Raw genomic sequence first — 57671 nt, 5'->3', positions numbered from 1 at the left:
GGTCGAACTTGAATAAGGGGGAGGTAAACCTAAGCTGCGATTTCTTCCGCTTGCTTCATGTGAGAAGACACATTCAAGCTAAGCAAGCGACACGCGTTGATTTCACCCATGCCTTCGATGGAATCGAGCTGGGTCATCAAAATGGAGGAAATATGTGCTTCGTTGGCCTTTTGACGTAAGCATTCCACTAACTGCGGCGCGAGATCGACGTGGCTTTCTGCTGCTTTGAAATACAAAGGTTCAACACCGCGTAGAATGGTCATTTGTGCAAGTAAAGCTGGGTTGTCGCTCAGAGCCCAAATCTTAGTTTTACTTTGGCAGCGAGACATCAACAGGGGTGTTTCACCATGTTGGGTTAAAATCGCAACGCCAAGGTCTTGATGAACGCGAGAAGCCGAAATCATTGATGAAAGCGCGAAACTTTTGCCTGGGTTAGAACATAAGTGTTGCAGAGTATCCCAGCAGTCATGGTTACATTCCAGCTCGTGCTCTGCACCTTGTGCGATGCGAACCATGGCTTCGACCGCTTCGATTGGGTATTTGCCCGCCGCCGATTCTGCCGACAGCATCACGGCGTCTGTTCCGTCGATAATCGCGTTTGCCACGTCTAACACTTCAGCGCGAGTTGGGAGAGGATTCTCGGTCATCGATTCCAACATTTGGGTCGCGGTAATGACTGGCTTACCCCAATGTTTAGAACGATTGATCAATGATTTTTGCACCATTGGCAGTCGTGCGTCGCCAATCTCTACGCCTAAATCGCCGCGAGCAACCATAATGATGTCTGATGCTTTAATGACATCATCCATCGCTTCTTTGGTTTCAACCACTTCTGCGCGTTCTACCTTCGCGACAATCTTGGCGTGACAACCTGCTTTTTGCGCCAAGCTGCGAGCGTATTCGATATCTTGTGCATTGCGCGGGAAAGAAATGGCAAGGAAGTCGGCTCGAAGTTTAGCTGCGGTGTCGATGTCTTGAATGTCTTTCGCGGTAAGAGCCGGAGCGGAAAGACCGCCACCTAACAAGTTAATGCCTTTACGGTTAGACAATTTACCGCTGTTCAATACTGTGGTTTTAATCCACTGCTCGTCACGGTGTACTTGGCTTACTTTTAGCTGAATGCGGCCATCATCTAGCAACAAAATATCGCCTTCGTTCACGTCTTGAATCAGCTCTGGGTAATCAAGCCCAACCATTTCTTGGGTTCCAGATTGTGCGTCAAGTGTGCCGCTCAGCGTGAATACGTCGCCTTGATTGAGTAGAACTGCGCCATTTTCGAAGCAAGAAATACGAATCTTAGGGCCTTGTAAATCGACTAACACACCAACATAAGTGTCGAGTTCGGCCGCAATTTCACGAACTAAATTCGCGCGGGCAATGTGTTCTTGCGCCGTTCCGTGAGAAAAATTGAGTCTGACTACGTTCGCGCCTGCTCGAATCAATTTAGTTAGTGTTTCGCGGCTTTCACTTGCTGGGCCTAACGTAGCCACAATTTTGGTTTTACACATTTGTCACCTCAATCGACACTTAAAAAGGAAAATAGAAATAGGGGGGATTTTCTATCAATCTCGTAAGCACTCTTTGCAAAAGAACTTAAGACATTGGGGGAAGTAAGCGGGAGTTGCCTCCCGCTTTAGTCAGGATTAGTGACTAGGGCGAGCTTCTAGCTCTTTTTCTTCAACTGGGTCGATATCAACCACTTTCTTCGCATTCCAAACTGTTAGAGCAAGAAGTAGAGAAATCACACCAGCAGCCAGCCAGAAATATTGCGCTTGAGAGAAGTCGTATTTAGTTACGCCATCAACCTCTGTGATTTTGATTAGAGAAGCTGACGCTAACTCTTGACCAGAAGCAGCGATGTAAGAGAACAGACCGATGAAGCCTTTCACTGCGCCAACTGCGTTCTTAGGCATCAAGTCACAAGCAGTTAGACCTGCAAGGAACACAACCAGACCACCGATAGCGAAACCGATCATACCTAGTGCTACTGCGTCAACGATGCGGTTATCTGGGCCGAAGAACATCAAGCACATACCACCGATGTTCGCCAATCCGTAAAGTAAAGTCGGAATATGGCGGTTGGAGTTAAACACCTTGTCAGAGATGATGCCTGATAGGATTGCACCTGCTAGACCCGCGATAGGGTATGTAGACATTGCGAAGCCAGCGTCAATCAGTGAGTAACCTTTTGCTTCTTGTAGGTAAAGCACTGCCCAAGAAGACATCGCGTAGCGAGAGATGTACATCGCTGCACACGCTGCTGCAATTAGCCAAACGGTTGGTTGCTTCAGGATGAACATTTGAGCACGACGAGTTGCTTGCGGATCGTTCTTTTTCTTGATCTCAGGTTCTTCGTCGAATGCTGTTGCTGAATCTGGCAAACCGTAAGTTTGTGGACGGTCTTTTAGGATGAAGAACATGCAAATCGCTGCTGCAATCGCTGCAATACCCGCACCGATGAAACCTGCACGCCAACCGAAGTAGCTCACTAGAGACGCCGTTAGGATCCAAGTGATACCTTCACCGATGTTACGTGAGCCACCCCAGATAGAGTAACGGCTACCACGTTGTTTTGGTGAGAACCATTGGAACAGAGACACACAAGACGGTGCTGAACCAACAGATTGGAACCAACCGTTTAGACCCCAAAGCAGAACAAAGAAGAATGCCGTGGTGTTCAAACCCATGAATACTGCGGTGATACCAGACAGTAGTAGAGAGAACGACATAAATCGGCCAATGTTGGCATAGTCAGAAAGGAAGCCGTTCGAGAACTTACCAAAAGCGTAAGTGAAGAAGAAAGCTGAACCCATGATACCGAGTTCTTCGATGGTTACGATGCCTGCATCCAGCATTGGTTTTTTAACAACACCTAAACTCATACGAACTACGTAGAAGACGGCGTAACCGAAAACCAAGCCTAAAAATACATGCCATTGGTAGCGTTTGAAACGCGCTTGCATTTCCTCTTTCGAGCCATCTGAAAGAGGGAGGTCTGGGCGTGTTTTAAAGAAATTAAACATCTTGCACTCCAAGTTTTAATCACAAATGTTTTGTTGCAGGGCTATCTTGAAGTGACAGATTGCACAGTACAAAGGCATGAATTTGAGACAGAATTGACCCATATTGATATTTAGGTTGAGTCAAAAACGGGAATTTAGAACGTTAGGCTGACACTTGTTACTGATAGAATATGCTTAGTTCTGGTTGAAGTGCGTCAATAGTGACTCAAACATACTCTGTAAGATTTTTTGACAATCTTTCATAGATTTGAGTTACCGCACACTATTTAAGGTTTTTGGTTAATTTGATGGCTTATTTCAAGCAATTTGGGCGTCGTTTACTTCTTGGTGCGGCGCTTTATGCACCACTCACAATGGCAGCAGAAAAAGAGTTGGTGATACTCACGACCTTCTCTCAAGCACCAATCACTGCTTTGGTGGATGACTTTACGCAGCACTATCCTGATGCTGAAGTCCGAGTGGTTCACCGACGCACTCAATCAAGCCTGCAATTGCTCAGCAAAAGCTACATGAAGGATATCGACTTGGTGTTGAGCTCGTCACCGTTTCTGATGCAAGAGCTGTCTAATGAACATCGTTTGGCTGATATGTCGTCGCGTGTGCAAGTGCCGAAATGGTTGTCCCCTTATCTATTACCCAATAACGATCAAGTTGTAGCGTTTGGATACTCCGGCGCCGGGATTGTTTGGAACAAAGATTATTTGGCCGCGAACCATTTACCAGAACCGACGCGTTTTCAAGATCTGACCAACCCACTGTACTTTGGTCACGTCACCATGAGTACACCAAGCCGCTCCGGAACCACGCAATTGATGGTCGAGAGTGTGCTTAGTCAATATGGTTGGCAAGAGGGCTGGCGGATTTTACTCAATGTGGGTGCGAACCTCGCGACGATCTCTTCTCGCAGCTTTGGAGTGGCGGATTACATCGCCAAAGGTAAGTTTGGTATTGGACCAACGATCGACAGCTACGCACTGATTGCGCAACGCAAGTTCGACTACGTTGGCTTTGCTTATGACCAAGACTTTACGCTGATGCCTACCTATATTGCACAAATCAATCGGGGCAAGAGTGATAAGTTGGCAGAGTCCTTTATTGCTCATTTGCTTTCGAAAGAAGTACAAGAGCAGATGGAAAGCAGCACCTTCTCCAAAACAGCGCTTGACGATACGGCTCGATACGGTGGAGAAAATCCCGTTCTCGACCTAGAACAGGTAATGCCACGCGAAGCGTTAATCAACTTGATTTTTGATACCGCGATCACCAAGCGCTTACCGGAGCTTCAAGATGCTTGGCTCTCGCTCATTAAATTGAATCGACTTGCCGACGGAAAACCAGAGAAACAACGTTCGCTACAAGTTATTGAAAAACAACTGTTTGAATTGCCACTGAGCAAAGCGCAAGTAACCGAAATTGCGCAAAAGCTGTCGACCATGGATAAAGATTCCGAAGTTGGCATGACGCACTACCAAGCGTTATTGGCAGAGTTTTCCCATGAATTGGGGCGGGCGATGTCGGAAAAATTGGACAACGTAAATCAGCAATTGGCTCAATGGCGAGGGAAAGAGAAGTAGTGTTATACCCGAAATACAAAACCATTGGTGCCCGCCTAATTGCCGCTTTTGCTTGCAGCACGCTCTTGCTCACCGTGGTGTGTTTGGTCGCTTGGGCGACATGGAACAGCTTGGATAATCAGGTGCGCCTTTTGTTGGAAGATAGCGTGCCTAAATATAACGCCAGCTATTTTCTCGAAAGTAAAACCAGTGAAATTAACCGCCGCGTAGAAGCGCTGCAAGCGGTAGACAACAAAGTACAGCTGACTGAACAAGCCATGCAGGTCAACGAGCAATTGGCTTCGATCTCGACAGTTCTGAAAAGCAATAAGATGAGCTCGGAGTTTTATCAATTGCTCGAATCGGAAGCTGGCCTTGCCTCTCTACTGGAAAAGTACGTGGATATGATTTCAACTCGCATCGATCAAACTCGCCGCGTCGACCAACTGATGGAGCAGATTAACTGGCTTCACCAAGATATTCGCTCTGAGCTCAAACCGGTTCGACAAGAAGTGCATTGGCAGATTGAGCGGGTAAACGATTCGAAAGAAATTCAAAACTTGCTGGTGCAACTGAGTACTTTGCAACGGGTCATCGATATTGAATCAGCGGTGTACGACATGGCAATTGATGTTGCTGGCGCATCAATGCCTGAGCAGGTCGACAATGGGATGAAGGTGATTCACTTTCGCTTGATGGATCTGCAAGAAAGCAGCACAACCTTAATGAATCAGCCAACCTCAATCGCTTACAAACAGTTATTGCAAGAACTTGTGGTTGTGTTGAGTCCAGAAGGCGCGTTCGATAAACAATTGATGTCATTAGTGACGCTGAACGGCGATATTCAGAAAATACAAGAGCAAATCGCGCTCAGCATGGATGCAATTCATCAACAAATCGGTGAACTGGTTTCCACTGCGGACCAAACGTTCAAACAGGTGAAGAGTGAAACCGCCGAGCGTGTGTCTTATGGCAACCACGTTTTGATCGTCTGCTTTAGTTTGTCGATCATGACAAGCATGTTCTTGACGTATTACTTCATCAACCGCCGCATTGTGGCACGTTTGATAGGGTTAGGTGACAGTATTGATGCCATCATCAAAAACGACCTGAGCCATCCGGTTGTGGTAGACGGCAACGATGAGATCGGGCGCTTGAGTGAAAAGCTCATCGAGTATGGTGACAAGGTTCAGGAAATTCAGCGGACTAACGCCTTGAGCCTAATCAACAACACCACGGCGAGTTTGATTACCAGTGATCTCAATGGTGTTGTGGAATCAGCAAACTTAAGTGCGCGTAAATTATTGAAACTTGGTGAGGTTAACGAAAGTTATCCGATTTGGGAGTACTTCCCAGAGAGCTGTCGAGAACAACTGAAAAAGGTATTCAATGGTTCTCATTTGTGGATTGAACTTGGTAAAATTCATGTGACATTGTCACTTGGAGACGAGAAGCCAAAGTATGTGCGTTTCGATATTCGTCCTTTCGCTCATGGTGCTGAATACAAACTGATCATGACCATTACGGATGTCACTCATCAAGAAATGACTACGCGTACCTTGGAAAGTCGAGTGTTAGAAAAAACGCAAGATTTGCTGCTGAAAAACCAGCAGTTAGAAAACGAAATCGAAGAGCGTATTCGAACCGAAGACAATCTTAAAAAGACGCAAGATGAGTTGATTCAAGCTGCAAAAATGGCGGTTGTAGGGCAAACCATGACCAGTTTGGCGCATGAGCTTAATCAGCCATTAAATGCGATGTCGACGTATTTATACAGCGCGAGAATGTTCCTTGAACAGGAATCTCCAGAAAAGGTTGGTGAATCCATTACCCACATCGAAGGTTTGGCGACTCGGATGAGTAAGATCATCAACAGTTTGCGCCAGTTCGCTCGCAAGCCAGAAGGTGAAAGAGAAGTGAAGTCTGTAAGCGTTCATGAGGTGGCGGAGCAAGCATCCACCATTGTGAACACGCGCGCGAAACGTCAACAGATCACGATAGAAAATCTGTTACCCGATGATGTGAAAGTGCAAAGTGACATGCTGGCGCTGGAGCAGGTTTTCATTAACGTCTTAGTAAACAGTTGTGATGCGTTAATGGAGAGCGCAAGGGACGAGCAAAAAAGGATTCAAATTGAGCTAGTGGATCGTACCAGTCAAACCACAATGATTGCGATCAGTGATAACGGTATTGGCTTTGGTGAAGAGATCGTGCAACGAATTTTCCAGCCTTTTGTCTCGACAAAAGAGGTCGGTCTGGGGTTGGGAATGAACATTTGTAAGTCATTAATAGAAAAGCATCAAGGAAGTATCTACCTCGCTTCCTCATTAGAAAAAGGTGCGATGGTTGTGTTGGAGTTACCTAATGAGCAATAACCCATATTCAGTATTATTGGTCGATGATGATCAGGATGTTTTGGACTCTTATTCGTACTTGATGAACATATCATCAATCAAGTCAAAGGCCATTAACGACCCAACACAAGCACTGCAATACGTCTCTCCAGAGTGGGCGGGCGTTGTAATTCTCGATATGTACATGCCGCAAATGCATGGATTAGAACTGCTTCGGATGATCAAACACGTCGATGAGCGAATCCCTGTCATTGTGATCACTGGGCACGGCGATATTCCAATGGCGGTTGATGCAGTAAAGCAGGGCGCGTGTGAGTTTTTAGAAAAACCGATCAATCCTGCGGAGCTTTTAACACTAGTAAAACAGCAGCTTGAAACCCGAAGCTGCCAGGTGGAATTGCAGCTACAGGCGGAGAAATCTATTTCGCGCTCATTAATTGGTAAGTCTGCGCATATGGAGCAGATCCGCAAGCTTGTTGCCCAATACGCGTTACTGGACACGCACGTGGTGGTTTATGGTGAGTCGGGCACTGGGCGTCACAGCGTTGCGGGGCTAATTAAAGACATGATGTCTAAGAGTGAAGAAACGGAGTATGGTTCTTTTGTTCTCAGTGCAAGCACAGCAATGGATAGTATTGATGACGCCCTCGACAAACAGCAGTTGTGTATACTTGTGTTAGAGAACTTACCTGAACTGCCTGAAGAGGGGCAGCGGCATCTGGCTCAATTATTACTGGCGCGAGAACGTTGTGGCAAAAAGAATCTGCGTGTTGTAACGATTTTTGACTCAGAGCCGGAAGAGTACATCGCCAAAAATCAATTGCTGCCGGAGCTGTACTATCTGCTCAATCAAGGCGTGGTTCACGTACCGCCATTGCGTCAGCGCCCTGACGACATCGTGACGATATTTCATTACTTCTTAAAACTGAGTTGTAAGAAATTAGGCAAAACATTGCCAAATGTCGACTCTAGCTATCTTGCGCTACTGAGAGGATACCCGTGGCCGGGCAACATCCGTGAGCTAAGAAACATCGCTGAGTTATACGCAATCGGAATTGTTAAGTTAACGGGTAAAGAGCGCATCTACTCACAAAATGAGATTCAGCTTCCATTGGATGATTTGGTTGACGATTTTGAAAAGCAGCTCATAGAAGATGCGCTATTTTTGCACTCCGGGCGAATTACCGATGCGGCAAACCATCTGCAAATACCGCGTAAAAAGCTGTATTTGAGAATGAAAAAGCACGGAATTGAAAAAGGCAATTACAAGTCGCGATAACAAAAAGCGTTTGAGGTTTACATCAGTAGGCTTAAACGCTTTTTCATCATAATTCAGAGTGATGAGCAACAATCTAAGGCATAGAAAATTAATTGATCACTGTGAGATACGGATAACGAACAACGATGGCAACAACAGACATCACCATCAATGTTTGTGCGGAATAGTAGGTCACCATGACGACTTGTCGCGAAAATACGGATCGTCCCCCGAAGCGTTCAAAAGCTAAGACGGTACCAGAAACGATGAAGATAAAGCTTCCGAGCACTGCAAATGAGGACGATTGTGTTTTTCCACTCAAATAATACTCGATAGCAGCCCAACACATGGTCATCAATACCAATATGTAGCTGGCAACCGGGAGCTTTTCTTGACCAAGGTCCGGTCGAAACAACCAATAGAAACATACACCGAGTCCAAATAAAGCAATAGGGAGCCAAGGCGTAAAATGCCAAGCGGACATGATGGTAAAACCGTAGCTATAGGAAAGATGGGCAGAGCAGAAGAGCACTAATCCGGTAATAAACTTATCTCTAGGGAGCATTAATAGTAGTTCACCAAGCAACGAGAGCGATAAGCCAATCAAAATCCAATGCGTATATGGCATATGATAGGCAGGAGACTGGATTAAAATTCCTAACATACAGAGCACTGGTAATGGTTTGGATACGTAGAAAAGCCACTTAGGACCTTTACGGATACTGATGATATGTATGAATGCTAATACGACAACAACTAGCCACATAAAATGGATTCTCGAACAGACAAGCTAATGTAGTGGATAACTACAACAAATAAAAGGTCCATTAAATGAGTAAGTTAGACCTTTGAATTCAATTTTATTTTTGTTTGTGTAAAGCTGGACAGTTGTCTCTTTACTGACCTACACGATCAATGAGTTTGTAGGGATTAATGGTTATTTTGAGGAGTTCCCGAACTTGAACGTGATGAAGCTTACAAAATAGCATAAAAAAACGGTATTGTGACCGTTAAGTCACAATACCGTTAAACCCTAGAAAGGGCAGTGAACTGTTTTTGCTGTTAGGCAACAGCGAGTTCTAAAATTTCACGACTACGTTCAAGAGTAATCGCTTGGTTTTCACCGAGAACGGTCATTCCGTGTTTGTTGAGTTGTTCGATGATGGCATCGATCGCTTGTTCACGACTTTCACCATAGTTTTCTAGCTTAGTTGCGACATCAAGTTGATGATAAAACGCTTCGATCGCTTCGATGGTACGTTCAGCAAGATCGTCTCCAGCTTCAAGTCCAAATACGTTGCGACCCATTTGCTCTAGCTTAGGACGTTTAAATTGCATTTGGTTGCGAAGTAGCGATGGTTGGACGATTGCAAGAGAACGTGCATGATCGACGCCCCATAGAGCCGTTAATTCATGGCCGATCATATGTGTCGCCCAGTCTTGTGGAACGCCACTACCAATTAACCCGTTCAATGCTTGGTTAGCAGACCACATTAAGTTTGCGCGCCACATATCGTCGTCTCGCTCGGCAAACTGTTCTCCGAGTGTTTTTAAGGTTTTCAGCAGTGTTTCTGCATAGCCATCTTGAACCATTGCGCCGGTAGGAAGCGTCAAGTATTGCTCACATACGTGCACCCATGCGTCAACAATGCCGTTGATCAACTGGCGTTCTGGCAATGTTTTCATTACATCCGGGTCTAACACCGCAAATTTAGGCTGTACTGCTGGAGACATGAACGGAAGTTTGTCTTGAGTTTCTTTTTTAGTGATAACTGCGCCCATGTTTGACTCTGAGCCTGTTGCTGGCAGTGTCAAAATTGCAGCTAGAGGCGTCGCTTCAGTGACTTGGTGTTTACCAATCATGATATCCCAACCATCACCATCATACTTAGATGCTGCTGCTACGTATTTAGAGCCATCAATGACTGAACCACCACCTACAGCAAGAATAAAGTCAACACCATGTTCTTTTACCATTGCGACCGCTTTATCGAGCGTTTCTTTGGTTGGGTTGGGTTCAACACCAGAAAACTCTAGCCATTCATGTCCCTCTAGTGCTTCTGAGACTTGGTCGTACACGCCATTTTTTTTAATTGAGCCACCGCCGTATACCACTAAAACTTTTTGGTCGGATGGGATAGCTTCTTTGATTGCAGCGATTTGTTTTTGACCAAAGAAAATCTTGGTTGGGTTTACATAAGAAAAGTTCATTATTAGCCCTCTTGCTTCCAGTAAAGGAGATTGAATGCGTGCATATTAGTCCTGATTAACGTTCGTTAATAGGTCGATTTCTGCAAATAATCTGCCTATTTCTACAAAATTGATGCTCTTGAGCTAGAAAGTTAAAGTCGAGAGGAAGTATAGTGCACGAAATGATAATAGAGACCAAACTCGTTGGTCATTGATGGAGCGCTCGAATGCACACTCTCGCAGATATCATGCAGCAATATGTTGAAAAGCAGGGACTGCATGACTTAGAAGGTATGAAGAAAACCGCAATAGATGGCGTATGGTTTTATCGCAGTAGCAAAGGAAATCATCGCCAGCCGTTTGTCTATCAGTCTGGAATTATTGTTTTAGGGCAAGGACATAAGAACATTCATATCGGTGATACACCTGTCCAATATGGGCCCGATGATTACCTTGTCGTAGGAGTTCCCATGCCCCTGGAGTGCGAAGCGTTTGCGACAAACAATGAGCCTTTACTTGGCATCTCGATAGATATTTCGCCAACGCTTCTTCATAAGCTCGTTAAAAAACTTGAGGCTGAGAAATTCAGTAATAAGTGTCTGGACGCTACCCGTTGCGGCCTTAAATCGGTACGCATGAGCGAAGGTATGCTGGATGCATGCAAGCGACTAATGAGCGCGTTGTGTAATGAGCTAGATGTTGTCATGCTCGGTGATCTACTTCTTGAGGAAATTGTTTATCGCACTTTGGTAAGCAAAGAAGGGTATGTTTTATTTGACTTAGCACACCAAGAAGGCTCTTACGCTAGAGTGGCCAAAGCACTGAATCGTGTTCATCAAGCGTACCATGAACAGTTGAGCGTACAAACATTGGCAGAAGAAGCCAATATGAGTGTGTCTGCTTTCCATCAAGCTTTTCGCAATGTCACGCTTGAATCTCCGTTGCAATACATTAAGAAAGTTCGACTTAATAAAGCGCGCGAGTTGATCCAACTGGAGGGGAGACGAGTCAACGATGCCGCGAGACTGGTTGGGTACACAAGCCCATCACAGTTTAGTCGTGAGTACAAGCGCCATTTTAATGAAACGCCAAGGTCAACAAAGGCTTAGTGATCTTTATTTCAAAATAACGACTTTTTTTGCCTTTTTTATTAATTTGCGAGTGACATATTTATTTGATTTATAAAATTAGTTACTGGTGCCAAATAATAGGTACGTTGTTGCAAGCATTTAGTGGATTGTTGCGAGGCGGTGTGGAAAACTCGTAAATAGATAGTGTGAAATCACCAACTTGTACTTAAGTTATTTTACGTCGAAATAAAAGTATAAGTGCGCTTTGTTTAGCGCATTTAGTATTGTTTTAACAATAACTTAAGGAAGAGCGATTATGCACCTTAAAAACGGCAACGCAGTGAAAAGCGTGTTCACACTAAGCACTCTCACCGCTTCTTGTCTTATGGCCTTCAATAGCTACGCAGCGGTTGACTGTGCCCCTCTAGAAACTTGGCAATCATCAAAAGTTTATAACGGTGGTGACCAAGTTCAACATGAAGGTAATGCTTACAAAGCACGCTACTGGACGCAAAACAGTAACCCAGCGCAATCTGGTGAGTGGGGCGAGTGGGAAACACTTGGCGCATGTGATGGCACTGGACCGATTGATCCACCTCAGAATGAAGTTCCGACTGTTACTCTAACATCGCCTTCTGCGTCGGCTTCTGTGACTGCAGGGGATGTTGTTAACCTAGCTGCAGATGCAGCTGATACCGATGGTACTGTTAGCAAAGTAGAATTCTTTGTTGATGGCGTATTAGTTGGTCAGGCAACGTCTGCGCCTTATGCTGCGTCATGGACAGCGACTGAAGGCCAGCACGAATTCTCTACTAAGGCGTATGACGATACAGGTGCAGTAAGCACAGCAAGCGCTGTGACGTTAACTGTGGCACCAGCACAATCTGGTAACGAAGCGCCGACAGTGGATGTTGCACTTTCTGCGACTTCTATTGACTTGGGTGGCTCCGTCACACTGACTGCGAATGCCGCAGATGCGGATGGCACCGTTGCTAAAGTTGATTTCTATGTGGCGGGTGTCCTTGCTGGCACCGCAACAACTGCACCATACACGCTTGATGTAACGCCTTCACAAGCTGGTTCGCTAAGTGTTTATGCGAGAGCAACCGATGATGCCGGAGCAACTGCAGATTCTGCACTTGCGACGTTAACGGTAAACGGTGGTGCGGTGACATCTAACTGTCGCCCTGATGGCTTGTATCAAACAACGGGTGTAGACGTTCCTTACTGTTCTATTTATGACGAAGAAGGTCGCGAGAAAATGGGCGCCGATCACCCACGTCGTGTGATTGGTTACTTTACTAGTTGGCGCGCAGGTGAGGACCCTCAATCGACTTACCTTGTTAAAGATATTCCTTGGGAGCAACTTACTCACATTAACTACGCGTTTGTGAGCATTGGTTCTGATGGTAAAGTAAACGTTGGTGACGTTAATGACCCTAACAACCCTGCTACGGGTAAAACTTGGCCTGGCGTTGAGGTAGATCCTGCTCTTGGCTTTAAAGGTCACTTTGGTGCGCTAGCGACTTACAAGCAAAAACATGATGTTAAAACGCTAATCTCTATCGGTGGTTGGGCTGAAACGGGCGGTCACTTCGATACGAATGGCGATCGTGTGGCTGACGGTGGTTTCTACACCATGACTACGAATGCAGACGGTTCTATTAACCATGCTGGCATCGAGAAGTTCGCAACTTCAGCCGTTGAAATGATGCGTCAGTACAAGTTCGACGGTCTGGATATTGACTATGAATACCCAACATCAATGGCTGGTGCTGGTAACCCTTACGACAAAGACTTCATGGAACCACGTCGTCAGTATCTATGGGCGTCTTACCAAGAGCTGATGAAAGTATTGCGTGAGAAACTTGATGCGGCATCCGCGCAAGATGGCATTCATTATATGCTGACTATCGCAGCACCATCTTCAGGTTACCTACTGCGTGGTATGGAAACCTTCGATGTAACTAAGTACCTAGACTACGTAAACATCATGTCTTACGACTTGCATGGGGCTTGGAATGATCACGTTGGTCACAACGCAGCATTATTCGATACAGGTAAAGACTCGGAGCTAGCGCAGTGGAACGTATACGGCACTGCTGCATACGGTGGTATCGGTTACTTGAACACAGACTGGGCTTACCATTACTTCCGTGGTTCTATGCCTGCAGGTCGTATCAACATTGGTGTTCCTTACTACACCCGTGGTTGGCAAGGTGTTACTGGTGGTGAAAATGGCCTATGGGGCCGAGCAGCACTGCCGAACCAAGCTGAGTGTCAACCAGGTACCGGTGAAGGGGAGAAGAACAACTGTGGTCACGGCGCTATTGGTATCGACAACATGTGGCACGATACCGACCCTAAAGGCAACGAAATGGGCGCTGGTTCTAACCCAATGTGGCATGCGAAGAACCTAGAAAATGGTATTTGGGGCTCTTACGCAGCCGCGTACGGTCTTGATCCAGTTAACGATCCTTCGGATAAGTTTGTTGGTACATATACTCGTCATTACGATAGCGTTGCTGTAGCGCCTTGGTTGTGGAACGCAGAGAAGAGCGTGTTCCTATCTACGGAAGATAAAGCTTCTATCGAAGTGAAAGCTGATTACGTTATCGATAAAGAAATCGGCGGTATTATGTTCTGGGAACTGGCAGGTGACTACAACTGTTACGTACTGGATGCAAATGGTAATCGTACGGCAGTAGATGCAACTGAACAAGCTTGTGCAGCTGGTAATGGTGAGTACCACATGGGTAACACTATGACCAAAGCTATCTACGACAAGTTTAAGTCTGCAACACCTTACGGCAATAAAGTTGCGACGGGTCCAACACCAACAGAAGCGGTAGACATTACAGTCAGCGTTGGCGGCTTTAAGGTTGGCGACCAAAACTACCCAATTAATCCGAAGATCACGTTTACGAACAACACTGGTCAAGCGATCCCTGGTGGTACTGAATTCCAGTTTGATATCCCAGTATCAGCTCCTGATAACGCGAAAGATCAATCTGGTGGCGGTTTGAAAGTCATTGCTTCTGGACATACTCGAGCAAACAACATCGGTGGCTTAGATGGCGTAATGCACCGCGTATCGTTCTCTCTACCTGCTTGGAAAGATTTACCAGCGGGCGGTACTTACGAGCTTGATATGGTTTACTACCTACCAATCTCTGGTCCGGCTAACTACTCAGTGATTTCTGGTGGTAAAGAGTTTGCGTTCAAGTTTGAACAGCCAGAACTGCCAATTGGTGACCTAAATGCAGGCTCGGGTGATGGTGGTACTACTGAACCAGGTACGTGTGATACGACAGGTTTAGTGACATACCCAGCTCTACCACAAACGGATTGGGCTGGTAACCCAAGCCACGCTAACCAAGGCGATAAGATCATCCACAACGGTGTGGTTTACCAAGCGAACTGGTGGACAGCGGCTGAGCCGGGCACAGATGGTAGCTGGTCAACGGTATGTAACATCTAATCGTTTTTGATTAACTGTTATAGCCTAACGTTAATAGGCATTTAAACAAAAGCGCATGATGATGATCGTGCGCTTTTTTGTTGCGATGGTTTGTCGTTTAATCGAATTGATAACTTTCGGGTATGACGACAATACCTTTGTCTGAGATTTTAAATCGCTTCGCATCTTCTAGTTTGTTTATGCCAATTTGAGTATGTGGCGGAATACGAACATGTTTATCCACAATACAGTTGACCAACTGACTTCCTTCACCGACCTCTACGTCATCAAAAATGATGGAATCGACAACCGTTGCACTGTCTTGAATGCGTACGTTAGAGGAAATAATGGAATGCTGTACTGAGCCTCCAGAATTGATGACACCGGTAGCAATGATGGAGTTAATAAAAATACCTTCATTACCCGTGGCTGACGATACGGTACGAGCTGGTGGAAACTGCGGCTCGTAAGTACGAATCGCCCAATTGGATTGATATAGGTTCATTGGTGGTACTGGCTCTAGCAGATCCATATTCGCTTCATAAAAGGAATCAATGGTACCCACGTCGCGCCAGTAGCAATCCTTATCAACGCGCCCTTTACTGCCACAAAATTGATAAGCATAAACGGATTCCGTATCAATCAGCTTAGGTATAATGTCTTTTCCGAAGTCATGACTTGATGAATCGAGTTTTGAGTCGTCTTCGAGTGCTTCTTTTAAAACATCCATATCAAAGATATAGATCCCCATGGAAACGAGGCTTCTGGTTTTGCTTCCTGGAAGGGTAGGTGGGCATTCTGGTTTTTCTATAAATGAAGTAACTAGACCGTTTTCTGCGGTGCCCATTACGCCGAATGCTGAAGCATCCTCTACGGGAACATCCATACAGGCAACGGTGAGCTTAGCACCTTTCTCTTTATGCTCTTCAAGCATTGCGGCGTAGTCCATTCGATAGATATGATCGCCGGATAACACAACCACATACTTCGCGTCATTGCGCGATAGTAACCACATGTTGTGATAAATCGCATCAGCGGTTCCTTCATACCATGCACCACCTTTGCGCATTTGAGGTGGAACCGCAGTAATGTACTCGCCAAGCTCTGGATTGAATATCGACCAACCATCTCGCAAGTGTTTTTGAAGTGAATGAGATTTGTATTGGGTCAAAACAAGGATTTTACGTAAACCTGAGTGTAAACAGTTGGTTAGTGTGAAATCTATAATTCTATACTTTCCGCCAAAAGGTACTGCTGGCTTGGTTCTATCATCGGTGAGTGGGCTGAGTCTAGACCCCATCCCTCCTGCTAAAATTACGGCGAGTGCGTCTTCCATATTGTTCCCTTTCCCTTTTTTGCATGCATCAAAACGGTGCTAACCAGGAGGAAGTGGTGTACAGCGCAGAGGTTTTGAAAGTGCATGTGCTGATGTGTTTACTACTGCAAACTTTAGTACAAGATTCGAGCCATAGAATATCTCTTTAAAAATCAAAGGAGTTAAAAGTTCATCGCAAGGCAATTGCACCACATTGGTGAAGTGCTAAGTAGGCCGTGCATCAAATTGGCGCAAAATTATAGGGAAGGGGAGAAAATAAGTATGGATTTACAATGTAAAGTGACGATAAAACAGTAAGATAAAGATAATCAAGCACGCCTCTTCGTCTGTTCAAAGTGAGTGGATATAGAAGTAAACCACTCACTCTTTAAACGTGCTTCCTTTATAGTCAACTATACGTTGACGTTACACTAAGAGAGACCGACGATATTTCCTTCATCATCAAGGTCTAAATTCATAAATGCAGGTTTATCAGGCAAACCTGGCATCGTCATCACCGTGCCTGATAACGCATACACAAACCCAGCGCCAGCACACAGACGTAACTCGCGGATAGGGACGGTAAAACCTGTCGGCGCACCTTTGACAGCGGAATCTGTTGTTATCGATAGTGGAGTTTTCGCTATGCAAACCGCTAAGTTGTTAAAACCTAGATTTTCAAAATGGTTGAGCTGTTCAGTAGCAAGAGAACTCATTTCTATATTGGCGGCACCATAGCCAGCTTCACACACAGCCATAAGTTTTTCGTGTAACGATTGTTCTTTACTGTATAAAGGACGAAACTCTGTAGGCTGGGTACAAGCGTCAATAACATGTTGAGCTAACTGAGTAGTGCCTTGCCCGCCTTGCGCAAAAGCGGTGCTGATAGCGACTTTAACTTCCGGATTAAATTTCTGAACCAGCTCTTCAAGTATTTTAAGCTCTTTCTCACAATCTTGCGGAAACTGGTTAATAGCGACAACAGCTGGAATGCCATATTTATGGACGTTATTAATGTGCCATTTTAAGTTTTCAAATCCCGCTTCCAATGCTGCTTGGTCTGGATTAAAAATGGAATCTGGAATGGCCATACCTGGTCGTAAATCGTAGTGTCCAGAATTTGCTTTGAGGCCGCGTAATGTCGCTACTATCACTACACAATCTGGCACCTTGCTGGCGGCGGCAGCTTTAATGTTACACGCTTTCTCAAATCCCATGTCCGAACCAAACCCCGCCTCTGTTACGGTGTAACTTGATAGCTTTAGCGCGATGTCGTCGGCAATAATGGATGAATTTCCATGGGCGATGTTCGCAAACGGGCCTGCGTGAATCAACGTAGGAACACCTTCCAGAGTTTGCATCAGTGTCGGTGCAATGGCCTCTTTTAATGTCACTGCCATTGCTCCTGCAACTTGCAGATCCTCCGTGGTTACGGGGTTTCCGTTCAAATCGTACGCTACGACAATTTTCCCGATACGCTGACGTAAATCTTTCAAATCTTTAGCCAGTGCAATGATAGCCATTAACTCAGACGCGGCAGAAATATCGAACCCTTCGTCGCGTTCGTATCCATTGATGATTTTTCCTGGCTCATTTAACCCAATTTTGACGTTACGTAGTGCACGATCATTATGGTCCATTACTCGTTTCCAAGTAATGCTTGCCGTATCGATTCTAAGTGCCTTTAATCCAGTACGTGCTTCAAAGGCATCATAGCCTTCACGCTGTTCATGATACAAGCGAGCATCAAGAGCGGCTGAAGCTAGATTATGCGCTGCCGTCACCGCATGGATATCACCAGTAAGGTGTAAGTTCAGTTCTTCCATTGGAGCAACTTGGGAATAACCACCGCCAGCAGCACCGCCTTTAATACCGAATACAGGCCCCATAGAAGGTTGTCTAATACATGCGATAACGGATTGTCTAAGCTTAGCTAAACCTTGTGCCAGTCCGACAGTTGTAACGGTTTTTCCTTCGCCAAGTGGGGTAGGAGTGATCGCAGTAACAAGCACAAGCTTACCGTTATCATTCTCTTTGAGCCGCTCCAAACATTTTGGATGGACTTTGGCTTTGTGCTTCCCGTGAGTGTCATATTCTTCGGGTAGTAACCCTACTTTTTCCGCAATAACATCAATAGAAGAAAGTGGTGTGTTTCGGCAAATTTCAATATCTGACTGCATGGATAATCCCTAAAGTGACTCGCAGGTAGTGTTGAAAAACAATCTGAGTTGGAGCAAGTATTATTGTTGGGCAAACGTTTGCTCGGTGATGGTACGGTTTCGATTCGGTATGTAAAGAGTTTACTGCTCTATACTGTGCTACATACTAACAAAATCTACTATTTACTGCGCCAGATCAAAACAAAAAGGCCACCAAATGGTGACCTTGATGTATTTTTAGCTTTAAAGCTGTGATCTTAACGATCCCAGTAAGTTTCTTCTAAGCTATCTTCTCGTTCAGGAAGTGCTCGCGATAGGCGAGGAGAGTGTTGCGTCAACACTTCATAGCTTACTCGGTTTGCATATTTACAGATCTGAGAAAGTGATGAGTAAGTCAAACAGCGTACTTCGTGCTTTTCTGAGTTAGGCACTTCTTTTTGATGGAAAGAGTTTGCAGCCATATCATGCAGTAAAGCAGAAAGCGCCGCATCACCTGCGCCGTTGGTGTTCTTAATCTCTAGTGGACCACCTAGGTAAGGACCAATGTAAGAGTATACCTTCATTGGCTTCTCACAATCTCCTTTACGCATCGCACGACTAAATTCGTATTGGTTAAAGGCTTCAATTGAGCCTTCAAGAATGTCGTGTGTGGTTTCTCGTTTTACTTTTTCGTCGGTGTAACCTGCCATGTATAGGCCATTTGGCCCTGCAGTACATAGAACAAGATCGACCCACTCAAGTGCTTTATCAGCAGCCGCTAGCGGTTCTGTCTCGCCTGTTAATGCGGCGCCTTCTTCTTCATTCATTGCAACAACAGATATGTTCTCGCGAATGTACTCTTGCCACCACTGCGCGTTACCTTCGATAACGTACTTTGTGCCTAAAGTCAGTACAACAGGGACATCGTGCTTCTTGGCAAAGTCGATCGCTTTTTGGACCGCTTTCGGCATTGGATCCTCTTCTTTACCGCGCATTAGGTAAGAAGAAACAACCAGAGCTGATGCTTTCTCAAAGATCTCTTCAGGAATGCTTTCCGGAAGTAGTTGGTTCATGTGACCTTCATTGATAGCAAATGTGCGTTCGCCATCTTGAGAAATCAGGGTATAACAACGACCAATAGGACCATCTACCGTTTGTAGGTGGTTGAGGTTCATGCGTGAAGAGGTGCGGCAAAGGTAACGGTAAGCAAAAGAACCAACTTGAATGTTCTTGGACATCACACCGAGCAAAACGGATTTGCTATCCGCCAATACTGAGTAATTGTGGAGCGTGTTGCCAATCGTGTCACCTGGGTATTGGTGTGTGATTAGGCCTTGCTCAACCAGTTCTTCGTAAAGTGCATCTGCTTTGCTTTCTTCAAGAACGAGTGAATGTCCTTTACTTAGGTTGTATTTTTCTAAAAACGCATCATCTACACGCGCTTCGATATCTACGATGGTTTGACCGACACCAACAATAGTTGGGCGATATAGCTTAGGCGCTTGTCGGATTTGGTTTACTAATGGATCTCGAGCGTGAGTTGGGAAGTAGTGTTTAGATTTACGCTGACCAGGAAACTTCATGCTTGTTCTTGAGTGAGAAAAAAAAAGAGGCGGGATTGTATCACAAAAAAATGAAAATCGTGGCGTTTTATTACAAAGAAGTTTGCCCGCTGAAAAAATCAGCGAGCTGGAGAAATTGCGACCAAGATAGCCTAAATTACTGATGCTTATAGTACTGCAATTGGTCGCTTTTCAGATTGTTGATCGGTTATTCTCTTTAACAACGAGCTTGGAGCTACTCAAAATTAGCTGCGTTACTTTTTCACTTCAGTTGGCTCAACGTAAGCCTTGGTGCCCCAAAGTGGAACCGTCGATAGGCTGTGCTTAAAGCTACCGTCTGTCTCTTTTGTTGTGTAAGACAGGTAGAGTAAGGTTTGGTTGTCTGCATCATAAATTCGGCGAACCTTCATTGTTTTGAAGAAAATACTTTTTGACTTCTTAAATACAATTTCGCCAGACTTACTTTTATCTATTTTTGCAATCATTTCCGGCGTGATTTCGCCAGTCTGACGACATGATATTGAGCTGTCACTTGGATCCGCTAAGCTAAAATCGGCTTCGATAGAAGCTATATGACACGTTACCCCCGTGACTACCTCGTCTTTTAATTCACCTACTTTGATGTCTTTCAAAGTAAACCAACCGAGTCCTACATCAGCAACATCGTTATCTGAACAACCAACCAGCGTAGTAGCAAGCAATGCACTTAACAGCATCTTTTTCATTATTTTTGTCCTTAACTAGGAAAGATATTGATGAAATCTATCAGAGGTTTGCAACTAAAACAAAATTTAGCCAAGGAAAGGTCTACGCACGCTAGGTTTGTTGTGGGCTTCATGCTAATGTACAGCTCTAAACGAAATGATGAGTTAGAGTGACCATACTTTCTCCCAATATGTTTGACTTTATATCGCTTGTCGCTCTGTCTAAGCTTCACTCTATGTGAGAATGAAACACTCTGCACATTTCGTTTTGCAACTAAGGTATCAAAATGAATGAACAACAGTTAGCCAGTATCGAGCGTAAAAATACATGGCTGTATGATCTGGTTGAAGTTGAATTTCCAACACCAGAGAGTCTGAAAGGGCGTGATGTCTATTTCAAAGCACTAGAACAAGCAACCTATCAAGTGGTCGACAAAGACACGCTACTTGAGAGTAATTCTGAATTTAGCTCTGACGATATTTTTCTGGTCGATTTTCACCGACTTACTATCATGTTTTCTGTCCTGCAGTCTCAGCGTTGGGATCAACAGTACGATAAAGATATGATTGTGGAATATCTTACTCAGATAATTCTAACGCCAGATTTTGAATTATATGTTGGTTTTAAATCTGGAGCTCCAATTGGTGCCGCTATTATTAGCCACCTTGAAGGAAACACGCTTATCTCTGATGTCGCGGTTTCTGAATCAAAATACAAGAGTTCGTTTGTGGCGGATCTTGCTAAAAGACTAAGTACCGAACATAAGCTTTTAGATTCGGTGATTATTGAAAGCTAATTTGCGCACTCAAATGCATAAAAAGCAAAGCAAGATGACGATAGGTGATCTTGCTTAGAAAAACTGTAATTGCTCCCCTCTATTTCCATGAAATGCCAAGCTCGTCGTTTCAACAATCCCAAACTTAAATAAGATTAAGCCAACATTTTTAAAATCAGCTAGGGCATTAGCCTTTAAGATGTCTGGAGATGGCTATGGCAATTACCAATATTAAGTGCGTGATATTTGATTGTGATGGTACGTTGGTCGATAGTGAACGATTGTGTTGCCAAGCTCTCGTCAATGTATTTAACCTGCATGGCGCAGAATTAACGATGGAAGAGTGCGTTTCTCATTTTAAAGGAGGAAAGCTCGCTGACATCCTTTTAGATACTAAAGAGCTGAAAGATATCAAAGTCCCTATTGATGTCTTAGAGCCGCAATACCGTGAAGAAGTCCAGTCTCTTTTTGTTCGCAACTTACAGCCGATGGATGGCGCAAAGCGTTTAATTCAGTTTTTGGATTCGCATAATATCGAATATTGTGTCGCGTCCAATGGGCCGAAAGATAAAATAGAATACGCATTGGAGCTAACAGGATTGCTCGATGCTTTCCAAGGGAAAGTGTTCTCTGCATTCGATGCGAATAGTTGGAAGCCTGAACCTGACTTAATTATGTACAGTGCAATGAGCATGGGCTTTTTACCGAGCGACTGTCTTTATATTGATGACACACCTAAAGGCGTAGAAGCGGGATTAAACGCTGGCATTAAAACCGTACAGCTATTTAATGGTGAGGCAATCAATCGTGTTGATGATGAGCGCGTAATTCGCATTCAACATTTAGATGAATTAAAAGAGCAGTTATTTAGCTGCTCTGTTTAATCTCTTAATGGCACATCGTACTTAAGCTATGGATATGTTTAAGTTTGGACTGTAGGTAAGGGGTTTGATGTAGGCATTGGATGGATGAGAAGCTTTTTGTATGAAATCCGCAAGCAGCGCATGTGAATTTCTCTCCATCCGATGAAATGAGATATTCATCCCCCTGGCAGAGAGGGCAACTTAGGTTTTCGATGTCTTTTGTATCTTTGTAATTATTCATATTGTTTTCCAGCAGCAAATTGGAATTGGCAGGATTAAGCATAGCGGAACGCTTTGTTTATGAACATTATTTCATCAGGTACAGCGAGAACTTGAGATTCACTTCAAATATCCACTTGTGTGTAGTAGAAAATATCGACGATAACGGCTGAAAACGGTTTAAAGAAAGGGCTCCTCAGGAGCCCTTGTTGATCATAAATGCTGCAAAGTTATGCTGTGCGGTAGCGTTGTAATACCTCACCAAGAGACACTGACGCCTGAGTGAGATTAGCTACCCCTACGGTAGATTGCTCTGCAACTTCTCTGATTGTACTCGACTGGCTGCGAATTTCTGAAAGCTCAGATGCAATATCGTTGGCGACTGCGCTTTGTTCTTCTGCTGAGGTGGAAATTTGGATACTCATGTCCATCAATGAGCGTGCGGATTCAGCAATGGACGTCACATCATGACCAATTTCATCAATAAGCTGGCTACTGGTTTGCGCTTGTTGAACGGTTCGATCAGTGATTGAAGCAATGTTCTGGCTTTCGGCTTGTAGTTTCTCAATCATGGCTTGAATTTCTACTGTTGCCTGTTGAGTTCGGCTTGCCAATGTACGCACTTCATCAGCAACCACAGCAAATCCACGACCTTGCTCCCCGGCGCGAGCCGCTTCAATTGCCGCATTCAGAGCCAATAGGTTGGTTTGTTCTGAAATGGCATTGATCGTTGTGATAACGTCATTAATCTGCGTCGTGTTTTCATTTAAATTGGTTACTGATGTGGAAGCCTGTTCAATATAGCTGGATAACGTCTCAATTTCTCCAATCACATTTTGCACGCGATTTCTGCTTAGCTCGATCTTTTGAGCATCCTGATCGGATTGCATCGTCGCTTGTTGGGAAATGCTGGATACTTCTTTTGCAGAGGCTGTCATTTCTTCCATTGCTGTCGCGACGGAATCGAGTGTTTGATATTGATGAGATATCTGCGTTTCGCTCAACTGCATATCTTTTTCGAATGCAGAAGATGTCTCACTCAATGTAGCCGCATTATTTTTCACACTGTTAACCAGTTCACTTAAGGTGTCCATAGATTTATCTAACGCGCAACCAATGGTGCCAAACTCGTCTCGGCCAGGATGAAAACCAAGGCGAGAGGTTAAATCACCTTCACCAATTTTTTCGGTTGTCGTATATAAAACCCACAGGGCGCCTCCTATAAAGGTCGCAACCCAGTAAGAGAAAAGGGCAAAAGGAACAACCCATAAAAAGCTGAGTAACAGAGAGGTTAAGGCTGACGACTTTGCAGATTCGTATTGCGCGGATACGTTTTGAGTCAACTTAATCACTTCGCCAGAATGCAACTTTGCATAAGCGGTGACAGAGCCATCAACAAAAGAGCTCTCGCTTACGCGACTTGATTTCGATACGCCGTCAATTTGTGGAACATGACCTGGTTGAGCGTCAACAATACCAGAAAGTTTCGCTTCGCTAGCAGAAATCGCTTGTTGTTTAAATTGTTGTATTTCATTGAAGTAGCGGCTTCCAGCCACAGAAGTGAGGGCTACTAAAAACAGCAGGAATATAACCCATATTTTGTCGTTGATAGACATCTTGATAAACAGCCTGTCTATCGTTCTAAACTCAACTTCTCTCATTTAAAGCTCCATTAGAGATAAAAGATATTGACCAAATCTATTGCTATATCGAAACAAAATATGCGAAGTTAATCAGCAAAATATGTAACGAAAACTAAATTTAGTTTAAGAAATGAGATCTAAGGACGCCTATAACGGTATGTTATATCTTTAAATTGACATAAATATTGATAAAGAGCTATTTCTCTGTAGTGCTAAGTAGATATGAAATCTGGTTGCAAACGTTTACTTTTGATTCTGCTCATAGGTTTTTAAATCTTTACTTCTCGCTGTCATGAATGTGTCATATAAAGACTATAAAAAGGAGTTGTTGACGTGGATATGGCAAGGCCAAGCCGTCAGCAAGTACAAGCAAGAGAGCTTAAAATAAAGGAGGTCACAATGAGCGACCAATACCAAAACGATGAGAGCCTAGAGCTGCTAGATGCGCTTGAAATTGGCATTATCTTGTCGGAATACGTTGGCTCAGACAACGAAGCCGAATAGCGGAACACTCTCATCTCGTCGTAATTGACGTTATACTAAGTTCATGTCACACCAAGCCTTAAAGGCCAAAACTGGCGTCGGATGAACTTTCTAGCCCACCTGCATATCGCAGACCACTGTAACAGCCATTTATTGGGAAACTTGCTTGGAGACTTCGTAAAAGGAGATCCAAGCAAGCTGTATGAACGTGATATCTCGAACGGCATTAAATTACATAGATTTGTTGACCGCATTACCGATCACCATCCTATTGTTAACGAATGCAAACCTCACTTCAAAGGTACTGCGCGGCGCTTTGCCCCTATCGCTCTCGATATGTTCTGGGACCATTGTCTCGCAAAACACTGGAACGACTTTTATGCCGTATCTCTCGAACACTTTGTCGACTCGGCATACGAGCGGGTAAACCGTGACGTTGATGAACATTTGCCATCGCGTTTTTTGGTGCTCCACAGCCGGATGTGGCACGGTCGATGGCTTCAGTCATACCAAGACCTGGATAATATCGAATTTGCATTACATCGAATGTCGCAAAGAAGCCCGAGAATGGCTGACCTTACTACAACATTTAAAGTGATTGAGAGTGATTACACAGAATTGGAAGAGAAGTTCTCGACACTCTATCGAGACGTTTTACGCCAGTCGTATGATTTTCAGCAACATCTTATTGATTCAGCCCAATGAGATAGAAAAGTAGTATGGCTATTGGGGCTCTGGTAAACTCTGCGCTCCAAAAATAATGAGGTTACACATGTCTGTTAATTTTGCTGACTTAGGCATTGAACAAAAGCTAATCGAGACGCTAAGCAATCTAAATATCGTGACACCAACACCAGTGCAAGAAAAGTCTATTCCACATGTCCTTGAAGGAAAGAACTTACTTGCTGCTGCACAAACTGGTACGGGGAAAACAGCTGCGTTTGGTTTACCTATTATACAAACCGTTCAGCAAAAGAAACTCAACGGTACGCCTCAAGCATTGGTTTTGGTTCCAACACGCGAGCTTGCGCAGCAGGTATTTGATAATTTGAATCAGTACTCTGCACAAACCGAACTTCGCATTGTGTGTGTTTATGGTGGTACAAGCATTGGCGTACAAAAGAGGAAGTTAGAAGAGGGCGTTGATATTTTGATTGTAACACCAGGCCGCCTTTTGGATCATCTGTTTAATGGCAACGTAAACATCTCCAAAACCAGTATGCTCGTTCTAGACGAAGCCGACCGTATGTTAGATATGGGATTCTGGCCTGACTTGCAACGCATCTTCCGACGTTTACCCGCCGAAAAACAGATCCTGTTGTTCTCTGCGACATTTGAAAAGCGAATCAAGACTATTGCGTACAAACTCATGGAATCGCCGGTTGAAGTTGAAGTGTCACCAGCAAACACGACGGCTGAAACGGTAAAACAGATGGTTTATCCAGTAGACAAAAAGCGTAAACGTGAATTATTGGCGTACTTGATTGGCTCGCGCAATTGGCAGCAAGTGCTTGTATTTACAAAAACTAAGCAAGGTAGCGATGAGCTAGCAAAAGAGCTTAAGTTAGATGGCATAAAAGCGGTTTCAATTAACGGGGATAAGTCACAGGGTGCGCGTCAAAGAGCGTTGGATGAGTTCAAACAAGGTAAGGTGCGTGCGTTGATTGCGACAGATGTAGCTGCACGAGGACTGGATATTCAAGAGTTAGAGCAAGTGGTGAACTTTGATATGCCATTTAAAGCCGAAGATTATGTCCACCGTATAGGCCGTACTGGCCGTGCAGGAAAGTCAGGTTTAGCTATCTCTCTAATGAGTCGGGAAGAAGAATATTTATTGCATGCTATCGAGAATTTGCTTGATCAACGCCTACCGCAAGAATGGTTGGCAGGCTTCGAGCCAAGCCTTATAGAAGAAGTCGAGCCTGAGAAAAATGGTAATGGACGCCGTCGAAGCCGTTCATCAGAGAAGCGTAAGCTAAAAGCAAAATTAGCGATTCATAAGAACCGTGGTAAATCACGTAACTCTCGCTAAACCGCACAAACTTTTGTTCTTACATAGTCAGGCTGTTTTTGCCTCTTCATAAACGTCTAACGTTTGCGGGATAGCGAGTAGGTATCCTTGATACATATCGAAACCGAGTTTTTTCATTAAGTTAAGTTGATGCTCGGTTTCAATTCCTTCGATAACGGTTTTAGAATGCAACGTTCTTGCTAGTGATAATGCATCGACTAGAGCTTTCCAGTCACCATTTTCGTATCTCAGCATTAACGAGCGATCCATTTTTATTATGTCCGGACGAACGCCTTTCACTCGTTCAATTGTCGATGCATTGACGCCATAATCGTCGATCGCCAATTTAAACCCGCCTTGGCTTAATTCACGAGCTGCTTGCGACAAAGAGAACTCGTCTTCTACGTTCAACTCAAGCAACTCCATGACGATTTGTTCATTTACTAAATGAGATTGATAAATGGTTTGTTTTAGCAGCCTATTGTACGTGATGTCTCTGGCTAGTATTTTTGCTGCTTCTGGTAATACATTAAGAAACAGTTGTTTATTGTGAAAGTGAGATTGGGCAAAGTTTTTGATATGAATTAGGCGACTTAAGCGTTCGACATTGAGTAGGTCTTGAGCGGCAATGGTTTTTGATTGGAAAAACTGATCTGGCCTGATCATGGTACCATTAGCATTGGTAATTCTTACTAGTGCCTCAAGTCCAACGATAGAAATATCTTTTTTATATATAGGTTGAAAGACACTTCGAAGAGTGAGCTTTGTGTATTTCGCAATGTATTGCCCGTCGGCTTGTTTGCGGATGCAACTAAGGAGTTGCGAGGTGCTCATCATTGTTACAACAACCTAAGTCAATGCTTCTACATCAGCGCTATCGCGCTAACTTTTTATTTCATTGGCAGTGAATCTAAGTGGGCTCATGAACTCAAGCAAGAACGATGGTAAGACATGATTAGATTTGTCGAGTGATATCAAACAAATTGATGAAATGACTGACAATCTTCCTATTGCAATTTGATGTTACCATTGTAGTACTGCATACAGTTGTAAGTATTTTCTGACCAACTGTTGTTTGTTCGAGCGACGCAAAGGATGACCAAACTTAATGTAACAAGGGCTAATGCCAAATCGAGTGTCTAACGATTGCGTGAGCTGCGATTCGCTGGTGTACAGCGTGATGCCTTGCTCCGTGTATTCGTTGATCTGATCGGGCAGTTCTCCCATCCACCAATGAAGCAACTCTCGGCTCGTTTTGCTGCGACTGATCCAGTGATCACAAACTAAAAAGAGTAGATCATTCGGTTGCAGCGCATAACCGTATTCGCTTTGCCATTCCGTAATTGATGAGAGTAAGTTCTCTCGACAAGATTTTCCCGCACTGACCATATGGTGACTCAGGACCCAAACCGTGCCTATTTCAGATGAAATACGGTAGTGATGAGGCAGGTCCGGAGTATTTAAAACTTCAATTGGTTTTACCACGCTGTTGTATCCGAAGTGACGGAAAGTGTGTTCCATTCTTCTTGAAAACGCGAGACCAAGATGATGCTCACTCATGCCTTGGTTATGTACCGCAGGGTAATGCTTTTCACACAGCTTAAGACAGTCGTCTTGAAAATCATTAACACTTTGAATCACTAGGTCGAGTAGCAAAGAATATCCCTTAATAATTAACAAAACGAACTGCAAAAGGTTAGCATAGTCTTTTGAGAATAGACTAATTTACTTCGGCAACTTCTTGATCTAAACACCAAATTTCTCACAAATGATCGCGCCTACTCTTTAAGAGAGCAAGACGATAGAAGCACACATAGAACAAAATTCTGAAAAAGGGCAAAGATGATAAAGTTAGAACGTGCACAAAAAGAAACGCTGGCAACCGCCATTCAAGATTATATGCAGGACGAGCTAGATGTTGAGATTGGCCAGTTCGATAGTGAATTTCTTATTGATTTCATTACAGAAAAACTAGGGCCAATTTATTACAACAAGGGGGTGGAAGATGCAAAATCACTGGTTGAACGTAGAATGTTAGAAGTGTCCGAAGAGCTGTATGAGATAGAACAAGAAGTTAAGCTGTAAGTTTCAGTTTTATAAACGATTTAAAGTTCCTTCAAAAAATTCGAACAACTTGATAGATACGGTGCCATTGGCTGGATGTAAATGATGGTAAATAATCTGTTTCATATGACGTAAATAGGTTAATGTAGTGTTTCTTGCTCAACATTAACTTAGGAATATATCTAGGAACTTGAGATGGATACACTGGTAAAGAATTACAACCTTACTGCACGCGTGATGCACTGGTTATCTGCGCTGTGCATTATTGGTCTATTTGCAGTGGGTTTGTGGATGGTCGACCTTAGCTATTACAGCGAATGGTATCGAACTGCGCCACATTACCATCGCTCTGTCGGTATTTTACTCGCTATTTTAACTTTGGCACGCATTGTATGGAAACATGTTACGGCGTCACCAAAGGTAGAAGGCAAACCTTACGAAGTGCTTGCTGCTAAAGCAGCTCATGGTGTTATGTACCTACTATTGGTCACCATCTTTGTTTCAGGTTACCTCATTTCAACGTCTGATGGACGCGGTATCGAAGTGTTTAATTGGTTTACCGTGCCAGGAGCGGGAGAGTTATTCCCAGGACAATCAGACATAGCGGGTGAAATTCACTTCTACGCAGCTTGGGCCGTCATCCTGATAGCAGGTTTGCACGCTATTGCTGCGCTAAAACACCACTTTATCGATAAAGACAACACATTAAGAAAAATGTTAGGAGCTTCAAAATGAAAAAGTCACTCTTCGCTACAGGATTAGCTATCGCTATGGCACTACCATTTGGTGCGCAAGCTGCAGATTATGTCATCGATACCAAAGGTGCTCACGCTTCAATTAACTTTAAAGTTAGTCACTTGGGTTACAGCTTCATCAAAGGTCGTTTCAATACATTTTCTGGTGACTTTTCTTTTGATGAGAACAACATTGCTGATTCAAAAGTGAATGTTGTTGTTGATACAACTAGCTTAGACTCCAACCACGCTGAACGTGACAAGCACATTCGTAGTGGTGACTTCATTGATGCTGGTAAATACAGCGAAGCGACCTTTAAAAGCACAAAAGTGGTTGATAAAGGCAATGGCAAGCTAGATGTAACTGGTGATCTAACGCTACACGGTGTTACTAAGCCTATTACTATCGAAGCTGAATTTGTTGGCGCAGGTAGTGACCCATGGGGTGGTGAGCGCGCTGGCTTCGTTGGTAACACTCGCCTCGAGCTTGCTGACTTTGATATCCCAGTAATGGGTGCTTCAAGCTATGTTGATATGGAACTTCATATCGAAGGCGTTAAGAAGTAACGAACTTCTTTTAGATACAGTAAAAGCGCTCTTCAACGGAAGAGCGCTTTTTTATTACCTCAATCACAATCGACAACATTGGCAAGCCAGTCAGTGACAGCGATTGAAAGCCAACAGACGTTGCAAGCGTTTAATGAATTACGCTGTTTCTAACTCGTTTTTTTCTACTAGGTTTAAACGCTCACCAAAAATCGGGCGTAGTGCTTTTAATACTTCAGTACGAGTAACAACACCGACCATCTGGCCATTTTCAAGTACAGGAAGTACTTGTGGCTTGCTCACTTTGATGCTTTTTGCGCGTTCTTCTAAAGATAGAGACGTCATGCGAGTGGCGATGCCCATGCTGCTCGTTGGGTACAACTGCTCTTTATCGATACATAGGAATTCGACAACATCAACGAGACGATCACCAGCATCAATTGCGACCACATCGCGGCTCATGATGTCGACGACTTTTTGGTCTTTCACCGGAATGTAGTCCTCACACCATAGTTCTACCATCACATCGTGAGCAGAGAAGAAACCAACCAATCGATTTTGTACGTCTACAACAGGTGCGCTAGTTACGTTGTTATCAAGTAGCACATCCAGTGCGATTGCTATCGGTGTTTCTGCACTGATGGTAACTGGTTTTGGGTTCATAATATCTTTAACAAAAGATGCGTTTTTCATGGTGAAATCCTTAACTGACGAGAGTGTTGTAGTCGTTGTGATAGAAGATATATTCGCTGCTTTTAGTTCTGGTCGGCGAAAAATACACCAGTTTGCAAGACCAACTAAAACCGCTCCGCCGACGATGTTGCCAAGCGTGACAGGAATTAAGTTAGCGGTAATAAAGTGCCCAATATTTAAGTCTGCGTACTGTGAAGCGGGCACACCGACGGAGGCCCAAAAAGACTCAGGTGCAAAGTTCGCGATAACAATGCCAAGTGGAACCATAAACATGTTCGCGACACAGTGTTCAAAGCCACTGCTGACAAACATGGCCACAGGCATGATTGTCATTGCTGCTTTTGTCATTGCATTTGCAGAGCTAAACGTTAACCAAATCGCGAGGCAGACCAATAGGTTACAAAGGATACCGAGCGCAAACGCCTGAATGAGAGTGTGATGAAGCTTGTGCTGCGCGATGTTAAGCGCATTTAACCCCCATTGACCGCTATCCATTTGATAAAGACCAGCTGCAGTAACTAGCGCAAGTAGGAACATTGCACCAATGAAATTGCCAACGTAAACCTTGCCCCAAATAGAAAGCATTTTTCCGAACGAGATTTGCTTATTGGCCCATGAGATACTGGAAAGAACTGAGCTGGTAAATAGTTCACCACCGCAGATCACGATGAGGATCAAGCCCATACTAAATGCTAATCCGCCAGCAAGACGGCTTAAGCCCCAACCAGCGCCAGCGCTGCCAGTAGTCACCGTGATGTAAAACAAGAACGCCAATCCAATGAACGCGCCCGCCATGATGGCAAGACTCAGTGTCATACTGCTGGTTTTGTTTGCTTTACTTAACGCAAATTTTTCCGCTTCAGCCATCATTTCTTTTGGAGAAAAGTACTGGTGATTTTGAGAGCTGGTCACCGCCATATTGACTCCTTAATTTGTAATCGCATAAAAATTCCTTGGTTATTAACTCAAAAATGAAATTGTTGTTTTTATTTAGAAGCCTCAATGACTTCAGTCTCAAAGTCATTGAGGCTTGCGGTGTTCCCGAACCGCACAGTCAGAATAAGGAGAAGGGTTTGGTAGGTAAAATTGATAATATTTAGAAACCTCATCAAATTAATTGATAACTTTATGCGGCTAGGTAAAATGAACTCTATTGCTTATTGGGGCATGTTTTTAACGATTGTGAGGGTATGAAAAATACTCACCAATAATGGAGGACACTTTGCGCTACTCACTTAAGCAATTAGCGGTTTTTGACGCAGTTGCAGATACCGGCAGTGTAAGCCAGGCCGCAGAGAAACTGGCTTTGACACAATCAGCGACAAGTATGTCGCTTGCGCAATTAGAAAAAATGCTTGGCAGGCCTTTATTTGAGAGGCAGGGCAAGCAAATGGCGTTAACCCATTGGGGTATGTGGTTACGACCAAAAGCAAAACGCTTATTACAAGACGCACTGCAGATTGAAATGGGCTTTTATGAGCAACATTTGTTAAGCGGTGAGATTCGCATGGGCGCGAGTCAAACTCCGGCAGAGCATCTGGTTCCAGACCTTATCAGTATCATTGATAATGACTTTCCAGAAATGCGTATTTCCCTTGGTGTGCAGAGTACAAAAGGGGTTATTGATGGCGTATTAGATTATAAATATGACTTAGGGATCATCGAGGGGCGTTGTGACGATAACCGTTTGCACCAAGAAGTCTGGTGCCGAGACCATCTTACTGTTGTCGCTGCATCTCATCATCCTTTTGCTCGCAATCAATCTGTAAGCCTCGCGCAGTTAGAACAAGCGAAGTGGGTGTTGAGAGAGCATGGCTCTGGCACACGAAAAACATTTGATAGCTCTATTCATCATCTAATTGAAGATTTGGATGTGTGGCGAGAGTACGAGCACGTTCCGGTGTTACGCAGCTTAGTTGCTAACGGCCAGTACCTTACTTGTTTACCGTATTTAGATGTAGAGCGATATATAGAAGCGGGTCATCTTGTTGCGTTAAATGTGCCCGAGCTAAAAATGGAAAGGACACTGTCATTTATATGGCGAGCTGATATGGCAGAAAACCCACTAGTCGACTGCATTAAACGAGAAGGTCTGCGAATGATGAAAGGTAAGCCTTCGGTATTGTAAGTTACCACTCAAATAAGCTCTAGAAGTACAGCAATGCCACTCGCTTAATTGGGAGTGGCATATTTCTATGTACAGTATACTGAACTTCGAAGAACAAGCGTGATTCAGGAGCTTTTATGCACTCACTTGGTGATCCATGATTCTGCACGCCGATATTAGCTTCCTAGTCTCGTTAAAGCTTGCTGGAGTGACCTATTGGAACTATCCAACACACATCCTTTTTACCTAGCACTAGAAATACTCATTCCCTAAATCTGTTGATTTATCGGTTGCGTCAAACTTTTAGTGCAAGTCATGAAATTGTTATAACCTTATTGTGATCATTGTCACCGATAAACAAGAGTGATGTATCTAACATGTGTCCTTGATTTCAATGTATGAAGGCAGTTATTGAGCCATATGAGTACGACAATAGCCAAGCAGGTACGACTACCATGACGACACTTTTAGCTATCTCTATCACTACTGGAATTTTATCTGGCGTATGGGGTTGGATCGCCATTTCTTTAGGTTTGCTTTCTTGGGCTGGTTTTTTAGGTTGCACGAGCTACTTTGCTGCGCCAACTAGCGGATTGAAAGGACTTGGTATCAGCTTAATCACTAATATGACGGGTGTATTCTGGGCAATGGTAATTATCCACGGTTCAACTTACGTTGGTTTGGAAATTATCGGTTATGTGATTACCGCTATTGTGGCATTTTTCATGTGTATTCAAGCGAAACAGGCTTGGCTCGCGTACATTCCAGGCACTTTTATTGGTTCCTGCGCAACATTTGCCGCTGATGGAAACTGGCAACTTGTCATTCCATCTTTGCTGCTAGGTGGTGTGTTTGGTTATCTAATGAAAGCGACTGGACTTTGGTTGCATACGAAATCAAGCACTACTTCTTCTACGCTTGCTGAGCAAGCACAGTAGTGAACCCCCGATCTTATTTGTATCCACTGTGTATTGAGTTTTATCCCTCTCAATACCTTTAATCAAAATTAATGATGTTTGATACAAGCACACCAATTTGGTGTGCTTTTTTTGTATTACAAGGCAAGGTGTGAGTGTGAAATACTCTAACTCATGTATTGCCGTTTGCCATGGTGACAACGCGCTTAAGTGTCCAACGCAGAAGTACAGGAATGCACTCCATACCTCTCTCTTCACAGTGAGATACAATGGCCAAAGCTAAGTCCGGTTTTGCATGCTTTTTCAAAACACGGTTTACGACTTTTTTAGCTGGGATAGGGTGATCATGAGGAACTTTGATGATGTCCTTAAAGAAAAGTTCAAACCCATGATTATATAGAAAATGTTCGATATCTCGATCAGGTAACTCTGTAAGTCTATGCCTTTCCTGATCATGATCGAGTTGCGCTCTCACGGCATGCGCGTACTTTTTACCTGCCGGGTCACCATCGGTAACAACATGCCAGTCGATACCGAACTCTTTTGCTACTTTGATCAGTGACTTCAGTCCTGATTGTGCAAATTCAACGATTTGAACTCCTTCCGCAGCTAAGTCATATCCGCATTGACGAGCCAGTTCATGAAATAACCAAACTTCAGTTTCGCCCTCTACGAGTAACCAACACCGTGCAAACAACGCCCCTGAGCGATGAAAACGAATGTGGAAACCAATTCGGCGTAACTCATCTCTACCAAACTTGGCAGAGTTTAAGCTCTTGGCAATGGTTCGGTCTGACAAGCGAATCAAACGCCGGATTGAATAAAGTGGAACCGAGCCAAGTAACGTACCGCTGTTGGTAGTTAAAATCTTTTGCATTGGCAACAACTGCAATAATGACCACGCTCTAGCGAGATGAGTTGGGTGTAGTCGGCCTTCTGGGTCCTCGATAATCAATATCGGTCTTGCGCAGCGTCTTAAATCGGTAGGGCCTTTTGCTTGAAGGTAAGCATTGAGAAGCCCCATTAAAAGCAAGCGGCTCTGTTTATCATTTGTTTCCTTAAGGAATTGACTTAATCCTTTATCAGAGGAAGGGCTTGTATAAAAAAGACCATCACGAGGTTTTCGTGGGTTACCTTTGCTGACGCTGCGGAACGCAAAATAGTGTTCGACAAGTGTTTGCATTGAATCGAGACTACTGCGAATCTCACCCTTGTTTACGTGCCCAGGCATCGCCAATAGCCGTCGGCAGGTGTTGTTGATTCGTTTTTCAATCCGAGCATTTTTGCTGTCGCCGTTGACGTGGTTTAAATCTGGGAAGCGTCGGGAGTCTCGTAGGCGGATAACAGGGTGAAGAGTCATCAACTCTACAGCGAGCTTCTCAGAGTGGTGCAGTTTCTTCGGCTTGCCGTTATGATCCAAAAATGCGTATTCAGTTTTAATATCATACTCGTCGCGAGACGCACTAATTCGATAGTAAATGACCTGCTCACCATCCTCGTTTGTGCACCATGCAGGTTTTATCCGTCGATAACGCCCAGCTTTTACTTCGTTCTTGTCTTGTGCTTTAAAGCAAACAATGATCTGCAAGTGTTGGGTTTGTGGATGAGAAATTGAGTAATCAACGTGAAAATCTTTTAGTTCGAATTGATATAATGAGCCATTAGCAGGTAGCGCGATAGAAAGGGCATCGAGCAATGATGATTTGCCCCACGTGTTCTCACCGATGAGCGTAGTGAGTTCGTCAAAAGAGAGTGAAAGGCGTTTGATGCCTCTAAACCCGGAGATTTCGATGCGTTCTAGTCTCATCTCAATCCTCCTTGCAATTATTTGAATTATAGAGAGTTATTTTGCTACTCCTAAGCATATATTAATTCGAAATATTGGAGTTAAGCTCAGTTCACAAAATTACGAGAGCCCCTTACTGAATAGAGACCGCAACAAGCGACGCTTGCTTTCAAAAGTAGTGTAGATAGCATCGTGATCACTTAAACATGAAATCAAAAAATCACAGTTTCATAAAATTCATGATTCTGTCATGATTCACTTCTTATTATTATAAGGAATGAAAAGAGAGAAGATGAAGATGAATAACAATCATAAGCCAGTGAGAATCAAACTGGCACACATCAATGACACACATTCCTACTTTGAGCCAACGTCATTACAGTTAAAGCTTAAGATCAACAATGAACTCACGCTAGAGCCATACGTGAGTGCTGGCGGGTTTTCTCGCATCGCAACCCGAGTAGAGCAGCTACGAGACGACGCGCAACGTCAAGGGCATGGGATGTTATTTCTCCATGCTGGAGACTGTTTCCAAGGCACACTTTATTTCTCATTATTTAAAGGTAAAGCCAACGCCGATTTGTTGAATGCGTTAAAGATTGATGCGATGGCGTTAGGCAACCATGAACTGGATATGGGTAATGAACCTGTTGCCTTATTCTGTCAACGCACTCAGTTTCCATTGCTTGCTGGTAACTGGGATCTATCAAATGAATCGCTTCAAAAGCCTCACCGAGTGAGCGATAGCAACAATGTGTATAGTTATCAAACGGAGACACAAAGCGCACAATACATCGTCAAAGAGTTTCATGGTGAGCAGGTTGCGATTTTCGGATTATCCATTGATAAAATGAGCGATATCGCGAACCCAGATGCAGATACGCCATTTAAGTCTGCAATTGAAACCGCTAAGGCGACCGTAAAACAAATTCACTCCTCTGGTATTAAAAATATCATTCTTCTGAGCCACTTAGGTTATGAAGGTGATTTAGAGTTGGCTGAACAAGTTGAGGGGATTGGTATTATTGTTGGTGGACATAGCCACCGACTGCAAGGCGATTTCTCATCAATAGGTTTAGGGCAAGATGACCCTTATGGTGTCAAAGTAAAAGATACCTACGTTGTGCAAGCGGGCTTTCATGCTTTGACCATGGGGCACTGCGTCATTGAATTTGATGAAAACGGCAAAGCAACCATGCTGAGTGGTCAAAATGAACTTTTACTTGGCCGACGTATTTTTTGGGACTCGACACTAAATCAACAGCTTGACCAAGGCGTATTCGAAACCGCATGTGACTTTATCCATGGTCAACCTAATGTGGTGGTCTGTAAGAAACACCCAGAGACTCAAGCGATCCTAAGTGATAAATACATCCCTCGGGTAAGACAGTTACAGTCACAAGTCATTGCTAGTATTGACACCAAAAAGCGTCATGTGCGAATCCCAGATGAGTTTGGTGAGAGCGAGCTGGCTTCTTCTGTTGCGCGTTCATTTTTGTACAGCCTAAATAAACGCGGGCATGAGGTTCAATTTGCGATTCATAATGCGGGTGGCGTGCGAACATCATTGAATCCTGGCAATATCACAGTGGCAGATATTGCCGGACGGTTGTTGCCTTTTGCCGTTCCGATCGGCTTTTACGACGTAAAAGGCAGTGCTATTCGCCGAGCACTTGAAGGCGCCATAAACAATGCACTCAACAATGATGTGGAAGGTACTGGCTCTGGCAGTTATCCATACACTTACAATTTAAACTTTGAGTACCGAGCTGATGCCCCTAAAGGTGAAAGAATTCAGTCATTAGCAATTTTTGATGGTCAACAATGGGTCGACGTTCAAGACGACACCTGGTATCGAGGCACTTCCTCCGCTTATACCATGAAAGGGAAAGAAGGTTACGATGCTCTACTGGAGATGAAAGGCGAGGGGCTTGTAACCAACTTATCCATGGCAGACTGTTTTATTGAACTTCTGACCGATGAGCCAAACTGCTTGAATCAAAGTCACAAACTTTATACACAGCAACACAGATAGTAGATATTGGTATCGATTTTGCTGTCCTTCAATTGCTACATGCGATGATGAGGGTGGTAGTATGTGGAATAAAGATTGGACAGATACGGCAGTGGTGGTTGCTTGGGTCGCAATTTGGTCAACGTTAGTTTACTTTGTACCTTTGAGCGGCTTTTGAATTGCTAATAACACGGAAGTTAGAAAAGGAGCAGTTATGCTCCTTTTTTGTGTCGATGTTCTCAAAGACAACGCTCTGACTCCTAAATGTATCATCTTGAGTCACTTGCTGCTCTTTACACCTCATAACAAAAGTTCACGTGGTTGAATCAATTCCTTTCTTTTTATATTTCTTTCTGATTTTTAATAGGAATTTTATTTCGATTGGACAAAGTTTTTTTTGTTGGAAAGCGTGACATTCGGCGTTATCATTGCGGCGTTTGGGGAGTAGTTAGCGCAAGTTTACTTATCGTCATCTCGTTAAGCATCAGCTTATCCGGTAAGTAAAGGTGTTGCGTGATTCATCCACGCCGACACTTCAACGAGACCAACGCATTCATTGACTGGCAGCACATGATTACTATGTGACTGCTTGTTGTTATTGTCTGCGGAAGGTCACCAAACTCATGTCCTTCCGCCATGGGAGGAAGCATGTCTCTTATCGAAAGTACCACCCAATTGAGCCAATCGGCACCACTTCAAGAGTCATTAGCGATGTATGGCGCTTTTGGTCTTTTTACGCTTGTTCTTGTTGCGCTTGATATCTATCAAACGCGTGGTGGCGTAATAACGATGAAAAAAGCCATCCTTTGGAGTGTTTTTTGGTTCTTACTTGCCTTTGTTTTTGCAGGTTCTATCTATTTATTCTGGGACCTTTACGCACCGCACAGCACTTATACGAACGATAAAGCAACGGTTTCATTCTTAACAGGCTACTTACTAGAGAAGTCGCTAAGCGTGGATAACTTGTTTGTGTTTGCCATCATCTTTGCACAATACAGTGTGCCGGAGCATTTGCGTCCGCGAGCGCTGCTTTGGGGCGTGATTGGTGCGTTAGTTCTACGGGCTATCATGATTGCGGTTGGTGCTCAGTTACTTGCGCAGTACCACTGGGTGTTGTACCTCTTTGCCGCATTCCTTATTTGGACAGGTATTAAGCTTGCTCGCGACAAAGGTGAAGCAGAAGAAGTTAACCCATACCCTGAGCAGTTTATTCGCAAAATATTGCAAGTTACGGATGATTACCAAGGAAATCACTTAATCTTAAAGCAAGCTGGTAAGTGGGTGGCAACACCAATGCTGATCGTAGTCGGTGTAATTGCAGTGATGGACGTAATGTTTGCACTGGATTCTATACCAGCCATATTCGCGGTAACACGAGAGCCATTTTTAGTCTTAGCCGCGAACGTGTTTGCACTGTTGGGTTTGCGATCTTTGTACTTTGTTCTGCAAGCGATGTTAGACAAGTTTGTGTACTTAAAACCAGCATTATCGGTGATCATGATGTTTATCGGTGTAAAGATGTTATTGGTGGGAACAGAGTATGAGATTCCGACAACGTGGTCACTCACATTCTTAATCGTTGTGATGACATCAGCGGTTGTGGCATCGCTCCTCAAAAATAAGTCGAACAGTCGCTCTAGCGTTAAAATTACTAATCAAAAAATATAAGTAAAGCGCTAAAAATAAAATAAATAACGAAACTTAATGTTAAAAATATGTTGTTGGTCGAGATGGCTTTATGCAGGTAACGTTAAGTTATTCAACATAATTAGACAGTTTATGACTATTTATGCTGTTATTATTCATTTGTATTTTTGATGTTTGTAATGGACTTGTTTTATTAGATAATCTAATCCGAATGGGTAAAATTTGTCATTTCTTAAACAATAAGAAACTGACTAATATACAACCAACAAAACAGACTACTGCTTTAAAGAGAGGCAATCATGGCACAAGCAATGCAAATGACAAATGTAGCTTTACCAACCTCTATGGATAAGAAAACCTACGCGGTTAACTTCAAAGGACTGATTGCTCACTTACTAGACATTCTATTCGTAGATAATACTGCACCACGCAGTTACTATGCGGAAGATTTGTCAGCTCACATTCAAAAAGATATCGGTATGTACCGTTAATCTTGAAATAATGAATGAAAATACCGGCTTATAAGCCGGTATTTTTTTAGCTGCTCAAACGCGAATAACGGAGCTAGAACTCTATACGGAGTCAATACCGGAGTAGAGGAGCTTATTCCAAATTGGTGTTCATTAGAAATGAAAACGGGGCACTAATAGTGCCCCGTTTTGACTTGTAGAGTAATACGATATTACTTCTTACGGCAGTATTCTGCGATCACGTACATTGACTGACCGCCATTTGCCTTGCCCGAAACTAGTTTCGGATCATCACCAAGGCTGATACCACGGATCACTGTGCCTTGTTTGATTACTTGGTTAGTGCCTTTAACAGGTAGGTCTTTGATTACCGTTACATCGTCACCTTTCTTAAGTTCAGTGCCGTTGCAATCCAGCGTTTTGTCATCATCAGACATACCCTTCATCGCCCAGTTCATTTGCTCTTCTTCCATGTACATCATGTCAAGAGCATCTTGAGCCCAGCTTTCAGAGTTTAGGCGAGTGAGTTGGCGCCATGCTGTCACTTGTACTGCAGGAACCTGGCTCCACATGCTTTCGTTTAGACAACGCCAGTGGTTAATGTCTTTTGGCTCATCGATCTCACCCAGACACTTATCACAAACCATGATAGCAGTATCAACGGTCACGTTACCGTGAGGTGGGACAGCGTATGCTGTTAGTTGAGATTCAGAAGAACACAGTTCACATTTTGACTCGCAGCGCGCAAGCAGAGTAGCTTCAATAGACATAAGGACTCACCTTAGTAATGTTATTTTGTGGCGGTATTATCCACTTTATCCTGAGAAATAAAAGGGTGTTAGCGAATTAAAGCCGAGATTTTACAATATTCCAACCTGATTAGGGTGAATATGTAAAATATTCGCTAAACAAATAATACCTGTATATAAGAAAATGCATTGATTGCTTTGGGTGATGAATTGGTTGCTTCATTTCTTGAGGAAGTTAGAGGTTCGTTGGGAGTATTAACTGCGCTCAGAAGTATGGGGAGAGCCCTCTAAATACATAGAGGGCATGTTGCTAGCGTTCAATAATCTGCACAATTTGATCTTTTGAAATGCTCATTTCTTTCCCATCCATGTCTTCATACTCGTACATACCCGTTTCTTCGTTAAGGTCTGGTTTACCGTAAGAAGTAATAATTTTCCCTTCATTTGTCGACATAAGATATTGGCTACTTCCGCATGCAGCAAGAAGTAAAGCAGTGGCCATTATAGTGAATATGCGCATAGAGTTTTCCTTTCAAACAAGTAAGTTAGGTACGACACCGATTTAACTATAGCAAAGGATATACGGGACGGTTTTTTATGATAGAGAACGAAAAAGCCCAGTCGAAACTGGGCTTTGGTAAGAGAGGTAATACGATTACTTCAGAACGGAAGTATTAGTCACACTCGTTAAAGTGTCATCCATTAAGAAGTCTGTGTTTTCCATTTGCATCTCAACGTGATGGTCAATATCAGACAGAATGCCATTTGGTGAAGCAAAGGTACTGTGTGATGCAGTTGCATTAAACTGAACAAAGCTTGCCATTGGAGACAAGGCTGTATTAGCACTGTTTACGGTCGTTAGACCTAGCTTAGCTGCTAGAGGCTCAGTCCCGGCAAACGGTGCATTTGGAACGCTGTTTGGCACTGTGCTATCACCCTCAACCTCGGTCATCAAGAATGGTGTCGTTAGTGAACCAGAAGCGACCAAATCTGAGGCGTTTGTGAACGGGTCGACTGTATCTAGCGTTGTTTGTGCTGCATAGATAAATTGTGAGAAACCAGCTTCTAAAGCTGCGACTTGAGCTTCCGTTGCCGCAGCCTCAAATGCTTCGTAACATGTTTTATCTTCTAGATCCGCACATGATGCATCAGCGTAATTCGCATAGTCTTTTGATGCTGCATAAGCGAGGTTATGTTTGATCTGAGGACCGTAATTGTCTGAACCTAGTAACAAATTACCAATTTGTCCACCAGAGTTCTGTACTGATGCAGAGCTAAAGGTGTACAGCGCATCCGCAGTAGGGCTGCCCAATGTATTGTTTGCTGCTGCGACGGCAGATGTAGCTACAATACCGCCAAGTGAATGACCTAGCATTTTGACTTTTGAACCCGTCATTGGGTTGAAGCCTTGCAGAGGACCTCCAGCTAAAAGACCGCCTTGCGCCGATACTACCAAGCTAGCGCGCAAACCTAACACATCCAGAACACTTTGACGTAGATTGTCACGCGCAACGGCTAAGTTGGAAAGATTTAGATAAGCCAGTACATTCGCATTTGCGGAACGTTGTTCATCTAAGCTGCGCGTACCGTGAATAGGTAAGTCAATAGCAATAACAGCCACACCTGCTTTTACCATATTGAACGCGAACGCGTACGCATTCTCTTTCGCTGAAGTGATGCCGTGTTGATAAATCACAACGTCTGTCGCGACGCCAGATTTAGGTGTGAAGACCAGTACTTCGACATCTTCTACCGATTTAACGACTGGAACTGGGGAGTAGCGAGTCACAATACGTTCACTGTCGAGTTGGGTACCATCGCTTAATGTGAGTTTAGCACCCACCAGTTTTAGCTGCTCTGTAGGATCGGTTGCGAGCTTTGTCACGTCAACAGGGTTATTTGCGAAAACGCCAGTTGATAGCTGCTGAACCATGTTCGCTTGCTCGTTCGGATCCGCCAGTGCTGCACTTAGCTTCGCTAGGCTTGGCATCGCAGATACCATTGGCTGCATGTTCCAGTTTGCCCCTTTTTCTAGATAATGAGGCAGTCTGACCACACCTTGAGTCACATTTACATCGGAACCTGACTTCGCATAAAGGCCTTTAATTGCCGTTTTTGCCGCGTCTAGGTCACTAACGTACTTACTAAAGTCATCGTCAGCGTCTAGCGCAGTGCTAAAGTCTTGGGTTGCACCAAGTGTCATTGTGTAGGCTGTTGATAAATCTACTGAACCTTCGTTCGCATCGTTTTTGTAAACGGCGTTTAGTGTATTTGCACCCGTTGAGAAACCGGTTGCCGTTACACCTTTAACCGCCGCCAAAGTGTCACCTACAGACTGAGTGCTGAACCATGAGGAGTAAACGATGTCGTCAGGGTTTACTTTGGCGATACCAAAAATGCCTTCTACCGCTTGTGTCACCGCTTGAATAGAAGCAAGAGCACCAGTTTCATAAACGATTTCTTTCGATTTACCTGTCGCGTAACTGGCTGATGTACCGATTGGCTCACCATTCACGTCAGTAACATCTTGTGTTACTGCAAAAATGTACTCGCTTGACTCATCAAGCGCATCCATGAACTGGATATATAGAGAGTTGCCTTTTGCTTGAACAACGTAGTCTTGGTTCTGAACGAGAACGTCTTCGATTGGATTAGACTTACCATCCCACTCGGTTAAACGTTGATTAATCTTGATGACTTTAATACCAGACGGCAGCATACCCGTTGCAAAACCATCGCCTTTAAAGTTCAGAACGATTGGCATAGACGTTGACCATCCATCCATCGTATTCATCGAGGCTCTAGGGTTGGTTAAGGCATCATCACCGTCAGTTGGCAGACCAAGCGTGCCATCTGTTGTGTCCATTAATAAGTAAGAGGGCGCAGGTACATCCGCATTCGCCCCTTGAAGCGTAAAGCTGATAGATGTTCCACGGTCGAGCAGTGCTTGGACTTCATCTTCAAATTGAACTTTGTCGGAAGTACCAGAGCTTGATGTATTGTCACCACAACCAGCAAGAAGGATTGCAGAACAAAGCATTGATAATTTAAACGTGTGTTTCATTGGTTTACTCCGTAATCCCATTATTTGAAGGTGTAGTTCATCTGTACCGCGCTGATGTAAGCAGTACCTTCAGAGTCGAACTTGATCTCTTCATCCTGAGCATTTGTCTCGGTGAAAGAGCCTGATTTACTCTTAACAAGTGCAAAGCCTGCATCGAAAGTTAAATTCTCATTCATTGCGTAAGTTAGGCCCGCGCTGTACCAAAAACGGTCACTGTCAGGGATGCTCAATGTGGCTTCACCTGCTTGTTCGTCGTATGCAAAGCCTGCACGGAATGTCCAATCCGCATTGAGGGTGTAAGTTGCACCAATAGAATAACGGTTGTTGTCTTCGTATTTCTCTGGTTTGTAGAAACATTGACCAGCAGTTCCATCATTACATTGAGGACTCGTCGCTTTCAGTTCTTTAAATGTGCTCCAATCGGTCTGTTGCCAGCCGTAATGTACTGCCCATTGTTCATTCAGTTGATGGAAAGCCGATAATTCGATAATTGAAGGGAGAGAGATTTTTAAACGGCCATCCACTTTTGGTGATGGAGCTCGGCCTGAGTCGTAACTACTAAACTCACCGTCGTCAAAATCTAGATCAACTTTAGAACGGTAACCAAAGCCAAAACGGTTGTTTTCATTTAGCTCGTACAAAGCGCCAATATTCCAACCCCAAGCAAAAGTTTCGCCTTCCATGCCGACAAGGTTATCGGACTTATTACCACCTAAAATACGGGCGAGTGCGCCTTTGTGACGAGTCAGCTCCGCTTCCGCGTACACTAGGTTGATACCGCCACCGACACTGAAAGACTCGTTAATACGGTAAGCGACATTAGGATTAATGTTTACTGAAAGTAGGGAAGTGTCACCCGCCATGTCACCCGCAGAAATATCATCTGGATAATCAGTAGCAACACCGTATGTTGTGAACATACCGATACCCCAAGCCCAGTTATCGTTGATAGGGCTGATGTAATAACCCGCTGGCACGACTTGTAAAGGGGCAACATCTTTCGCATGTTCTTTGTTAACTGTGTCATACACATCGACTTCAGGATCGATGATAGATAACGCGCCCGAGAATTGAGCTTCTTTGAAAAGCGTCATCGCTGCTGGGTTTCGTGCAAGAACGCTGGCATTGTCTGCGACCGCTCCTTCACCTGAAAATGCTCGACCAAGACCAGATGCTGAATGCTCAGCTACCTGGAAGCCCGCTGAATGGGCATTACACGCAAACAATATCGAAATTGTAAGCAGAGAGCAGTGCTTCTTGTTCATCCTTGACCCTCCTAGGGTGTCATAGTGTTGGACCGAAGTCCTTGTAATTGTTGTGTGATACTTACACCAGTTGTTAATACGTGAAATACAACTGTGATGTAAATGTAATGTTAATTGTATGTTTAATAACTTGTCAAAGTTTGAGCGTATTTTGCGTTTTAAATATGATGCATAGGTCAAACGGTGATTCGTAAGGGCATGTATTATCGTTATATTTTTTAAGAGAATGGTACGACCAGAATTGTTTTACGGGCTTTATGATTAAATGGCATTCAAACCAAGAGATAGCGGGCTTTGCCGTTTCTGTACTTAGCAGGCATAATTCGCGCCTCGCTTTGTTGTTATTCAATAGACGCAATAGGAATCGTGTTGGAATTACTGAATGTTGAATTTTTAGGTCGTTCGTTAAGGCTCGAAGGATCGATGGCTGGTTGGCAGCAGTTATATTGGGATAACACCTTGGTGTCCCAAATAGATGCCAGTGATAATGTTGCAGACACTTGCCTTCACCAGTTTAGACTCTCTGCAGGGGAGGAAGTCCTGGTATGCCATTTGGAGTGTTCATTAACATGGCAACCGTTTGAATTGAGTTACAAGGTCACAATTAACGATGAGCTTATTAGCGAAGGTTGCCGAAATGAAAAAGACATCGAACGCCAAGTACCAGAAGTTGAGCCGCCAACGGAAAAGCGTTTAAGTGTGATAGGGCTAGTATCACTTGGAATGAAAGCACTCAAGAGTGCGAAAGTAATCAAAGTGGCGCTAGCATCTGCAAGTCTTGCTGCATATTCTTGGCTATTTTCTATCGAGTTCGCGTTAGCTTTGATCGCCTGTTTAGTTTTCCATGAGTATGGCCATATTAGAGCGATGAAGTACTTTGGAATGAAGACCAAGGGCATCTATTTGATTCCATTTCTTGGCGGCTTAGCGCTGAGTGATGAAAAGATCAACACACGCTGGCAAGATGTGGTTATCTCGATTATGGGACCATTTTTTGGTTTAGTTCTTAGCATCGCGTTTACTTTGCTTTATTGGATGACTGGAGAGGTGCTCTTCGCTGGCCTAGCAGTGTTTAACGCGTTACTAAACCTGTTTAATCTGTTGCCTATTCTGCCACTAGATGGTGGTCATGTACTCAAAAGCATTACCTTCTCGATGAACACTTGGGTTGGATTAGTCGGCAGTATAGCTGCTGCCTTGTTGGGTATTTTTATCAGCTATTCTTTCGGGCTGACGTTGCTAGGTTTTTTATTGTTAATGGGGATGCTAGAAGTGGTCATGGAATGGAGAGGTCGACATCATAGTCATTTATTGCCGTTAACCCGTTACGGACAACTCTTCTCACTTGCTTGGTACTTGGTTTCTGTCGGTGGTTTTGTCGCTATCATTTGGTATTTTGCTACCCTTGGAGATAGCCTGTTGAGCTTGCCACTACAGATACTGGGTACTTAAACTATTCCTTATACCCATTAAAAAAGCTCCCTAGGGAGCTTTTTTGCGAAAAATAGACACTGGTAGCAGAAGTTTAGCCACATTTTGGCGCTTTCGCGTTATACGCAGGCAACTTATTTATGGTTGCTTGTAAATCTTTAATACGCGTACTGTGCGATGGGTGAGTTGAGAAGAATTCAGGCGGTTGAGAGCCACCGGATGCAGCACTCATATTTTTCCATAAATCGACACTTTGACGTGGGTCGAAGCCTGCTTTTGCCATAAACTCAAGCCCGACAATATCAGCCTCGGATTCCTGTGTACGACCGTATGGTAAAATAACACCGTATTGGACACCGACACCAAGTGCCGCCATCGTCATTTGCTGATACTGTTTGTACTCGGAAGCTCCTATAGCAACGTTTGCCAGAGACAATCCCGCATTTGCTAACTGGCTTTGTGAAAGGCGTTCATTACTGTGGTCAGCAAGGACGTGAGCCACTTCGTGACCAATGACTGTTGCCAACTGATCTTGGTTTTTCGCGACACCTAAAAGCCCGGTGTAAACGCCGATCTTCCCACCAGGTAGAGCAAACGCATTGACTTGTTCACTATCAAAAACAACGATTTCCCAGTCTTTAAATCCAGATTGAGCGGGAATGGTGTCAGTGATGTGTTTGGCAACGCATTGAACATAGGCATTCGTTTTGCGATCTTTGCTGATTGGGATATCTTTCTTCATTTGTTCGAAAGATTTAGCGCCAAGCGATGACATTTCCTGATCTGAAAACATCAGGATCTGGTTGCGACCCGTCGGTGATGCGCTACATGCCGTTAAGCCCGCGATAGTTAAAAGAGCAGAGGCTTTCATCCATACCTTCATAATAGGCTCCATCTAAATTATTTTTGTTTTGAAGCAATAGTATATACCCAAATAGTAACATGATGCATGGATCAAATTATTCATCAACTGTCAAAGAGGCCAAGATGTTACATCTTGAAGTTAGACTTAAGTAAAGTCTATGCTAGCTCTCTAATAAATCGTTACAATCCGACAAACCAATTTGTGAAATTAAGAGTAAAACAATGAATATATGGAAAAAGCCCGTTAGCATAGAGATTCTGAATGCTACATCAAAAAATACCCTGATCGAGCATCTACAAATTGAATACACAGATTTCACGGATGACTCCCTTACAGCGACCATGCCTGTATGTAGTTTTACTCATCAACCTTTAGGAATGCTTCATGGTGGCGCTTCTGTTGTACTCGCAGAAACATTAGGCTCTTTAGCTGCAAATTTCTCTGTTGATGAGGGGAGTTACTGTGTCGGTTTGGATATCAACGCGAACCATGTACGTGCAATGCGAAGTGGTCATGTGATTGGTACGGCAAAACCCGTACACCTTGGCGTTTCAACACAAGTGTGGCAAATCGACATAACTGATGAACGAGGCCGATTAGTGTGTACCAGTCGCTTAACTATCGCAGTGAAGCAACATAAAACGAAGTCGGTATAAAGCAAGATGGTGATTGAGTTTTCATTAGGAAAAATCATTGCTACCCAGCGTGAAATCGTGATTAAGCTCTCCGGCAGTGCAATGGTAACCTTACAAGCGCAAACCGATTCTATCCAGTTACTGGGTAGAGGAGCGAACGTTGTTTTATCTCATGGTGCAGAGTGTAAATGGTCTATCAAGCTGGATAATGAGGAACAACTTGTCGGTCTTGCACGAGAAATTGGCATCGATATTCAATAATTTACTGCGTGACGTTTGCACTTTTTGGTAAAAATGAGGAAACTTAGCTTATCAACAATAAGATAAGAATTTCCTCTTTATGAGTAGCCCTCGTTTACGTGTTCAGTTCGAAACACTGTTTGAAAAATTCGCCGGTCACGATACGGACGTTCAGCTAGAAGACATTACCGAAGCGCTGTTTTGTACACGTCGCAATGCCCGTATTGTTCTCAATAAATTAGAAGAGGAGGGCTGGATTGAATGGCATCCAGCGGCGGGTCGAGGAAAGCTCTCAAAACTCGTTTTCAAACGTAACCGTAGCGATGTCAGTGAAAACCTCGCCAGACGTTATCTCGACGAAGGGAAAATTGGCCAGGCTCTAGATGCGCTTGATAACGACGCGGCTCGATTAACGCAGGTTATTCAGGGTTATTTAGGGCTTCAGCATCGGCAGGGCGAACAGGTGGTACGTTTGCCATATTATCGACCATTGGCGATGTTAAACCCACAGAAACCGATGCGGCGTTCTGAACAGCACATCGCCCGACAAATTTTTAGCGGGCTCACTCGTCTTGATGAAAATGAACAACTTCAGCCAGATTTAGCCCACACATGGGAAGCCATTTCTGATACACACTGGCGTTTTTATCTTCGTCGTGGGGTGCGTTTTCATAATGGTGAACCGTTATCAACCAGTTGTGTACTTGAAAGTGTGCTTGCACTAAGTAGCCTGAACCTGTTTTCTCATATAAAAAAGGTATCTTCACCACAGGAATGGACCGTCGATATTGAACTCGTCCGTCCTGACCGCTACCTGCCTTTGGCGCTGAGTGAGTCGCAAGCAAAAATTTTGCTACCAAGCGCTTTGCGTTCAGAAAACTTCGATAGACAACCAATAGGGACTGGGCCGTTCCAAGTTAAAATGAATGATGATAAGCGTCTCATTTTGACTGCTTTTGATGGCTACTTTGGCTTTCGTCCCTTGCTGGACCAAGTTGAGGTGTGGGTAATTGATGAAGCGTACTCTTCAATGGTCTATCCAAGCTTGTCTAAGCCAAAGATGGATAAACAAGGTTCATCTGATGAGGTCGAGCTTGATCCTGGCTGTACATTTCTATTACTAAACAAAAACACCGGGATTGCAAAAGACCCACGCTGGGCAGAATTTCTATCACAAACTCTCAACAGTCACCAGATTTACGCGCATGTTCCTCAAGATAAAGTGATGGAATTGGGTGTATTGCAAGCCTTTGGCCTTAAGCCAGGTTGGATTGATCTTAGGCCAGCAGAGGCGGGCAGCGTGCCGCAGGCTGATAAGGTGATTTCCGTAGCGTATCAGAAAAAGCATCCGATGTTTCCAGTAGTTGCCAAGGCCATCAAGACACTCTTAAAACCGCACGGTATAGAGGTCGAGTTTATTCGTTATGATTCTCAACCGCCCGCACCGGAGGAAGTGGATATTTGGGTGAAAGCCATGGGCATTGCAACGAATCGAAATGATGCTTTGGCTGGCTGGCTTCTGGATTACAGTGATATTGAAAAATTCAGTTCTGGTTACGATTTTAGCGAATGGGCGAAGCTCGTTGATCAGTGGCGTGCTGGTGTTTATCCAGACTTCCCTGCACGTGAGTTAGGACGTCAGTTGGTAAAAAGTTGTCAGGTGATTCCGATGTTTCACTGCTGGTTGGGTGTCAATAAAGACCACAGCGGCGCCTTACAAAATGCAAAGTGTAATGCCTTAGGTTGGTTTGACTTTAATAACGTATGGGTAAAACCTGATATAGAAATGAATCATGGCGAAACCGAATAAGAAACAGCCGACGAAAACCGTCGATATCTATTGCTCAAAGTGTAAAACTCAACTATTCAAGTACCGTAAAGGCGGAAAAGGCGCACTGGTCAAGTGCTTCAAAGAGCGCATTGTTGACGATTTCACACAAACCCCATGCAACTGTCCCAGTTGCGGGCAAGAGTTTGCAAGAGATACCCTAGTGAGAGGAACGCCCGCTTACAAAATGATTGGCGGCAAAGTGACAATGAAATAATGAAGGGCTAGAAAATGAGTATAAAACATGACTACTGCATGGTGTTAAGCACAACCAGCAACGAAAAAAATCGAGATCAGATCATTAAAGGTTTGCTAGATGCCCAATTAGCCGCGTGTATTCAAACGATGCCTATTGAAAGTCACTATGTGTGGAAAGGGGAGATTTGTACTGACAACGAATGGTTGCTGGTGATCAAAACTCGCCGAGAGCTCTATGAATTGGTGGAAGAGAAAATAGAAAACCTGCACGAATATGAAGTAGCACAGATCGTACAGGTTCCAATTGTTGATGGGTTTAACCCTTATTTAGAGTGGCTGAGAAAATCGACGCTGAGCCGACATTAAAAATAGCGACAACGCTGCACCTACGGTGTCGCACAACATATCTTTCTGGGCGTCCCATATGTCACCTTGCGAGCCCAGAAAGGCGATTCCTTCATCGCCGCCAGCCAATTCTGCATACCACCATTCGATAATCTCATAGCCTGCTGCAAGCGACATGATCGCAAACAAAGCAAACCAGCAAGAGAACGTTTTGTTGAACTTGTTCTTGTGTATCAAGTATTCAGCTATCGGATACGCATAAAGGCCAATCGAAAAGTGCGCAACGCGATCAAAGTTGTTTCTATCTGAACCAATCATGTCGTTAAACCAGTCAAATGGTACTTCGGAAAACGTATATTTCGCTCCGATAGTGTGCAAACAGAGCCAGATGAACATTAAAAGGTAAGCCGTATTACTGAATTGATAGCGAATCGAGATTACCCAAATAGCAACAAGAATACCAATTGCTGGGATAATCTCTGCAAACCAAACGGCACGTGAGTTAGGTTCTAACGCAGAAAATAAAAACACGATGGCATAAAAAATCGTCAATCCTAAGAGTGTCGAGGTGCTTTTCATAGAGTTACTTGATCCTTCAATTTATCTTACAGTGGGACTCCATAGACTTGGGTAATGATTACACTTAATTGAACGGTGTGCAATTGTTATTTTGATGGTGTTTTTGATCACTGAAAATGTTGATTTATTGCCAAACTGCTCAACATTAAAACGTTTGCGCGTGCACTTTTCATTAAAGTTTGATTTACAACATGCCCATCCATAGAATCCGTGATTCAGTCTAATAAAAAAAGAAGTAAAGCCATGAAACTGGAAACTGTCGATTATCTTGCTGACGATGCTGCTCAACAGTTCGTTACCTCTCTGCGCGAAACAGGGTTCGGTGTGTTGAAAAACCACCCGATTCCACAAGAGCTTGTAGAGTCAATTTACAAAAACTGGCATGAGTTTTTCTGTTCAGATCAAAAGAATGATTTTCACTTTAACGTAGACACCCAAGATGGCTACTTCCCACCTTCTGTGTCTGAAGTAGCGAAAGGGCACAAAGTGAAAGACATCAAAGAGTACTTTCATGTTTACCCTTGGGGCCAGATCCCAGAGCAACTTAAAGCTGAAATCTTAGAGTACTATGAGCGGGCGAATGCATTTGCTCAGGAGCTATTAGGCTGGGTTGAAGCGTACGCACCTAAGGACGTTCAAGAGAAGTTTTCTATCGCGTTGTCAGAAATGATCAATAACAGCGACAAAACATTACTACGCGTTCTTCACTACCCACCAATGACAGGGGAAGAAGAGCCAGGCGCTATTCGTGCTGCTGCGCATGAAGACATTAACCTGTTAACGGTTTTGCCTGCTGCTAATGAGCCTGGACTACAAGTAAAGAGCAAAGAAGGTGATTGGATAGATGTACCCTGTGACTTCGGAAACTTAATCATCAACATTGGTGATATGCTTCAAGAAGCGTCGGGCGGTTACTTTCCTTCAACGACTCACCGTGTAATCAACCCAACGGGTGGCCGTCAAGAAAAGTCGCGTATTTCATTGCCGTTGTTCTTGCATCCAAAGCCAGAAGTGGTTTTGTCTGAGCGCTACACCGCACATAGCTACCTTATGGAACGTTTACGTGAACTAGGGGTTATTTAACCTTTACGTGATCTCCTTACAAAGGCCGATGGTTGATGACTATCGGCCTTTTGTTGTTTATGGTACAAAATGATACCCACGCTTCATTCGGTGCCACAGAAATTAGGCCTGAAATACGCGTCAGCAAGCATTTTTACCAGTACAGATGAGCAGCTTTCTCTGAGATTAGTGTGATGCTTCAATATTAAACAGAGAGGATGAATGGAAGGACAACGCACGGTCAGTAGTATTGAGACTCATGCAATAGAAAACCCGTTGCTTTGGCCAATGCTAGAAATTCTTAGAAAGCAGCCTTCCGATTGGAAAGTTCACACCTTAGCCAGCAAGTTGAGTGAACAGGGCTACATTTCGAAATTGGATGATTCTCCTGATAAGGATTTATTCAAACGAAATTTCTTAATCATGAACGCGCTATACCAACTGCAAGAAACGCTTTACCCAGATGCCTGGCTGCAAGTTGAAGCGATGAATATCCAGCTGATGTCTTCGTTAGAAGCTTCGAGGCATATCGTTGATATTAACGATCCTTTGCGTGAATATTACCTGGATTGGCGCAACTACGAAGCGGACGAAGATGAAGTGCGTCGATTGTTGAATGAGTTTTGGACCACTTATCAAAAATTCATTGGTGGTTCGTCTGTTGCAAGTGTAGATAAGACAAAGGCACTGTCACTGTTTGAGCTTAACCCTGATGCAACACCCGCAGAAATTAGAAAGCAGTGGCGAAAACTCGCGCTTCGTTGGCACCCAGATAGAGAGAATGGTGATGCAGAAAGGTTTAGAATTCTTTGTGAAGCGTGGAATGTACTGAGAAACGAATGATTCGGTATGAATAAAGATAAAGGAAGGCAGCTAACTATTAGCTGCCTTTTTTCATTGGATTATCTCAATCAGCGTATCAAAACTAGCATGAAGGCTTAAACTGAGATTTTCTCATGCGATTAAGCGCAGCCATTACGTCTAGTGTGCGTGGTTTGGCTAAGTCTCCTTGCTTAGGAAGCGATGCATGCCACTCACCAGACAGCATTTCTTCAATTTCCTTCGCTGGATGATTACACCAGCCTGGAAGCTGAGCAATTTGAAACCATAACCAGCCAATCGTGTTGACTTCATCAGCGGACTCAATCTGTTCCAAAGCGCTAAGGTCAGTAAACTCTTTGCCAAACCGAAGTGACTCTTTGCCTTTCGCATTCACACGGAATTTACCGTCAGTGAGAATATTCATCAAAGCAACGCGATTCAGGGCGCGAGGCGGGAAGGTTTGTAAACGTTCTTCCGATTCGTTATGACGTTGAGTAGGGTGCTGAGCGATCACTTCTTTCGCTTTTTCTGTCACATCAACCGCTTGGTAGTCGTGCATCTGAATGACTGTGTCGGCAACGTCTAAGTAGTCGCCTGAACCACCCATAACGATAATGGTAGAGATATCGAGATCATCTCGCAATTGACCAATGCGATCGACAAGAGGGGTAATTGGTTCATCACCTTTTGCCACCAATGCCTGCATACGTTCATCTCGAATCATGAAGTTCGTCGCAGAGGTGTCTTCATCAATCAATAACGTGCTCGCACCCGCTTCAATAGACTCTTGAAGCCAAGCGGCTTGTGATGTTGAGCCTGATGCATCTTGAGTCGAAAAGTCCGCTGTATCTTTACCCATTGGCAAATGGTTGATGTAATTCGACAGGTTCAAATGATGCACACATCGACCATCTTCGGCACGGATCTTCATTGCTTTGTCATCAGCTACGATGTATTCACGACCATCTCCTGGAATATGATCGTAAATCGAACGCTCAATCGCATTCAGTAAGGTAGATTTACCGTGGAAACCGCCACCTACGATAAGTGTAATGCCCTTTGGAATCCCTAATCCCGTGACATGGCCTTTGTTTGGCGCATGTAAAGTCACTTGCAGCGATTCAGGGGCTTTGAATTCAACCGCCTCTTTCATTGGGAGATCACAGTTACCGGCAATTCGAGGGAGAATGCTGCCATTTGCGACAAACGCAACTAGGTTATTGGCTTCCAACTGTGCACGCAGGGCATCTTGGTCTTCAACAACTTGGCAATGCTCAATCAATGCTGCTTTGTCGAGTTCACGTTCTAAGGTCGCTCGACGGATAAACTTAGGCAAATGGAAAGTCAGTATGTTATTGGCTTTTTTCCCCAACACTGAACGACCTTCAGCAGGCAAGTTAACTCGAAAACGCAGTTCAATACCTTCCTCGGTAAACAATACTGCGGTGCTATCCAACACAGTTTGGCCATTCAATGAAATGGATACGGAGTTTTCTTGTTTAGCAAACTGCTCAAAACTGCGCGCAATAAAATCACGTGCTGCTCGTTGAAAAGCAGGGGACTCGTCTTTTAACCATTCCAGACCAGTCAAGGACCAGGCGCGAGTTGCACGAAAACGTGACGCGGAAGCATACGGATCTCCTTGTACGTGATCGATGAACAAAGTGAAATCAGTGAAGTCGTATTGACCTTTGATTTGCTGATAAGCGCGGTAGTTCTGCTTTTCAATTTTCTTAAGCGTGGCAGTCAACTGATCCATGAAGATATTGGCCTTTTAATAGAAGCGGGCGGCGATTATAGAAACCACCGCCACCTTAGTAAAGAGAATGCTTAGGAAGAGTAGGCGTATTGTCCGCCTGAAAGACGCTGATTAAACAAACTTTGCTCAAATTCATTACAAGGCATCGGTTTACCATAGAGAAAGCCTTGCCCAATATCACAACCCTCACCAATAAGAAACTGCTCTTGTTGGGGGGATTCAATGCCCTCAATAACCACTTGGAGGTCCAGTTTTTTAGCTATGTGTATGATAGAGCAAATGATCGCACGATCATCGTCCGACTTTTCCATTTGCTGGACAAAGCTCTTATCAATCTTGATGGCATCAAATGGGTATTTCTTCAAATAGCTGAAAGAGGCGTACCCTGTACCAAAGTCATCAAGTGACAATGTCACGCCCAGTTCATGCAATTTGTTTAGCGTTGTGCGTGCTACTATTTCATCGGCAATTAAAGCGCTCTCGGTCACCTCGAGTTCGAGAAAATGTGCTGGTAAATGGAAGGATTCGAGTAGGTGTTGCACTTGCTCCGCAAAGTTCACGTTTTGTAATTGAATTGGAGAGACGTTAACGGCAATTTTGAAATTATCAATTAACTCCGACCACTGTTTAGCTTTGTCTATCGCGGTACGAAGAACAAAAGAGCCAACTTCAAAAATAAGTCCGTTTTGTTCAGCCATATGTATTAATGCTTCGTTAGAGACGTCTCCCAGTATTGGGTGTCTCCAGCGCAGCAATGCTTCTGCGCCAATCCATTTGTGAGTATGGGGATGAACTTTGGGCTGAAAGTACAGCATCAGGTCGTCATTTCTTACCGCTTGCAATAAGTAGCTTTCCAATTGATTGTGGTTGTTTAGCTCATTCGAATGACTTTCACAAAAATAACTATACGCTTCGCCAGACTCTTTACACAGCAGCATGGCATAGCATGCATTTTGAAGAAGTTGTTTGGCATTGCTGGTTTGGTGGGCTTGTACAACACCAATATAAGAGTTGAGGTGAACCTCTGTGTCTTTAATATAAAAGCTTCCCAAGCCAATATTGGTGATATCATCCAATAGCTTACGCAATTTCATATCAATATCGTTGCCCCAAATGAGTAATACAAGGTCATTCGAGCTTGGCCTTCCGGTAACGAAATAACTCGATTCTCGTTTACCAAGGCGATACCGAAATTCTTTTAATATCTCGTCAAAGGCCTCAAAGCCATAACGGGTTTGGATACTGCGAGCATTACTAAAGCCAATGTTTATCACAAGCAGTGATTGCTGGCTATGATCCAACGTTCCGAGCGTTTCTCCGACAACACTTTCCAGTGCTGCGCGGTTTAAGAATCCGGTTCCCTGATCGTGTGTTTTTTGGTAGCTCACTTGTTTTTCTGCGGCCTTACGGCGATCAATCTCTTTTGTTAGGGAGTAACTCAACTGCGCTAGGTCCGTAGTACGGTTCTCAACTCTATTTTTGAGTTCATTATTAAGACGCTGGAGTTTGTGTTGCTGATACACGACGGAGAGCTGCGCTTCGATTGAGTCTTTGAAAGTTCCGAGCAATTGGCGGTAAGTGTCGCTGTATTCATTCTTCTTGGAATCAAGCATGCAGATGGTTCCAAACGTCTCTCCGTTTGGCCAGAATAACGGTAAACCACAATAAGATATCATGCCTAGTTTGATGTCAGGGTTATTGCACCATTCTTCATCCTCGAGCGCATTAGGAACCATGAGTTCGCTCTTATGCTCAATGACATGCTCACAGTACAAACCGTTGCCGAGTAGTTCAGCATCGCCGGTACGATAGGGGTTACCTTGAGTTTCACTGGATGTGTTGACTTCAATACGATCTGGATGGATACGCATGATTAATGTGGTGGGTACGTGCGTTATTTGAGCCAGTAAGTTGACGATTTCCTGCCAACTTTTTTGCATAGACTCAGGGATTTCATAATCTAATGTTTGCAATCTCCCCATATAGGTCATCCTTTACGTGGTTTCACTTCCTGTGAATTTAAAATGTAGACTGCTCTATCTTGTTCTCGGTTTTTAATTAAGTATAGGGTGGCTGGGGCTTGAAACAAAAAAAAGTCCTGAAAAGTGTTCAGGACTAGGAATAGTTATCACATATCTCATACTTGAAACAGATAACAAGCATTAAGGTTTAAGCGATTTTAGCGACTCAATAGAAATGTCTTGCGAATAGTCGACGTCTTCAAAGTTAAAGCCATTTAGCTTCATAAACTCATCTTTAAAGCCTTGGTAATCACCAATCTCTTTAAAGTTATTGGCGTTCATTTGCTCTAAAAGAGCATGGACTTCTTGTTGTACTTGCGGGTCAAGCTCTAAGTCGTCTATTCGGATTAAGCGTTCGCCGTCAACAGGCACTTTATCTTGATCGTACAATTTAGTGGTAAACAGTCGCTGCATTTGTTCAATACAACGTTCGTGAGTACCTTTTTCCTTCATCACTCGATAAAGCGCTAATAGGTAGGGACTTAGCGCAGGAATGAACACACTGGCTTTCGTCACCAACGCCTTACACACTGTTGCGTAAGCACCGCCTTCAAAGTTGGCCAGTTTTAGATTCAGCGAGTGACTTGTTTGGTGTAAATCTATTTTCGCTCGACCTAAAGTACCATCGAGATAGATAGGGTGCGTAACGTCTGGTCCCATGTAAGAAAACGCGATGGTTTTGCAGCCTTGTGCAATTGAGTCGTTATTAATCAGTGTATCAATCCAGCTTTCCCAGTCTTCACCGCCCATCACTTTGATAGTGGCTTCGGCCTCTTGCTCTGTTGCGGGAGTTAAAGTGGTTTCTACCCACTGATCGTTCTCCAGCATAATTGAAGCGCCAGTGACAGGCTCACCAATAGGCTTAATGACGCTGCGCCAAAACTCATCAGACTCTGGTTTAGGTCGAACACCCGTCGCTAAGCTATAGATGACTAAATCAACTTCACCTTCAAAGTACGTTTCAATGGCTTCAATCACTTGATTGCGGACAGAGTCAGAGAATGCGTCACCAACAATATTGATGGCGGTACGCCCCGCGTGATTTGCTTCTTGTTTAAAAAAGATGTTGTTATACCAACCCGCACTTCCAACGCCTTTGTCTGAAGGCCCGCGCTCGAAGGAGACACCAATGGTATCAGCTTTAGCACCTCCGAAGGTGAGGGCAATACGAGCCGCTAACCCGAAACCAGAGGAAGCACCAATAATCA

At 43.9% G+C, this 57671-nt stretch carries 47 protein-coding genes (1 of these 47 running past the window's edge); 25 read left to right on the top strand and 22 right to left on the bottom strand.

Going from position 1 to position 57671, the window contains the following annotated elements; translation table 11 throughout:
- Positions 1–29: 29 nt before the first annotated feature.
- Positions 30–1508 carry a pyruvate kinase gene (gene pyk / locus ACWYVB_RS04060; protein WP_005397636.1) on the bottom strand — a complete coding sequence of 493 codons (1479 nt, stop codon included), beginning with the start codon at positions 1506–1508 and terminating at the stop codon, positions 30–32.
- Between the two features lie 135 nt (positions 1509–1643).
- Entirely contained in the window at positions 1644–3023 is a 1380-nt protein-coding gene (locus tag ACWYVB_RS04055) for an MFS transporter (protein ID WP_005397635.1), read from the bottom strand.
- 287 nt (positions 3024–3310) lie between these two features.
- On the opposite strand from ACWYVB_RS04055, the gene ACWYVB_RS04050 reads away from it, so the two are divergent.
- Genes ACWYVB_RS04050 through ACWYVB_RS04040 form a run of 3 tightly spaced genes read left to right on the top strand, consistent with a single transcriptional unit; the run spans position 3311 to position 8209 of the window.
- The gene (locus ACWYVB_RS04050; RefSeq protein WP_256898646.1) at positions 3311–4597 is read left to right on the top strand and encodes an ABC transporter substrate-binding protein; all 1287 of its coding nucleotides are present in this window, start codon (positions 3311–3313) and stop codon (positions 4595–4597) included.
- A complete protein-coding gene (locus ACWYVB_RS04045; protein WP_256936548.1) occupies positions 4597–6951 on the top strand; it encodes an ATP-binding protein in 2355 nt (784 codons plus the stop codon). The genes ACWYVB_RS04050 and ACWYVB_RS04045 overlap by 1 nt, the downstream gene beginning before the upstream one ends.
- On the top strand, positions 6941–8209 hold the full coding sequence (locus ACWYVB_RS04040; RefSeq protein WP_256898644.1) for a sigma-54-dependent transcriptional regulator: 1269 nt from the start codon (positions 6941–6943) through the stop codon (positions 8207–8209). Before ACWYVB_RS04045 ends, ACWYVB_RS04040 begins: the two co-directional genes overlap by 11 nt.
- A gap of 88 nt (positions 8210–8297) precedes the next feature.
- Here ACWYVB_RS04040 and ACWYVB_RS04035 read toward each other — a convergent pair whose 3' ends face one another.
- Both ACWYVB_RS04035 and ACWYVB_RS04030 read right to left on the bottom strand, forming a co-directional pair.
- A complete protein-coding gene (locus ACWYVB_RS04035; protein ID WP_074190642.1) occupies positions 8298–8954 on the bottom strand; it encodes a lysoplasmalogenase in 657 nt (218 codons plus the stop codon).
- A 296-nt stretch (positions 8955–9250) separates the two neighbouring features.
- Positions 9251–10399, bottom strand: a complete 1149-nt coding sequence (locus ACWYVB_RS04030) for an iron-containing alcohol dehydrogenase (protein WP_006742257.1) — start codon at positions 10397–10399, stop codon at positions 9251–9253.
- Positions 10400–10605: 206 nt separating this feature from the next.
- Between ACWYVB_RS04030 and ACWYVB_RS04025 the strand changes: the two genes are divergently transcribed.
- The gene (locus ACWYVB_RS04025; RefSeq protein ID WP_053808441.1) at positions 10606–11487 is read left to right on the top strand and encodes an AraC family transcriptional regulator; all 882 of its coding nucleotides are present in this window, start codon (positions 10606–10608) and stop codon (positions 11485–11487) included.
- A gap of 277 nt (positions 11488–11764) precedes the next feature.
- A complete protein-coding gene (locus ACWYVB_RS04020; RefSeq protein WP_258614544.1) occupies positions 11765–14929 on the top strand; it encodes a chitinase C-terminal domain-containing protein in 3165 nt (1054 codons plus the stop codon).
- Between the two features lie 97 nt (positions 14930–15026).
- Here the strand turns inward: ACWYVB_RS04020 and glgC are convergent, their stop codons facing one another.
- The 4 genes from glgC to ACWYVB_RS04000 form a co-directional block, all read right to left on the bottom strand.
- Positions 15027–16244 (bottom strand): glucose-1-phosphate adenylyltransferase, encoded by a 1218-nt coding sequence (gene glgC / locus ACWYVB_RS04015; protein WP_006742254.1) that lies wholly within the window; start codon positions 16242–16244, stop codon positions 15027–15029.
- A gap of 410 nt (positions 16245–16654) precedes the next feature.
- Complete coding sequence (locus ACWYVB_RS04010) at positions 16655–18403, bottom strand: formate--tetrahydrofolate ligase (RefSeq protein WP_074190644.1); 1749 nt, start codon at positions 18401–18403, stop codon at positions 16655–16657.
- Positions 18404–18639: 236 nt separating this feature from the next.
- Positions 18640–19944 (bottom strand): inosine/guanosine kinase, encoded by a 1305-nt coding sequence (locus ACWYVB_RS04005; protein ID WP_005397615.1) that lies wholly within the window; start codon positions 19942–19944, stop codon positions 18640–18642.
- A 233-nt stretch (positions 19945–20177) separates the two neighbouring features.
- Positions 20178–20648, bottom strand: coding sequence for a CreA family protein (locus ACWYVB_RS04000; protein WP_005397614.1), 471 nt, complete (start codon positions 20646–20648; stop codon positions 20178–20180).
- Positions 20649–20914: 266 nt separating this feature from the next.
- Here ACWYVB_RS04000 and ACWYVB_RS03995 point away from each other — a divergent pair, with 266 nt between their 5' ends.
- Together ACWYVB_RS03995 and ACWYVB_RS03990 are read left to right on the top strand one after the other, a co-directional pair.
- Complete coding sequence (locus tag ACWYVB_RS03995; protein ID WP_006742250.1) at positions 20915–21424, top strand: hypothetical protein; 510 nt, start codon at positions 20915–20917, stop codon at positions 21422–21424.
- A 194-nt stretch (positions 21425–21618) separates the two neighbouring features.
- Complete coding sequence (locus ACWYVB_RS03990; protein WP_074190646.1) at positions 21619–22287, top strand: HAD-IA family hydrolase; 669 nt, start codon at positions 21619–21621, stop codon at positions 22285–22287.
- A gap of 428 nt (positions 22288–22715) precedes the next feature.
- On the opposite strand, the gene ACWYVB_RS03985 is transcribed toward ACWYVB_RS03990, so the two are convergent.
- Positions 22716–24146 (bottom strand): methyl-accepting chemotaxis protein, encoded by a 1431-nt coding sequence (locus tag ACWYVB_RS03985; protein ID WP_457528052.1) that lies wholly within the window; start codon positions 24144–24146, stop codon positions 22716–22718.
- Positions 24147–24713: 567 nt separating this feature from the next.
- Between ACWYVB_RS03985 and ACWYVB_RS03980 the strand changes: the two genes are divergently transcribed.
- Both ACWYVB_RS03980 and ACWYVB_RS03975 read left to right on the top strand, forming a co-directional pair.
- Complete coding sequence (locus ACWYVB_RS03980) at positions 24714–25316, top strand: acyl carrier protein phosphodiesterase (RefSeq protein ID WP_170892703.1); 603 nt, start codon at positions 24714–24716, stop codon at positions 25314–25316.
- A 67-nt stretch (positions 25317–25383) separates the two neighbouring features.
- Complete coding sequence (locus ACWYVB_RS03975) at positions 25384–26643, top strand: DEAD/DEAH box helicase (RefSeq protein WP_457528050.1); 1260 nt, start codon at positions 25384–25386, stop codon at positions 26641–26643.
- Between the two features lie 27 nt (positions 26644–26670).
- Here ACWYVB_RS03975 and ACWYVB_RS03970 read toward each other — a convergent pair whose 3' ends face one another.
- On the bottom strand, positions 26671–27459 hold the full coding sequence (locus ACWYVB_RS03970) for an EAL domain-containing protein (RefSeq protein ID WP_301568089.1): 789 nt from the start codon (positions 27457–27459) through the stop codon (positions 26671–26673).
- A gap of 186 nt (positions 27460–27645) precedes the next feature.
- Complete coding sequence (locus ACWYVB_RS03965; protein ID WP_005395531.1) at positions 27646–28278, bottom strand: hypothetical protein; 633 nt, start codon at positions 28276–28278, stop codon at positions 27646–27648.
- Positions 28279–28464: 186 nt separating this feature from the next.
- Here ACWYVB_RS03965 and ACWYVB_RS03960 point away from each other — a divergent pair, with 186 nt between their 5' ends.
- The 3 genes from ACWYVB_RS03960 to ACWYVB_RS03950 all read left to right on the top strand — a co-directional run bounded on the left by ACWYVB_RS03960 (position 28465) and on the right by ACWYVB_RS03950 (position 29987).
- A complete protein-coding gene (locus tag ACWYVB_RS03960) occupies positions 28465–28707 on the top strand; it encodes a DUF2164 domain-containing protein (protein WP_005395529.1) in 243 nt (80 codons plus the stop codon).
- 174 nt (positions 28708–28881) lie between these two features.
- Positions 28882–29421 carry a cytochrome b gene (locus tag ACWYVB_RS03955; RefSeq protein WP_012842319.1) on the top strand — a complete coding sequence of 180 codons (540 nt, stop codon included), beginning with the start codon at positions 28882–28884 and terminating at the stop codon, positions 29419–29421.
- Positions 29418–29987 carry a YceI family protein gene (locus ACWYVB_RS03950; RefSeq protein ID WP_005395526.1) on the top strand — a complete coding sequence of 190 codons (570 nt, stop codon included), beginning with the start codon at positions 29418–29420 and terminating at the stop codon, positions 29985–29987. The genes ACWYVB_RS03955 and ACWYVB_RS03950 overlap by 4 nt, the downstream gene beginning before the upstream one ends.
- A 138-nt stretch (positions 29988–30125) precedes the next feature.
- Here ACWYVB_RS03950 and focA read toward each other — a convergent pair whose 3' ends face one another.
- On the bottom strand, positions 30126–31577 hold the full coding sequence (gene focA / locus ACWYVB_RS03945; RefSeq protein ID WP_012842317.1) for a formate transporter FocA: 1452 nt from the start codon (positions 31575–31577) through the stop codon (positions 30126–30128).
- Positions 31578–31881: 304 nt separating this feature from the next.
- Here focA and ACWYVB_RS03940 point away from each other — a divergent pair, with 304 nt between their 5' ends.
- Both ACWYVB_RS03940 and ACWYVB_RS03935 read left to right on the top strand, forming a co-directional pair.
- Entirely contained in the window at positions 31882–32787 is a 906-nt protein-coding gene (locus tag ACWYVB_RS03940; protein ID WP_005395522.1) for a LysR substrate-binding domain-containing protein, read from the top strand.
- Positions 32788–33221: 434 nt separating this feature from the next.
- Positions 33222–33704, top strand: coding sequence for a DUF1097 domain-containing protein (locus ACWYVB_RS03935; protein ID WP_005395520.1), 483 nt, complete (start codon positions 33222–33224; stop codon positions 33702–33704).
- Positions 33705–33855: 151 nt separating this feature from the next.
- Here the strand turns inward: ACWYVB_RS03935 and ACWYVB_RS03930 are convergent, their stop codons facing one another.
- On the bottom strand, positions 33856–35490 hold the full coding sequence (locus ACWYVB_RS03930; protein ID WP_012842315.1) for an ATP-dependent endonuclease: 1635 nt from the start codon (positions 35488–35490) through the stop codon (positions 33856–33858).
- Between the two features lie 271 nt (positions 35491–35761).
- Between ACWYVB_RS03930 and ACWYVB_RS03925 the strand changes: the two genes are divergently transcribed.
- From ACWYVB_RS03925 to ACWYVB_RS03915, 3 genes are all read left to right on the top strand, one after another.
- Positions 35762–37504 carry a bifunctional metallophosphatase/5'-nucleotidase gene (locus ACWYVB_RS03925; RefSeq protein ID WP_317410505.1) on the top strand — a complete coding sequence of 581 codons (1743 nt, stop codon included), beginning with the start codon at positions 35762–35764 and terminating at the stop codon, positions 37502–37504.
- Between the two features lie 627 nt (positions 37505–38131).
- Positions 38132–39151, top strand: coding sequence for a TerC/Alx family metal homeostasis membrane protein (locus ACWYVB_RS03920; protein WP_317410507.1), 1020 nt, complete (start codon positions 38132–38134; stop codon positions 39149–39151).
- Positions 39152–39429: 278 nt separating this feature from the next.
- Positions 39430–39621 (top strand): hypothetical protein, encoded by a 192-nt coding sequence (locus ACWYVB_RS03915; RefSeq protein ID WP_005376351.1) that lies wholly within the window; start codon positions 39430–39432, stop codon positions 39619–39621.
- A 191-nt stretch (positions 39622–39812) separates the two neighbouring features.
- On the opposite strand, the gene ACWYVB_RS03910 is transcribed toward ACWYVB_RS03915, so the two are convergent.
- The 4 genes from ACWYVB_RS03910 to ACWYVB_RS03895 form a co-directional block, all read right to left on the bottom strand.
- A complete protein-coding gene (locus ACWYVB_RS03910; protein ID WP_005395511.1) occupies positions 39813–40370 on the bottom strand; it encodes a PhnA domain-containing protein in 558 nt (185 codons plus the stop codon).
- Positions 40371–40659: 289 nt separating this feature from the next.
- Positions 40660–40869 (bottom strand): YgdI/YgdR family lipoprotein, encoded by a 210-nt coding sequence (locus tag ACWYVB_RS03905; RefSeq protein ID WP_041853072.1) that lies wholly within the window; start codon positions 40867–40869, stop codon positions 40660–40662.
- Positions 40870–41004: 135 nt separating this feature from the next.
- On the bottom strand, positions 41005–43413 hold the full coding sequence (locus tag ACWYVB_RS03900) for a VolA/Pla-1 family phospholipase (RefSeq protein ID WP_457528044.1): 2409 nt from the start codon (positions 43411–43413) through the stop codon (positions 41005–41007).
- A gap of 20 nt (positions 43414–43433) precedes the next feature.
- A complete protein-coding gene (locus ACWYVB_RS03895) occupies positions 43434–44678 on the bottom strand; it encodes an outer membrane protein transport protein (RefSeq protein ID WP_012842310.1) in 1245 nt (414 codons plus the stop codon).
- 423 nt (positions 44679–45101) lie between these two features.
- Here ACWYVB_RS03895 and ACWYVB_RS03890 point away from each other — a divergent pair, with 423 nt between their 5' ends.
- Positions 45102–46130 (top strand): site-2 protease family protein, encoded by a 1029-nt coding sequence (locus ACWYVB_RS03890; RefSeq protein WP_047010406.1) that lies wholly within the window; start codon positions 45102–45104, stop codon positions 46128–46130.
- Between the two features lie 73 nt (positions 46131–46203).
- On the opposite strand, the gene ACWYVB_RS03885 is transcribed toward ACWYVB_RS03890, so the two are convergent.
- The gene (locus ACWYVB_RS03885; protein ID WP_317410509.1) at positions 46204–46992 is read right to left on the bottom strand and encodes a M48 family metallopeptidase; all 789 of its coding nucleotides are present in this window, start codon (positions 46990–46992) and stop codon (positions 46204–46206) included.
- Positions 46993–47195: 203 nt separating this feature from the next.
- Between ACWYVB_RS03885 and ACWYVB_RS03880 the strand changes: the two genes are divergently transcribed.
- The 5 genes from ACWYVB_RS03880 (at position 47196) to cutA (ending at position 50241) form a co-directional block, all read left to right on the top strand.
- Positions 47196–47630, top strand: coding sequence for a hotdog fold thioesterase (locus ACWYVB_RS03880; protein ID WP_317410510.1), 435 nt, complete (start codon positions 47196–47198; stop codon positions 47628–47630).
- Positions 47631–47636: 6 nt separating this feature from the next.
- On the top strand, positions 47637–47870 hold the full coding sequence (locus tag ACWYVB_RS03875) for a DUF3389 domain-containing protein (RefSeq protein WP_054867596.1): 234 nt from the start codon (positions 47637–47639) through the stop codon (positions 47868–47870).
- A 79-nt stretch (positions 47871–47949) separates the two neighbouring features.
- On the top strand, positions 47950–49659 hold the full coding sequence (locus tag ACWYVB_RS03870) for an SgrR family transcriptional regulator (RefSeq protein ID WP_012842305.1): 1710 nt from the start codon (positions 47950–47952) through the stop codon (positions 49657–49659).
- Positions 49643–49894: a hypothetical protein gene (locus tag ACWYVB_RS03865; RefSeq protein ID WP_074190659.1), complete on the top strand. Its 252-nt coding sequence runs from the start codon at positions 49643–49645 to the stop codon at positions 49892–49894. Before ACWYVB_RS03870 ends, ACWYVB_RS03865 begins: the two co-directional genes overlap by 17 nt.
- A 14-nt stretch (positions 49895–49908) precedes the next feature.
- Positions 49909–50241, top strand: a complete 333-nt coding sequence (gene cutA, locus ACWYVB_RS03860; RefSeq protein ID WP_041853070.1) for a divalent-cation tolerance protein CutA — start codon at positions 49909–49911, stop codon at positions 50239–50241.
- Here the strand turns inward: cutA and ACWYVB_RS03855 are convergent.
- Positions 50203–50799: a DUF2238 domain-containing protein gene (locus ACWYVB_RS03855; protein WP_074190660.1), complete on the bottom strand. Its 597-nt coding sequence runs from the start codon at positions 50797–50799 to the stop codon at positions 50203–50205. The genes cutA and ACWYVB_RS03855 overlap by 39 nt on opposite strands.
- Before the next feature lie 243 nt (positions 50800–51042).
- Here ACWYVB_RS03855 and ACWYVB_RS03850 point away from each other — a divergent pair, with 243 nt between their 5' ends.
- Positions 51043–51882 carry an isopenicillin N synthase family dioxygenase gene (locus ACWYVB_RS03850; RefSeq protein WP_005376329.1) on the top strand — a complete coding sequence of 280 codons (840 nt, stop codon included), beginning with the start codon at positions 51043–51045 and terminating at the stop codon, positions 51880–51882.
- Between the two features lie 201 nt (positions 51883–52083).
- Positions 52084–52704, top strand: a complete 621-nt coding sequence (locus ACWYVB_RS03845; RefSeq protein WP_074190661.1) for a DNA-J related domain-containing protein — start codon at positions 52084–52086, stop codon at positions 52702–52704.
- Between the two features lie 82 nt (positions 52705–52786).
- On the opposite strand, the gene ACWYVB_RS03840 is transcribed toward ACWYVB_RS03845, so the two are convergent.
- The 3 genes from ACWYVB_RS03840 to fabV all read right to left on the bottom strand — a co-directional run.
- On the bottom strand, positions 52787–54442 hold the full coding sequence (locus tag ACWYVB_RS03840) for an ABC-ATPase domain-containing protein (RefSeq protein ID WP_005395489.1): 1656 nt from the start codon (positions 54440–54442) through the stop codon (positions 52787–52789).
- Between the two features lie 71 nt (positions 54443–54513).
- On the bottom strand, positions 54514–56424 hold the full coding sequence (locus ACWYVB_RS03835; protein ID WP_053808423.1) for a bifunctional diguanylate cyclase/phosphodiesterase: 1911 nt from the start codon (positions 56422–56424) through the stop codon (positions 54514–54516).
- A gap of 180 nt (positions 56425–56604) precedes the next feature.
- Positions 56605–57671: the 3' portion of an enoyl-ACP reductase FabV gene (gene fabV, locus ACWYVB_RS03830; RefSeq protein ID WP_074190664.1), read on the bottom strand. Its footprint extends 133 nt past the window's final position; the window shows 1067 of its 1200 coding nt (coding positions 134–1200); its start codon lies beyond the right edge, outside the window; its stop codon occupies positions 56605–56607.

Source organism: Vibrio sp. JZG10, assembly GCF_054064075.1.
This window is presented reverse-complemented; position numbering and strand designations above follow the sequence as displayed.

Coding starts and splice junctions, on each gene's coding strand:
- pyk (WP_005397636.1), bottom strand. CDS start 1,508: ATGTGTAAAACCAAAATTGTGGCTACGTTAGGCCCAGCAAGTGAAAGC.
- ACWYVB_RS04055 (WP_005397635.1), bottom strand. CDS start 3,023: ATGTTTAATTTCTTTAAAACACGCCCAGACCTCCCTCTTTCAGATGGC.
- ACWYVB_RS04050 (WP_256898646.1), top strand. CDS start 3,311: ATGGCTTATTTCAAGCAATTTGGGCGTCGTTTACTTCTTGGTGCGGCG.
- ACWYVB_RS04040 (WP_256898644.1), top strand. CDS start 6,941: ATGAGCAATAACCCATATTCAGTATTATTGGTCGATGATGATCAGGAT.
- ACWYVB_RS04035 (WP_074190642.1), bottom strand. CDS start 8,954: ATGTGGCTAGTTGTTGTCGTATTAGCATTCATACATATCATCAGTATC.
- ACWYVB_RS04030 (WP_006742257.1), bottom strand. CDS start 10,399: ATGAACTTTTCTTATGTAAACCCAACCAAGATTTTCTTTGGTCAAAAA.
- ACWYVB_RS04025 (WP_053808441.1), top strand. CDS start 10,606: ATGCACACTCTCGCAGATATCATGCAGCAATATGTTGAAAAGCAGGGA.
- ACWYVB_RS04020 (WP_258614544.1), top strand. CDS start 11,765: ATGCACCTTAAAAACGGCAACGCAGTGAAAAGCGTGTTCACACTAAGC.
- glgC (WP_006742254.1), bottom strand. CDS start 16,244: ATGGAAGACGCACTCGCCGTAATTTTAGCAGGAGGGATGGGGTCTAGA.
- ACWYVB_RS04010 (WP_074190644.1), bottom strand. CDS start 18,403: ATGCAGTCAGATATTGAAATTTGCCGAAACACACCACTTTCTTCTATT.
- ACWYVB_RS04005 (WP_005397615.1), bottom strand. CDS start 19,944: ATGAAGTTTCCTGGTCAGCGTAAATCTAAACACTACTTCCCAACTCAC.
- ACWYVB_RS04000 (WP_005397614.1), bottom strand. CDS start 20,648: ATGAAAAAGATGCTGTTAAGTGCATTGCTTGCTACTACGCTGGTTGGT.
- ACWYVB_RS03995 (WP_006742250.1), top strand. CDS start 20,915: ATGAATGAACAACAGTTAGCCAGTATCGAGCGTAAAAATACATGGCTG.
- ACWYVB_RS03990 (WP_074190646.1), top strand. CDS start 21,619: ATGGCAATTACCAATATTAAGTGCGTGATATTTGATTGTGATGGTACG.
- ACWYVB_RS03985 (WP_457528052.1), bottom strand. CDS start 24,146: ATGAGAGAAGTTGAGTTTAGAACGATAGACAGGCTGTTTATCAAGATG.
- ACWYVB_RS03980 (WP_170892703.1), top strand. CDS start 24,714: ATGAACTTTCTAGCCCACCTGCATATCGCAGACCACTGTAACAGCCAT.
- ACWYVB_RS03975 (WP_457528050.1), top strand. CDS start 25,384: ATGTCTGTTAATTTTGCTGACTTAGGCATTGAACAAAAGCTAATCGAG.
- ACWYVB_RS03970 (WP_301568089.1), bottom strand. CDS start 27,459: ATGATGAGCACCTCGCAACTCCTTAGTTGCATCCGCAAACAAGCCGAC.
- ACWYVB_RS03960 (WP_005395529.1), top strand. CDS start 28,465: ATGATAAAGTTAGAACGTGCACAAAAAGAAACGCTGGCAACCGCCATT.
- ACWYVB_RS03955 (WP_012842319.1), top strand. CDS start 28,882: ATGGATACACTGGTAAAGAATTACAACCTTACTGCACGCGTGATGCAC.
- ACWYVB_RS03950 (WP_005395526.1), top strand. CDS start 29,418: ATGAAAAAGTCACTCTTCGCTACAGGATTAGCTATCGCTATGGCACTA.
- focA (WP_012842317.1), bottom strand. CDS start 31,577: ATGGCGGTGACCAGCTCTCAAAATCACCAGTACTTTTCTCCAAAAGAA.
- ACWYVB_RS03935 (WP_005395520.1), top strand. CDS start 33,222: ATGACGACACTTTTAGCTATCTCTATCACTACTGGAATTTTATCTGGC.
- ACWYVB_RS03930 (WP_012842315.1), bottom strand. CDS start 35,490: ATGAGACTAGAACGCATCGAAATCTCCGGGTTTAGAGGCATCAAACGC.
- ACWYVB_RS03925 (WP_317410505.1), top strand. CDS start 35,762: ATGAAGATGAATAACAATCATAAGCCAGTGAGAATCAAACTGGCACAC.
- ACWYVB_RS03920 (WP_317410507.1), top strand. CDS start 38,132: ATGTCTCTTATCGAAAGTACCACCCAATTGAGCCAATCGGCACCACTT.
- ACWYVB_RS03915 (WP_005376351.1), top strand. CDS start 39,430: ATGGCACAAGCAATGCAAATGACAAATGTAGCTTTACCAACCTCTATG.
- ACWYVB_RS03910 (WP_005395511.1), bottom strand. CDS start 40,370: ATGTCTATTGAAGCTACTCTGCTTGCGCGCTGCGAGTCAAAATGTGAA.
- ACWYVB_RS03905 (WP_041853072.1), bottom strand. CDS start 40,869: ATGCGCATATTCACTATAATGGCCACTGCTTTACTTCTTGCTGCATGC.
- ACWYVB_RS03900 (WP_457528044.1), bottom strand. CDS start 43,413: ATGAAACACACGTTTAAATTATCAATGCTTTGTTCTGCAATCCTTCTT.
- ACWYVB_RS03895 (WP_012842310.1), bottom strand. CDS start 44,678: ATGAACAAGAAGCACTGCTCTCTGCTTACAATTTCGATATTGTTTGCG.
- ACWYVB_RS03890 (WP_047010406.1), top strand. CDS start 45,102: ATGGCTGGTTGGCAGCAGTTATATTGGGATAACACCTTGGTGTCCCAA.
- ACWYVB_RS03885 (WP_317410509.1), bottom strand. CDS start 46,992: ATGAAGGTATGGATGAAAGCCTCTGCTCTTTTAACTATCGCGGGCTTA.
- ACWYVB_RS03880 (WP_317410510.1), top strand. CDS start 47,196: ATGAATATATGGAAAAAGCCCGTTAGCATAGAGATTCTGAATGCTACA.
- ACWYVB_RS03875 (WP_054867596.1), top strand. CDS start 47,637: ATGGTGATTGAGTTTTCATTAGGAAAAATCATTGCTACCCAGCGTGAA.
- ACWYVB_RS03870 (WP_012842305.1), top strand. CDS start 47,950: ATGAGTAGCCCTCGTTTACGTGTTCAGTTCGAAACACTGTTTGAAAAA.
- ACWYVB_RS03865 (WP_074190659.1), top strand. CDS start 49,643: ATGGCGAAACCGAATAAGAAACAGCCGACGAAAACCGTCGATATCTAT.
- cutA (WP_041853070.1), top strand. CDS start 49,909: ATGAGTATAAAACATGACTACTGCATGGTGTTAAGCACAACCAGCAAC.
- ACWYVB_RS03855 (WP_074190660.1), bottom strand. CDS start 50,799: ATGAAAAGCACCTCGACACTCTTAGGATTGACGATTTTTTATGCCATC.
- ACWYVB_RS03850 (WP_005376329.1), top strand. CDS start 51,043: ATGAAACTGGAAACTGTCGATTATCTTGCTGACGATGCTGCTCAACAG.
- ACWYVB_RS03845 (WP_074190661.1), top strand. CDS start 52,084: ATGGAAGGACAACGCACGGTCAGTAGTATTGAGACTCATGCAATAGAA.
- ACWYVB_RS03840 (WP_005395489.1), bottom strand. CDS start 54,442: ATGGATCAGTTGACTGCCACGCTTAAGAAAATTGAAAAGCAGAACTAC.
- ACWYVB_RS03835 (WP_053808423.1), bottom strand. CDS start 56,424: ATGGGGAGATTGCAAACATTAGATTATGAAATCCCTGAGTCTATGCAA.